Source organism: Chitinophaga fulva, assembly GCF_012927205.1.
In the GTDB taxonomy this organism is placed as follows: domain Bacteria; phylum Bacteroidota; class Bacteroidia; order Chitinophagales; family Chitinophagaceae; genus Chitinophaga; species Chitinophaga fulva.
On record NZ_JABBGC010000001.1, the window covers coordinates 865,072 to 922,742 of the forward strand.

The 57,671-nt window shown below is 48.1% G+C and carries 50 protein-coding genes, 2 tRNA genes and 1 riboswitch (2 of these 53 only partly in view); of the genes, 30 read left to right on the forward strand and 22 right to left on the reverse strand.

The window, feature by feature from the left end:
* Positions 1–117, reverse strand: the start of a protein-coding gene (gene thiC, locus HHL17_RS03730; protein WP_169223440.1) for a phosphomethylpyrimidine synthase ThiC. 1,740 nt of this gene lie to the left of the window's left edge; 117 of the gene's 1,857 nt are visible here — the first part of the coding sequence; it begins with the start codon at positions 115–117; its stop codon lies off the left edge, out of view.
* Between the two features lie 87 nt (positions 118–204).
* Positions 205–408, reverse strand: a complete 204-nt coding sequence (gene thiS, locus HHL17_RS03735; protein ID WP_169223441.1) for a sulfur carrier protein ThiS — start codon at positions 406–408, stop codon at positions 205–207.
* Positions 409–458: 50 nt separating this feature from the next.
* Positions 459–562, reverse strand: a riboswitch (TPP riboswitch).
* A gap of 293 nt (positions 563–855) precedes the next feature.
* Here thiS and HHL17_RS03740 point away from each other — a divergent pair.
* On the forward strand, positions 856–1,335 hold the full coding sequence (locus HHL17_RS03740) for a lipocalin-like domain-containing protein (protein WP_169223442.1): 480 nt from the start codon (positions 856–858) through the stop codon (positions 1,333–1,335).
* An 8-nt stretch (positions 1,336–1,343) separates the two neighbouring features.
* Here HHL17_RS03740 and HHL17_RS03745 read toward each other — a convergent pair whose 3' ends face one another.
* The 3 genes from HHL17_RS03745 to dnaN form a co-directional block, all read right to left on the reverse strand.
* A complete protein-coding gene (locus HHL17_RS03745; protein ID WP_169223443.1) occupies positions 1,344–1,595 on the reverse strand; it encodes a hypothetical protein in 252 nt (83 codons plus the stop codon).
* A 36-nt stretch (positions 1,596–1,631) separates the two neighbouring features.
* Complete coding sequence (locus HHL17_RS03750; protein WP_169223444.1) at positions 1,632–2,474, reverse strand: sterol desaturase family protein; 843 nt, start codon at positions 2,472–2,474, stop codon at positions 1,632–1,634.
* Positions 2,475–2,800: 326 nt separating this feature from the next.
* Positions 2,801–3,919 (reverse strand): DNA polymerase III subunit beta, encoded by a 1,119-nt coding sequence (gene dnaN, locus HHL17_RS03755; RefSeq protein WP_168870737.1) that lies wholly within the window; start codon positions 3,917–3,919, stop codon positions 2,801–2,803.
* A 386-nt stretch (positions 3,920–4,305) separates the two neighbouring features.
* Between dnaN and HHL17_RS03760 the strand changes: the two genes are divergently transcribed.
* From HHL17_RS03760 to HHL17_RS03795, 8 genes are all read left to right on the forward strand, one after another.
* On the forward strand, positions 4,306–5,565 hold the full coding sequence (locus tag HHL17_RS03760; protein ID WP_169223445.1) for a pyridoxal phosphate-dependent aminotransferase: 1,260 nt from the start codon (positions 4,306–4,308) through the stop codon (positions 5,563–5,565).
* A gap of 616 nt (positions 5,566–6,181) precedes the next feature.
* Complete coding sequence (locus HHL17_RS03765; protein ID WP_169223446.1) at positions 6,182–6,787, forward strand: TetR/AcrR family transcriptional regulator; 606 nt, start codon at positions 6,182–6,184, stop codon at positions 6,785–6,787.
* Between the two features lie 12 nt (positions 6,788–6,799).
* The gene (locus tag HHL17_RS03770; protein WP_169223447.1) at positions 6,800–7,414 is read left to right on the forward strand and encodes a TetR/AcrR family transcriptional regulator; all 615 of its coding nucleotides are present in this window, start codon (positions 6,800–6,802) and stop codon (positions 7,412–7,414) included.
* A gap of 10 nt (positions 7,415–7,424) precedes the next feature.
* A complete protein-coding gene (locus tag HHL17_RS03775) occupies positions 7,425–8,783 on the forward strand; it encodes a TolC family protein (protein ID WP_169223448.1) in 1,359 nt (452 codons plus the stop codon).
* 65 nt (positions 8,784–8,848) lie between these two features.
* A complete protein-coding gene (locus tag HHL17_RS03780; protein WP_169223449.1) occupies positions 8,849–9,919 on the forward strand; it encodes an efflux RND transporter periplasmic adaptor subunit in 1,071 nt (356 codons plus the stop codon).
* A gap of 21 nt (positions 9,920–9,940) precedes the next feature.
* Positions 9,941–13,123, forward strand: a complete 3,183-nt coding sequence (locus HHL17_RS03785) for an efflux RND transporter permease subunit (RefSeq protein WP_169223450.1) — start codon at positions 9,941–9,943, stop codon at positions 13,121–13,123.
* A gap of 174 nt (positions 13,124–13,297) precedes the next feature.
* On the forward strand, positions 13,298–14,182 hold the full coding sequence (locus HHL17_RS03790) for an SMP-30/gluconolactonase/LRE family protein (protein ID WP_169223451.1): 885 nt from the start codon (positions 13,298–13,300) through the stop codon (positions 14,180–14,182).
* Positions 14,183–14,317: 135 nt separating this feature from the next.
* Positions 14,318–15,277 (forward strand): hypothetical protein, encoded by a 960-nt coding sequence (locus tag HHL17_RS03795; protein WP_169223452.1) that lies wholly within the window; start codon positions 14,318–14,320, stop codon positions 15,275–15,277.
* On the opposite strand, the gene HHL17_RS03800 is transcribed toward HHL17_RS03795, so the two are convergent.
* The 7 genes from HHL17_RS03800 to HHL17_RS33815 all read right to left on the reverse strand — a co-directional run bounded on the left by HHL17_RS03800 (position 15,207) and on the right by HHL17_RS33815 (position 22,474).
* Complete coding sequence (locus tag HHL17_RS03800; protein WP_169223453.1) at positions 15,207–16,793, reverse strand: class I SAM-dependent methyltransferase; 1,587 nt, start codon at positions 16,791–16,793, stop codon at positions 15,207–15,209. The two genes, HHL17_RS03795 and HHL17_RS03800, sit on opposite strands and share 71 nt — an antisense overlap.
* Before the next feature lie 94 nt (positions 16,794–16,887).
* On the reverse strand, positions 16,888–18,303 hold the full coding sequence (locus tag HHL17_RS03805) for a nicotinate phosphoribosyltransferase (protein WP_169223454.1): 1,416 nt from the start codon (positions 18,301–18,303) through the stop codon (positions 16,888–16,890).
* A 22-nt stretch (positions 18,304–18,325) separates the two neighbouring features.
* On the reverse strand, positions 18,326–19,231 hold the full coding sequence (locus HHL17_RS03810) for an NUDIX domain-containing protein (RefSeq protein ID WP_169223455.1): 906 nt from the start codon (positions 19,229–19,231) through the stop codon (positions 18,326–18,328).
* Between the two features lie 275 nt (positions 19,232–19,506).
* Entirely contained in the window at positions 19,507–20,193 is a 687-nt protein-coding gene (locus tag HHL17_RS03815; protein WP_169223456.1) for an NUDIX hydrolase, read from the reverse strand.
* A gap of 12 nt (positions 20,194–20,205) precedes the next feature.
* Positions 20,206–20,613: a hypothetical protein gene (locus HHL17_RS03820; protein WP_169223457.1), complete on the reverse strand. Its 408-nt coding sequence runs from the start codon at positions 20,611–20,613 to the stop codon at positions 20,206–20,208.
* Between the two features lie 11 nt (positions 20,614–20,624).
* Positions 20,625–21,020, reverse strand: a complete 396-nt coding sequence (locus HHL17_RS03825; protein ID WP_169223458.1) for a nuclear transport factor 2 family protein — start codon at positions 21,018–21,020, stop codon at positions 20,625–20,627.
* A gap of 128 nt (positions 21,021–21,148) precedes the next feature.
* The gene (locus HHL17_RS33815) at positions 21,149–22,474 is read right to left on the reverse strand and encodes a M28 family peptidase (RefSeq protein ID WP_169223459.1); all 1,326 of its coding nucleotides are present in this window, start codon (positions 22,472–22,474) and stop codon (positions 21,149–21,151) included.
* Between the two features lie 199 nt (positions 22,475–22,673).
* Here HHL17_RS33815 and gcvT point away from each other — a divergent pair, with 199 nt between their 5' ends.
* The 3 genes from gcvT to HHL17_RS03845 all read left to right on the forward strand — a co-directional run bounded on the left by gcvT (position 22,674) and on the right by HHL17_RS03845 (position 25,166).
* On the forward strand, positions 22,674–23,762 hold the full coding sequence (gene gcvT, locus HHL17_RS03835; RefSeq protein ID WP_169223460.1) for a glycine cleavage system aminomethyltransferase GcvT: 1,089 nt from the start codon (positions 22,674–22,676) through the stop codon (positions 23,760–23,762).
* Between the two features lie 190 nt (positions 23,763–23,952).
* Positions 23,953–24,426, forward strand: coding sequence for an SRPBCC family protein (locus tag HHL17_RS03840; protein WP_169223461.1), 474 nt, complete (start codon positions 23,953–23,955; stop codon positions 24,424–24,426).
* 17 nt (positions 24,427–24,443) lie between these two features.
* Positions 24,444–25,166, forward strand: coding sequence for a 2-phosphosulfolactate phosphatase (locus HHL17_RS03845; protein WP_169223462.1), 723 nt, complete (start codon positions 24,444–24,446; stop codon positions 25,164–25,166).
* Between the two features lie 89 nt (positions 25,167–25,255).
* Here HHL17_RS03845 and HHL17_RS03850 read toward each other — a convergent pair whose 3' ends face one another.
* Positions 25,256–25,636 carry a DoxX family protein gene (locus HHL17_RS03850; RefSeq protein ID WP_169223463.1) on the reverse strand — a complete coding sequence of 127 codons (381 nt, stop codon included), beginning with the start codon at positions 25,634–25,636 and terminating at the stop codon, positions 25,256–25,258.
* Positions 25,637–25,721: 85 nt separating this feature from the next.
* Positions 25,722–26,609: a helix-turn-helix domain-containing protein gene (locus tag HHL17_RS03855; protein ID WP_206155902.1), complete on the reverse strand. Its 888-nt coding sequence runs from the start codon at positions 26,607–26,609 to the stop codon at positions 25,722–25,724.
* Positions 26,610–26,805: 196 nt separating this feature from the next.
* On the opposite strand from HHL17_RS03855, the gene HHL17_RS03860 reads away from it, so the two are divergent.
* From HHL17_RS03860 to HHL17_RS03905, 10 genes are all read left to right on the forward strand, one after another.
* Positions 26,806–27,600: an MBL fold metallo-hydrolase gene (locus HHL17_RS03860; protein ID WP_169223465.1), complete on the forward strand. Its 795-nt coding sequence runs from the start codon at positions 26,806–26,808 to the stop codon at positions 27,598–27,600.
* A 394-nt stretch (positions 27,601–27,994) separates the two neighbouring features.
* Positions 27,995–31,735 carry a DEAD/DEAH box helicase gene (locus HHL17_RS03865; RefSeq protein WP_169223466.1) on the forward strand — a complete coding sequence of 1,247 codons (3,741 nt, stop codon included), beginning with the start codon at positions 27,995–27,997 and terminating at the stop codon, positions 31,733–31,735.
* Positions 31,736–31,994: 259 nt separating this feature from the next.
* Positions 31,995–32,336, forward strand: coding sequence for a DUF7674 family protein (locus HHL17_RS03870; protein WP_169223467.1), 342 nt, complete (start codon positions 31,995–31,997; stop codon positions 32,334–32,336).
* 108 nt (positions 32,337–32,444) lie between these two features.
* Entirely contained in the window at positions 32,445–32,522 is a 78-nt protein-coding gene (gene kdpF / locus HHL17_RS33920) for a K(+)-transporting ATPase subunit F (RefSeq protein WP_169225900.1), read from the forward strand.
* Between the two features lie 52 nt (positions 32,523–32,574).
* Positions 32,575–34,293, forward strand: a complete 1,719-nt coding sequence (gene kdpA / locus HHL17_RS03880) for a potassium-transporting ATPase subunit KdpA (RefSeq protein ID WP_169223468.1) — start codon at positions 32,575–32,577, stop codon at positions 34,291–34,293.
* Between the two features lie 22 nt (positions 34,294–34,315).
* Complete coding sequence (gene kdpB / locus HHL17_RS03885) at positions 34,316–36,364, forward strand: potassium-transporting ATPase subunit KdpB (RefSeq protein WP_169223469.1); 2,049 nt, start codon at positions 34,316–34,318, stop codon at positions 36,362–36,364.
* A 21-nt stretch (positions 36,365–36,385) separates the two neighbouring features.
* On the forward strand, positions 36,386–36,949 hold the full coding sequence (locus HHL17_RS03890; RefSeq protein ID WP_169223470.1) for a K(+)-transporting ATPase subunit C: 564 nt from the start codon (positions 36,386–36,388) through the stop codon (positions 36,947–36,949).
* 66 nt (positions 36,950–37,015) lie between these two features.
* On the forward strand, positions 37,016–38,104 hold the full coding sequence (locus tag HHL17_RS03895) for a porin (protein ID WP_169223471.1): 1,089 nt from the start codon (positions 37,016–37,018) through the stop codon (positions 38,102–38,104).
* Positions 38,105–38,110: 6 nt separating this feature from the next.
* Positions 38,111–39,235: a sensor protein KdpD gene (locus tag HHL17_RS03900; protein WP_169223472.1), complete on the forward strand. Its 1,125-nt coding sequence runs from the start codon at positions 38,111–38,113 to the stop codon at positions 39,233–39,235.
* Positions 39,232–40,941 (forward strand): sensor histidine kinase, encoded by a 1,710-nt coding sequence (locus HHL17_RS03905; RefSeq protein ID WP_169223473.1) that lies wholly within the window; start codon positions 39,232–39,234, stop codon positions 40,939–40,941. The genes HHL17_RS03900 and HHL17_RS03905 overlap by 4 nt, the downstream gene beginning before the upstream one ends.
* On the opposite strand, the gene HHL17_RS03910 is transcribed toward HHL17_RS03905, so the two are convergent.
* Entirely contained in the window at positions 40,942–43,950 is a 3,009-nt protein-coding gene (locus HHL17_RS03910; protein WP_169223474.1) for a PAS domain S-box protein, read from the reverse strand.
* Positions 43,951–44,226: 276 nt separating this feature from the next.
* Between HHL17_RS03910 and HHL17_RS03915 the strand changes: the two genes are divergently transcribed.
* Complete coding sequence (locus HHL17_RS03915) at positions 44,227–44,928, forward strand: porin family protein (protein WP_169223475.1); 702 nt, start codon at positions 44,227–44,229, stop codon at positions 44,926–44,928.
* A gap of 77 nt (positions 44,929–45,005) precedes the next feature.
* On the opposite strand, the gene HHL17_RS03920 is transcribed toward HHL17_RS03915, so the two are convergent.
* Together HHL17_RS03920 and HHL17_RS03925 are read right to left on the reverse strand one after the other, a co-directional pair.
* Positions 45,006–45,785 (reverse strand): enoyl-CoA hydratase-related protein, encoded by a 780-nt coding sequence (locus HHL17_RS03920; protein ID WP_169223476.1) that lies wholly within the window; start codon positions 45,783–45,785, stop codon positions 45,006–45,008.
* Between the two features lie 55 nt (positions 45,786–45,840).
* Positions 45,841–47,826: a S9 family peptidase gene (locus tag HHL17_RS03925; protein WP_240975080.1), complete on the reverse strand. Its 1,986-nt coding sequence runs from the start codon at positions 47,824–47,826 to the stop codon at positions 45,841–45,843.
* 222 nt (positions 47,827–48,048) lie between these two features.
* On the opposite strand from HHL17_RS03925, the gene hflX reads away from it, so the two are divergent.
* From hflX to HHL17_RS03945, 4 genes are all read left to right on the forward strand, one after another.
* Positions 48,049–49,239: a GTPase HflX gene (gene hflX, locus HHL17_RS03930; protein WP_206155903.1), complete on the forward strand. Its 1,191-nt coding sequence runs from the start codon at positions 48,049–48,051 to the stop codon at positions 49,237–49,239.
* Positions 49,239–49,583 carry a Rieske (2Fe-2S) protein gene (locus HHL17_RS03935; protein WP_169223479.1) on the forward strand — a complete coding sequence of 115 codons (345 nt, stop codon included), beginning with the start codon at positions 49,239–49,241 and terminating at the stop codon, positions 49,581–49,583. The genes hflX and HHL17_RS03935 overlap by 1 nt, the downstream gene beginning before the upstream one ends.
* A 73-nt stretch (positions 49,584–49,656) precedes the next feature.
* Positions 49,657–51,315, forward strand: a complete 1,659-nt coding sequence (locus tag HHL17_RS03940; RefSeq protein ID WP_169223480.1) for an ArnT family glycosyltransferase — start codon at positions 49,657–49,659, stop codon at positions 51,313–51,315.
* Between the two features lie 129 nt (positions 51,316–51,444).
* Positions 51,445–51,518 (forward strand) — tRNA-Asn (locus tag HHL17_RS03945).
* 304 nt (positions 51,519–51,822) lie between these two features.
* Here HHL17_RS03945 and HHL17_RS03950 read toward each other — a convergent pair.
* Entirely contained in the window at positions 51,823–52,965 is a 1,143-nt protein-coding gene (locus tag HHL17_RS03950) for a M57 family metalloprotease (RefSeq protein ID WP_169223481.1), read from the reverse strand.
* Positions 52,966–53,458: 493 nt separating this feature from the next.
* On the opposite strand from HHL17_RS03950, the gene HHL17_RS03955 reads away from it, so the two are divergent.
* Together HHL17_RS03955 and HHL17_RS03960 are read left to right on the forward strand one after the other, a co-directional pair.
* A complete protein-coding gene (locus HHL17_RS03955; protein WP_169223482.1) occupies positions 53,459–54,064 on the forward strand; it encodes a hypothetical protein in 606 nt (201 codons plus the stop codon).
* Positions 54,065–54,119: 55 nt separating this feature from the next.
* Positions 54,120–54,193 (forward strand) — tRNA-Asn (locus HHL17_RS03960).
* A gap of 106 nt (positions 54,194–54,299) precedes the next feature.
* On the opposite strand, the gene HHL17_RS03965 is transcribed toward HHL17_RS03960, so the two are convergent.
* Both HHL17_RS03965 and HHL17_RS03970 read right to left on the reverse strand, forming a co-directional pair.
* Entirely contained in the window at positions 54,300–55,043 is a 744-nt protein-coding gene (locus HHL17_RS03965) for a hypothetical protein (RefSeq protein WP_169223483.1), read from the reverse strand.
* 68 nt (positions 55,044–55,111) lie between these two features.
* Positions 55,112–55,693: a suppressor of fused domain protein gene (locus tag HHL17_RS03970; protein WP_169223484.1), complete on the reverse strand. Its 582-nt coding sequence runs from the start codon at positions 55,691–55,693 to the stop codon at positions 55,112–55,114.
* A 96-nt stretch (positions 55,694–55,789) separates the two neighbouring features.
* Here HHL17_RS03970 and HHL17_RS03975 point away from each other — a divergent pair, with 96 nt between their 5' ends.
* Complete coding sequence (locus tag HHL17_RS03975) at positions 55,790–56,431, forward strand: hypothetical protein (RefSeq protein ID WP_169223485.1); 642 nt, start codon at positions 55,790–55,792, stop codon at positions 56,429–56,431.
* Between the two features lie 211 nt (positions 56,432–56,642).
* On the opposite strand, the gene HHL17_RS03980 is transcribed toward HHL17_RS03975, so the two are convergent.
* Both HHL17_RS03980 and HHL17_RS03985 read right to left on the reverse strand, forming a co-directional pair.
* Complete coding sequence (locus HHL17_RS03980) at positions 56,643–56,825, reverse strand: class I lanthipeptide (RefSeq protein WP_169223486.1); 183 nt, start codon at positions 56,823–56,825, stop codon at positions 56,643–56,645.
* 203 nt (positions 56,826–57,028) lie between these two features.
* Positions 57,029–57,671 carry the 3' portion of a hypothetical protein gene (locus HHL17_RS03985; protein WP_169223487.1) on the reverse strand. Its footprint extends 626 nt past the window's final position, so the window shows 643 of its 1,269 coding nt (coding positions 627–1,269); the start codon falls outside the window, past its right edge; its stop codon occupies positions 57,029–57,031.

A 57,671-nucleotide genomic window follows, 5' to 3' on the forward strand; every position in this document is an offset into this window, starting at 1 on the left:
ATCCGTTAGCGTTATTTTTCGCATGGCGACTTTTACAGGATGGATGGTCCCGCTGACATATATTTTTTCTGAGGCGGGAAAGGGCGTGCGGCTGATGGCCACGGGTTGTTTTTGCATGAGAAAGGATTTTGTGGACATGGGAATACCGTTCCGTTATACATTTATAACGGAGATGGATAAACGAAATGAGAGCGTATGAACGAACTACCCGCCCTGCGTGGCGCGAATGATCGTGATACTGTCTGATGGCTGCAATGGCTGTTCATTCCAGGAGTTCCGGGGAACCACCTGGTCGTTGACAGCAATAGCAATGCCTTTTTGGGCGGAGAGTTGAATAAACTGTAAGAGCGCAGCAATCGTTATTCCTTGCTGCACCGCATAAAGTTTATTGTTTACAAGCACTTCCATACGTGTTGGAATTTAAGTGAAACAATAAACTTTAAGGATGTGGAAGATGAGAAAGTTCAGTTACTTTTCCCTACGGCAGTATGAGCTGCTTCAGGTACTGAGGGTATCATCTCAGCTTATCCCGGGTACGGGATAAACACCCCTAAAGTGAGGGGTAAAAGTAGGAAAAAAATAATAATTGTATCGTGATAATTTTCCGGGCGGAAAATAGCTGTTCACAGTCATCCTCAAAAAATAAACGGACGGGTGTTTTGTTAATAACGTGGAAGAATATACGAAATATGATCAGGTCAGACAATATCTGCGTGTATTTTAGGTGTCTGACTTGTTTTCAGGAGATAATGCAAACGCTGTTGTGGAGCGTACAGGTTGATTGGGATATGGTGTTGCAGTGGGCAGTGGTAAAAAATATCTTTCGCATATACCGGTAATTCGTAATTTAGTTTCATGTTAATAAAACAGTTACCGTCACTATTGCCATTATTATTGTTATTGGTAGCGTGTAAGTCAAAGAAAGCACCTGTGCCGGAAGAGGCAGCGCACGACAGCAGCCTGATAGTGGTTACAGACAGCAGCAATGCCGGCGTTACCGACAGCATCGCTGCTGTAACTGATACGCTGCGGGTAGACACAGCTAAGCTCATAGGGAAATGGATACAGCCCGTAGCGGGACTGGATAAGGAGATGCAGGGGTTTCAGCTGCGCAGGAACGGTACTGCAAAATCTATCAACATGTATACGCTGGTATATGAAAAATGGGTGTTGAACAATGACACGCTGTTTTTATGGAGCCATTCGGAGGGCGTAAAAGATACCGCTGCCGTTGTAGACACCACCATTATCAGAGAGCTGTCCGACACATCACTGGTACTGTTTCCGTTGAAGGCAGCGGAAGGGTATACAGACCGGTATCGCCGGAGCCGCTAATCATGTCATTAGTTATACAGTTGCCAGAGTCCTACCAGGCAGGCTACTACAGCCATAAAGATGCCGGCAGCTGCGAGCTGCATATCATCAATATTTTTTCTGCCAATATACAGGGATACGAGGCCGATCACACCTGCTGCAGCGCCGGAAGCTACGGCATAGGTCGGTGTTTTGGTAGCAAAAGCAAATGCTGCTGAAAGAACGCCGATGACCAATGCTGCAATGCAGGCCGTTTTTGTGAGTGTTGTTGAGTGTTGCATATGTTCGGATTTAATAAACAGGTAAATGAATACAGTCTACAGGTTACCGCTAATTCCACTTATCTTATCATTGTTGGCTACTGTGGTTTGTTCCCAGGGCACTTTCAATAGTGGCCCTACTTCCTGGTAACGGTTATCCTGGTATTCGTCCAGTCCGTACCGGATGGAAGTGGTGTCCGGGAGAAAAATAAAGGTGCCGAAAATGCGGTCCCAGATAGAGAAGATGTTGGCGTAATTGGAGTCCGTTTCCGGCTGGTAGTGGCTGTGGTGTACTTTATGCATATCAGGGGAAACGATGATCCAGCTGAGGGCATTATCGAGCCGTTTAGGAAGCCTGATGTTGGCGTGGTTGAACTGTGACATAAATGCAGAGAGTGACTGGTAAAACATGACCATCCAGAAGGGTATGCCCATGGAGAGGATGGCGATTAAAAGTGCACCCACGCGGAAGAGGCTTTCTACCGGGTGATGGCGTAATGCAGTGGTGGCATCTATCTGTGTATCGATGTGGTGTATTTTATGGAACTGCCACATCCACCCTATTTTATGTTGCACCAGGTGGATGAGATATGCGCCTATCAGGTCCAGCATCAGGACGGCCAGCAGGGCATGCAGCCATAGCGGAAGATGCAGCCAGTATAAGAGCCCAAAGCGGGCATTGCTGGTCCATAGTGAAGCCTTTACGATGAGGAATGCAAATCCGGTATTCACGATCACGGTAGTGAGGGTGAAAAACAGGTTAGTACCGGCATGCCGGTATTTACTGCCGCGGAAGGTGAAACGGGGAAAGAAGCCTTCGATGATCCACAGCAACAATAAGCCGCCAACCAGGATAGCGGTACGGTAATAAGACGGAATATTTTCAAAAAACGTTACCATAACTGGTAATAAGATATATCCGGGAATGTGTGTTCTCTGCTTTCTGAAATATCAAGGTTTTCCGGCCAGGCCAACAATGTCAAACGGGTGGATATGTGGGGAGTAATAAAAAAATCGGTAACTGTTTCTAATTCCTATAAGCTGTTTTGTCCTGTTTACCCCGGTTAAAAATTACGACTTTTTGGGGAATAAATAAGCGCTCTTTTCCGCCACAGGCAAAGAAAAAAGCAACCTCTTTGGTAGAGATTGCTTTATATATAAACTTTTAGCTATAAGCATATGGCTTTTAGTGTAGCCGTTCACTTTAGCAAGCTGAAAAACGGATATTAGTTGTTCAGCATGAGCGGCATCACCAGCATCAGCAGGTCTTCATTTTCCTCTTTTTCGGAAGGTTTGAGGATACCGGCTTTAGTGGCGGTGGCCAGTTCGATGGTCACTTCATCACCTTCGGCGGCATTCAGCATTTCGATGAGGAATTTGGCGTTGAAGGCGATCTGCATATCGTCGCCGGTATACTGGCAGCTCATACGTTCGTTACCTTCAAAGGAGAAGTCAACGTCCTGTGCGGAGAGTTGCAGTTCGCTGCCGGTAATATTCAGTGCTACCTGATTGGTGCTTTTGTTAGCGAATACGCCTACACGTTTCAGTGCGTTCTGGAAATCGCTTTTTACCACGGTGAGGCGGTAAGGGTTGTCTTTAGGGATTACCACTTTATAGTCCGGGAAACGGGCATCGATGAGGCGGCAGATCATCTGGGCGCCTTCGTGCTGTACGAAGAAGTGGTTCTGGCTATAAGAAACCTTGATTTCAGAATCGTTGTCCGGCAGCGCGGATTTCAGCAGGTTCAGCGGTTTTTTAGGCACGATGAAGGTGTCTGCCTGCGGGCATTTCGCATCTGTTCTTACATATTTCACCAAACGGTGAGCATCTGTAGCAACAAAAGTGAGGCTTTCTGTGCCGAGTTCAAAGAACACGCCGGTCATAGCCGGACGGAGGTCGTCGTTACTAACGGCAAAGAGTGTTTTGTTGATCGCTGTTACCAGTGCTGTAGATCTCATCGTAAAGGATGTGGTGTCGTCAGCAGCTGGTTCTTTGGGGAAGTTTTCCGGATTTTCTCCCATTACCTTGTACTTACCATTGTCTGAAGTGATTTCCACGGCGTAGGAATTCAGGTCAATGTGGAAAGTCAGCGGCTGGTCAGGCAAATTTTTCAGGGAATCCATCAAAATTTTAGCCGGGATACAGATCCGTCCGTTCTCTTTGGCTTCCACCTCCAGCTTCACCCGCATAACGGTTTCAAGATCAGTTGCAACTACGGTCAGCTCATTTTTATCAATCAGGAACAGGAAATCCTCCAGTATGGGTAATACTGTGTTGGAATTGATAACACCGCTGATCTGTTGTAATTGTTTTAATAAAGTAGAGGAAGAAACAATAAATTTCATGGTCTATATTAGTTTGCTTGTCATTCTTAGTTGCCGGGGAGTTGTGCCCTCCTGCCTGTCCGTTCACATGGCACCCCCTGATAAAAGGTGTAAATGTACTGTAAACAAAGATAGAAAGTTTGGTTATTCCCCTTAATTTCATCACATCTTATACACTAAAGATAAGCGGTTTTACACAGGCTGAGGCGAAAGAAAATCACATTTAAAAATAACATAATGCTATATAAAAAGCAGGAATGCGGCATCCGGGTTAGATAAAAACCAATAATGGGCTGCTATTATTGATGATTGTAAAAAGAATATCGCTTTTCTTTTAAATTATCTTCAAATCGGTTACTTTTGCCGCGCTGAAAAAATATTCTAAAACCAACAAAAAATAGCAGGTTATGAAACTGTCTCATTTAGCCGAAACATTGATTGGATCAGAAATCATCAAGTTAGCAGCTGAAGTCAAGGAGAAACAAGCCAAGGGCGAGAAGATCTACAACTTCACCATCGGCGATTTTGACCCGAAGGTGTTCCCTATCCCGGTTGAATTTGAACAGGAAATCATAACTGCCTATAAGGAACACCTGACCAACTATCCGCCGGCTGATGGTATCGCCGATCTGAGAAAAGCGGTAGGTGATTTTATAGCAGAGCGTGAGGGACTGACTTACGATCCGGCCAAAGAAATCGTGATCTCCTGCGGTGGCCGCCCCATCATTTACGCTACTTTCCGTACGATCGTTGACCGTGGCGAGAAAATCGTATATGCTACGCCTTCCTGGAACAACAACCACTATACCCACTTCCTGGAAGCGGAGCATGTGGTACTGGAAACCAAGGCGGAAAACGACTTTATGCCTACTGCCGCTGAATTGAAACCACTGTTGAAAGGCGCTACCCTCCTGGCACTGTGTTCCCCACAGAACCCCACCGGTACTGCTTTCCACAAACAACAGCTGGAAGAAATCTGCGACCTGGTGATCGCTGAAAACAAAAGCAGGGGTGCTGACGAAAAGCCGCTCTACATCATGTTTGACCAGATGTACTGGGTGCTCACCTTCGGCGAAACACATCACTACAATCCCGTTCAGCTGCGTCCTGAACTGAAAGAATATACCATCTTCATCGACGGTATGAGTAAGGCTTTTGCCGCTACCGGCGTAAGAGTTGGCTGGGCTCTCGGTCCTGCCCACGTGATCGGCAAAATGAAAGCGATCCTCTCTCACGTTGGCGCCTGGAGCCCAATGGCAGAACAAAAAGCAGCTGCCCGCTACCTCGTACAGAAAGAGAATGTGGATAAATATCTCCAGCACTTCAAAGGTGAAATCGAAGAAAGACTGGTAAAAATCTATGAAGGTTTTGACAGCCTGAAAAAAGCCGGTCACCCGGTAGAAGCTATCGCTCCACAGGCAGCCATCTACCTCACCGTAAAACTGGACCTGGTGGGCAAAACTACTGCCGATGGCACTGTTCTGCAAGACCAGGCAGCGGTTACCTCCTACATCCTCAACGAAGCGAAACTGGCACTGGTGCCTTTCTACGCTTTCGGTGCAGCTAAAAACTCACCATGGTACCGCCTCAGCGTTGGTACCTGCGTGAAACAGGAAATTCCTGAAATGTTTGAAAAACTGAAAGCAGCACTGGAGAAATTGAAATAAGACTATTTTGTTATATGCTTGATGGGGCCGGCCGGAATGGTTGGCCCCATTTTTTTTCCCAGGGCTGAAGCCCTGGGCTACGATGTGCTTCCCGCTGTTTTATAGCAGTGTGTTGATTATATTAGGTGTTGGCCTTGTAAACCAGAATAGGCCTCTGGGTTTTCGTTGTATCCGAAGCGTTCGGGCTACATGTTCTTCCCGCTGTTTATAGCAGTGTTTGACTATATTAGGTGTTGGCCTTGTAAACCCGGATAGGTCTCTGGGTTTTCTTCGTACCCAGAGAATCAAAGCAAAAGATGGTCATCGCCCGAAGGGCCAATAGTATTCATGTGGACAAGCTAAACACAAAAGGATGGTGACCACGGGTAATATTACCCACCCTCCAGACATGATAGCTTTATGAATGTGAAATCGTAGTCAAATCCTTGCTGGTAAATAATTTCCTATCTGATTTCTTCTCCCCAAATCAGGTGAATCAGCAATAACCTTTCTATCAAATTTGACTTTTTGACTTTTGTCATCAAAAAGTTAAATGCCTGTTAAAACACCTAATGTCCCTTCTATATTGAAAAAACTTCCTAATTTTGACCTTGAAACTAAAAAAGTCAAAAAGTTAATGCATACAGAGAATAAAGACGAAATGAGGGATAAGATCCTTGAGGCGGCTCTGAAGCGTTTTACTCATTATGGCGCAGGTAAAACCACGATGAATGAGATCGCGGATGATCTTCATTGCTCCAAGGCATCCCTGTATTATTATTTTCCGGACAAAAAGGCCATGCATTTGGCCGTGCTGGAGAAAATAGCAGAAGCCTATTTTGCAGAGATGCAGAAGGTCACTGTTACCATTACATCGGCGGCAAAAGCTTTGCACGACATCATCGATGTTAAAAAAGGTTTCATCAGTAAGTTCTGTCGGCTGGAGATTTTTAAAATACAGAAAGATGGTCCTACTGTTTTTCAGGAAGGTGTGAAAAGGGCCAAACAGATTGAAATAGGACTGACGACCCAGGTGATCAAGGCAGGTGTTGCTTCCGGCGAATTTAAAGTGGACAATCCTGAACAAACAGCGGACCTCCTGGTACAAGCCATCGTCGGTCTGCGGTTTTCCGTACCAGACCACTTTTCCAACGACGAAGAACTAGACGAAGAAACATTTGAACTGGTGATAGAAAAACAGAAACTGTTAGTGGACTTTTTCATTAACGCGATGAAAGCATAAAGAGAAAAGATCATGGTAGCGAGGGAAAGAATCAAAGAAGTGGCGCTAAAACTGTTCCGGACATATGGTGTGAAAGGAGTAACGATGTTTGATATTGCCCGTGATTGTGGCATGTCCAAGAAGACGGTGTACGAACATTTTTCCGATAAACAATCGCTGATCGACGAAGGCATGCAACAGCTGCTGGACACACACAGCACATTTTTTAAGGAAGCACATGCCAACGCGGAAAATGCTATCGATGAACTGGTCCGCAACATGAAATACATTACCAATATGGCCAGATCGTTTAACCCGGTCATGTTGTTTGAACTACAAAAATATCATCCGGACACCTGGAGAAATATTGAAAACTTCCAGCGGGACTGTATCCTGTACGGCATTACGGAAAATCTGAAAAGAGGCATGTCGGAAGGCCTATACCGGCAAGGCATCGATCTGAACGTGATAGCCCGTATGCGCCAGCTGCAGCTGGATGCGGCTTTCGATCAGCTTCAGTACCCACCGGACACATTCGATATGCCAGCTGTGATGGATCAAATCACTGCACATTTTATACTGGGCATTGCCACTATCAAAGGCCATAGGCTGGTGAACCAGTATCTGCAAATCAAAGAAGAAGAATAACTATCAACGTATGAAGCGATTAAAGTTAACGCTTATCCTCTTAATGGGGATAGGGGGATTGCATGCCTACGCTCAAGCGCCACTATCACTCCAGGAAGCGCTGAAGTTTGCACTGAATAACAACCAGCAACTCTCCAGAACAAAAATGGAAGAGGAAATGGGTAAGTTCAAAACGCAGGAAGTGCGCTCACAAGCCCTTCCTCAGATCACTGGTAATGCCAACTACACGGATAACCTGAAACTGCCGAAGTCACTCCTGCCTGGTACCGTTATCGGTAAACCGGACAGCTCCCTGACCATCGCTTTCGGTACGCAGTACACGGCCGCTGTAGGTGCAGAGCTGAGCCAGCAGATCTTTAACCAGGCTGTATTTACCGGCCTGAAAGCGGCTAAAGCCGGTGAAGAGTATTATACCCTGCAAACACAGAAATCCACTGAGGACGTGATCTACAACGTATCCGGCCTCTACTATCAGCTGCTGGTATTACAGGAGAAAATCGTCACCGTGAACAGCAACATCGAAAAGCTTACCCAGCTGGTGAACGCTACCCAGTCACAATACGAAAACGGCCTCGCCAAAAAAATTGACCTGGACCGTATCAAAGTAAACCTGACCAACTACAAAACGCAACTCACCCAGCTGCTGAACAACGCTGCTACACAGGCCAACAACCTGAAACGGGTGATGGGTATGCCGATGCAGTCCAGCTTTACTATCCCGCGCGCTTCTCTCAAAGAAATTGAAACCAAAGCCGCCGGCGTATTGCAATACGATGATATGAACCTGGAAAACAGAACAGAATTTAAGCTCATACAGAAACAACAACAATTGCAGGAATTTCAGAAGAAAGCCTACCAGGCAGAGTACTACCCTACCCTGTCGCTCTTCGGCCGTTATTCCTACAACGGTATGAGCCAGCAGTTCCTGTTCTCTAAAAATGATCCTGCCAACGCTACCTTCTGGTATGGCGCCGCTGCTGTAGGCCTGTCCCTGCACATCCCCATCTTCGATGGTTTCGGCCGCCGCGCTAAAGTGAGCCAGGCTAACGTGGCCCTGCGCCAGCTGTCCAAACAGAAAGAGGAGATAGCGCTCAACCTGAATACCGACTACGAAAATGCCAAACTGCAGGTACGCACCAACTTGTCTACCATCCACACCCAGAAGGAGAACGTAGACCTGGCCAACGAAGTGTACTATTCTACCCAGAATAACTACAAACTCGGCCTCGCCAGCCTGACAGACCTGCTCAATGCAGAGACATCCCTCACGGATGCACAAAACAGCTACAACGAAGCACTGCTTCAATATAAAATGGCAGAACTGGATATCATCAAAAGTAAAGGTGTCCTGAAAGAACTGCTCAACTAACAACAACACAACGAATAAACGATAGACCGCAACTGTGGCGGATATAAACACACAAATTATTGCAGATGAAAAAGTTTATTATCTGGGGCTTGGTAACAGTAGGTGCAGTGGTGCTGATCATGTGGAAGCTTAACGCCAATAAAAAAGCCAATGAAGCTAAAACAGCATTTGTAAAAGAAAGTAGCAGCGGCGACGTGCCGGTACTGATACAACGGGTATCCACCAACGATTTCTCCCTGGGCTTCCTGGCCAATGGTAACTTCGCTCCTATCCGCGAATTGTCTTATCTCGCCGAAACCTCCGGCCGTATTACCCGCCTGCTGGTAGATGAAGGCAGCGTGGTAAAACAAGGCCAGGCCATTGCCTATGTTGACGCTCAGATCGTGAACACCGACCTCTCTTCTGCAAAAGCCAATCTCGATCAGCTGAGAGTGGATAAGGAAAGATATGAAGCCGCTTTCAAAACCGGAGGCGTTACCCAGAAACAGGTAGATGATGTGAAGCTGCAGTATGATATTGCTAAAAGCAATTACGAAGCTGCCGGCCGCCGTGTAAGCGATACTTACGTGAAAGCGCCTATCTCTGGTGTTATCAACAAAAAATATGTGGAACAGGGCGCTTACCTCTCTCCCGGTAACAAAATGTTTGACATCGTAGATGTGTCCAGGCTGAAACTGGCCGTGGCTGTACCGGAATCCCAGGTAGTAACCCTGAAGAAAGGACAGAAAGTGAAAGTAACTTCCAATGTGTTCCCTGAAGCCAGCTACGAAGGTACGATCACCTTCATCGCAGCGAAAGGTGATAACTCCCTCAATTATCCTGTTGAAATGGAAGTAGGCAACGTGGCCGGCAAAGAACTGAAAGCCGGCATGTATGGTACTGCACACTTTGAAGCGCCTACCGCCGCTAAAACCATATTCATTGCCCGCACAGCCTTCGTCGGCGGTGTGAACAGCAACCTGATATATGTGATGGAAGGCAAAGTGGCTAAAAAGCGTAAAGTGATCGCCGGCCAGATCATCGGCGACCAGGTGGAAATACGGGGAGGCCTCAACGAAGGCGATACCGTGATCACCAGCGGTCAGATCAACCTTACAGATGGTACACCAGTAGTAGTACAGGGTGGCAATAAATAAGCGTGAACCAATTCTTGCAACATGAAGATTACTGAAGTTTCCATAAAAAGGCCCACGATCGTGGTGGTGGTGTTCACCATCCTCACGCTGCTGGGCGTCATGAGTTATAAATCGCTGAACTATGAGCTGTTGCCCAAGTTCAGCTCCCCGATCGTTACCATTGCGACGGTATACCCTGGTGCTTCGCCGAATGAGGTGGAAAGTACCATCACTAAAAAGATAGAAGACGCGATCGCTTCCATGGAAAAAATCAAGAAGATCACCTCCAAATCTTCTGAGAGCCTTTCCGTGATCACCGTAGAGCTGAACAACGATGCGAATGTGGACATCGCGCTCCAGGATGCACAGCGTAAAGTAAACGCCATCCTGGCCGACCTTCCGGGCGATGCTAAACCACCATCCCTCAATAAGTTCTCGCTCGATGACCTGCCCATCATGACGTTGTCTGCCACCGCCAAAATGGACGATAAAAAGTTCTACGACCTGGTGGACAAAAAACTGCAACCATTGTTGTCCCGCCTGCCAGGCGTGGCGCAGGTTTCGCTGATCGGTGGCCAGGAACGTGAAATACAGGTAAACGTAAACCCCGATAAATTGCAGGCTTACAACATGTCTATCCTGCAGGTACGTCAGGCGGTTACCAATGCAAACATGGACTTCCCTACCGGTAAGGTAAAAACAGCCAATGATCAGATCCTGATCCGTTTGGCCGGTAAATATAAAAACGTGGACCAGCTGCGTAACCTCGTGCTGAAAACTACAGCCGAAGGTACCCAGGTCCGCTTGCAGGACGTAGCCGATGTACAGGATGCCCAGAAAGATGCTGAACGTATTGCCCGTGTAGATGGGGTGAATGCGATTGCGCTCCAGGTACAGAAACAAACCGACGCCAACGCGGTGACGGTGAGTGAGGAAATGAAAAAGGCTATCGCCGGTGTGGAAAAAGATTATGCGACCAACGGACTGAAAATACTGGTGGCAAACGACTCTTCTGACTTTACGCTGGAATCTGCCGACTCTGTAATTCATGACCTGGTGCTGGCGGTAATCCTCGTGGCCGTGGTGATGCTGTTGTTCCTGCACAGTATTCGTAGTGCCATCTTCGTTATGATCTCCATTCCGGCATCTTTGATCGCTACGTTCATTGGTATGAAACTGATGGGCTTCTCCCTCAACCTCATGTCATTGCTGGGCCTGTCGCTGGTGGTAGGTATCCTGGTGGATGATGCCATTGTGGTACTGGAAAATATTTACCGTCACATGGAGATGGGTAAAAACCGTGTACGCGCTGCGTTTGACGGTGTAAAAGAGATAGGCTTTACCGTTACCTCCATTACATTGGTAATCGTGGTGGTATTCCTGCCAATCTCCCTGACCAACGAGCTGGTGTCGAAGATCCTGCGTGAGTTCTGCGTGGTGGTAATGATCTCTACCATGCTCAGCTTGTTGTCTTCCTTTATGATCGTACCGCTGTTGTCTTCCCGTTTCGGTAAACTGGAACACATCACCGGGAAAAATATCTTCGAGAAATTCATCCTGTGGTTTGAAAAACAATTACAACGTTTTACCCTGTGGATGACCGGTATCCTCAGATGGGCGCTGGTACACAAAGCAATCACCCTGATAGCATCTGTGGGCCTGCTGTTCGCCTCTTTCATGCTGATCGGTAAAGGATATATCGGTGGTGAGTTTATTCCGAAAGGTGACCGCGGTCAGTTCATCGTGATGCTGGAAATGCCGAAAGACGCGTCTGTACAGACATCCAACCAGGCTACCCGCATAGCGGAACAATATCTCAATAAAAAAGCAGAAGTAGAAAGGCTGATCACGACAGTGGGTCAGACCAGTGAAGACGGCTTCGGTACTTCACAGTCTACCGCTTATAAATCAGAGATCACCGTGATCATGGTGCCGCTGGAGAAGCGCAAGGATGCTTCTGATATCTATGCCGCTAAAATGAAGAAAGAACTGAAAGCGATCCTGCCGGGTGTGAAAGTGAAAACAACTGACGTAAGCATCATGGGTACTGCGGAAAGAGCCCCGGTAGAACTGGTGGTAATGGGCAGTGAGATGGACAGTGTGATGAATTTCGCGAAAAAAGCGATGGACACGCTGAAAACCATCAGCGGTACCAGCGAGGTGAAACTGTCAGTGGAAGAAGGTAACCCGGAGATCAACGTACAGGTGGACCGTGATAAGATGGCTGCACTGGGCCTCACCCTCGATATGGTGGGTGGTACTATGCAAACCGCCTTCAGTGGTACAGCAGATGATTCTAAAGTGAAGTTCCGTCAGGGCGATTATGAATATGATATCAACATCCGTTTCGACGATTTCAATAAAAAGAACCTTCAGGACGTGGCCAACATCCAGCTGGTGAACGACAAAGGCCAGCTGATCAAGCTGTCGCAGTTTGCAACTGTGACGGAAGGCTCCGGCCCCAGCCACCTGGAGAGAAGGGATAAAAATACCTCTGTGTCTGTACAGTCGCAGGTAATGGGACGCCCTTCCGGTACCGTAACACAGGAATTTGCCGCCAAACTGGCGAAAATGGAAAAACCGACCGGCATCAACTTCGTGTTTGGTGGCGATGCGGAAAACCAGGGCGATTCCTTCGGTACATTGGGTGCGGCATTGCTGATCTCCATTGTGATGGTATACCTGATCATGGTGGCGCTGTATGACAACTACATCTATCCGTTTGTGGTACTGTTCTCCATTCCGCTGGCGATCATCGGTGCCTTGCTGGCACTGGCGCTGACCAACAATACGCTCAACATCTTTACCATCCTTGGTATGATCATGTTGATTGGTCTGGTGGCGAAGAATGCGATCATTCTCGTGGACTTTACCAACCAGATGAAAGAGCAGGGCCAGAGTACCTATGAAGCGCTGATACACGCTAACAACGCACGTTTAAGGCCGATCCTGATGACCACCATCGCGATGGTGATCGGTATGTTGCCGATTGCGTTGGCTACCGGTGGTGTGGCTTCTACCAAAAACGGTCTGGCGTGGGTTATTATCGGAGGCTTGATCAGCTCCATGTTCCTTACCCTGATTGTGGTACCGGTGGTATACATGGTGGTAGATAAGATCATGGCTAAATTCGGCATAGGCAAACTATCTACCAAACGTTATATCAGACAACGGATGGTGGCTTCCTACGAAGAAGTTCCGCTGAACGAGATTCACAATAACTAATTGATATAGAAGATATGTTACTAACAGTGTAACAGTTGTAGGTTTAGGTAATGGCCGGAGTATTCATACTCCGGCCTTCTTTTTTCCGGTACTTTGATATTCACAAGTAATGCTTTGTTGAGCACAACTTCCTGTGCAGGATGGGTGTTTATTTTTGTAGCCTAAACTATTCGTATGAAAACAATGCTTCCCCTTTTACTGGCTGGTATGTTAGCCTCAACAACCATTCACGCACAACAGACCATTACCGGCCTGGCTACGCCGGAAAGTGTGGTGGCCTGGAAAGACGGCTATTTTGTATCACAGATCGGCCCTAAGCCGGCTCCCTTTGTCAAAGATGGTGATGGCAGCATTGCTTGGGTAAAATCCGGCAAAGTGCAGTCCCTCCGCTATTTTAATGATACCCTGAATGCCCCCAAGGGGCTTGAAATTATCGGTCATACCCTGTATGTGACTGATATGGACCATCTCAAAGGTTATGATATCGACAGCCGGAAAAAGGTTTTTGATCTTAGTCCGGAAGGTAAAAACCGGCAGCTCAATGACCTTACGGTGGTGCATGACAGCCTGTTGGTGGTCAGTGATTGTTTTACGGGTGATATACTATTGGTGAATCCCCGCACTGCTGAGGTAAAGCTGCTGGGCAATATTGTTGTTGCTAACGGAGTGACATATGATGAAGCTGCTGATCAGTTGTATGTATGTTCCATGGGACCGGAAATGAACGGGACAGGACAGCTGTATCACCGGCGAGTGGATGTTGCCGAAGATGTTTTCCAGCCGGTAAAGAACTCCCCTACCGGTTTGTTTGATGGGATTGTTCAGCTGGATGCCAGCCATCTGCTGTTGTCTGACTGGATAACGGTAAAAGAGCCCAAGGAAGGCCTGTTGCAGGTGTATGACCTGAAGACAGGAACTTCTCACAGCATAAAAGTCATCCACTCCCCTGCCGATATTGCACTCGATAAACGGAACCGTGCTCTTTTGATACCGGTAATGCTGGACGAAAAGCTGGAGATATGGCCGCTGAAGAAGCTGCCATTACTTTCCCGCCAGTAACAACATACGGGAAACCGGGGATGACATTGCCTCCGGTTTCCCTGTTTCGTATAGGCAGAATAGTTGGATTATACCCGGTTGAGTACAATTAGCAGCGCAGGGCCCGTGTTTATTTTTGGAGAACAAATGATGCTCATGAAAAAATCCCTTCCGCTGCTACTGGCTGGTATACTGGCAACCACTGTTTCCTTTGCGCAAAGCACCGGCCTCCGGACTGTTACTGGCCTGCTATCACCCGAAAGTGTGGTGGCCTGGAAAGGTGGTTATTTTGTTTCGCAGATGGGCTACGTCCCGGACCTTGCGGCAAAAGACGGCAATGGTGCCATCGCCTTTGTCAAAGGCCATAAGATAAAGTCACCCCGCTATTTCAACGATACCCTGCACGCTCCTAAAGGCCTTACTATCATTGATCATACGCTGTATGTGACAGATATCGATCATCTCAAAGGATATGATATTAAGAGCCGTAAAAAAGTTTTTGATCTTAATCTGGAAGGCAAAGCCGGTATGCTGAATGACATCACCCCGGCGAATGACAGCCTGCTGGTAATGACAGATTCATTTAAGGGAGATGTGTGGCTGGTAAACTCTCACACCGTTACTATAAAACAACTGGGAAACATTCCTGCTGCCAACGGGGTGCTGTATAATAAATCGACCGACGAATTATACGTATGTTCCATGGGCCCTGGCATGAATGGAAAAGGGCTGCTCTGGCACAGAAAGCTGAATGTTAACGGAGAGGTATTTGAACCGGTAAAGAATTCTCCTACTGGTTTGTTTGACGGGATTGTTCAGTTGGATAGCAACCATCTGTGCGTGTCTGACTGGACAGCGGTGATTGAACTGAAGCATGGACCGAAGCACGGCACGCTGCATGTCTATAACCTGAGCGCAGGGACTGATTTTCCTATTTTGGTAACACACTCCCCCGCTGATATTGCGCTGGACAAGTGGCATCAGCTGCTTATACCGGTAATGCTCGACAATACCTTGCAGATATGGTCACCGGAAGAAACGGAATCTATTTACGTGCCAGTAATAACAGGTGGGAAGCTGGGAACGGCATCGGTTCCGGTTGACCGCTCTCATTGAGGCGGAACAGTTGGGTCTTTCCTTCGAGCCGGTTCTGCACAATCCATTCGTTGCGGTAGGTGTGCGACAGGTTGTCCAGTCGCAGGCCTGCGGCTTCCAGCGCCTGTTTCCAGTCGTTGTAATTCCAGAAGCAGAAAGTCTCATGCATTTCGCTGAGCCAGTTATCGTGGTAATCTTTTTTGAAGAGGAATTCGCAGGCGTCCTGCATGGATAACCTGCAGTAGATAGTGCCGCCGATAGTCACCCAATCATGCGGAAGGCGGTAGCCTTCTTCATGGCGGAAGTCCTGTGCAAAACGCTGGAACAACGCTTTGGTGGACAGTTGTCCGAGCCAGGTGGCCAATGTCTGTGTGGTCGGGTTTTCCGGCATAGGCAGGTCGTTGGTGCCATCTGTTTCGTTTAGCCATAACAGTACGGTCTCCGTCCTGTTTTCCGGCCCTACCACATCACGATTGATCCATACGCCGCCGGGCACCAGTTCCTGGTAACGGTTTTGTATAAACGCCAGCAGGTCTTTTCTGCTGCCGTAGGATTCTATTTCGTGTGTTAAAGAAGAGGTGTGGATGGTGTTCATGCTGCCCGGTTCAAACACGAGGCTGGTCACGGCATTTTTCTGCGCAAAAAATACGGAAGGGTTGGCGAATTCGCCGTTGTGTTTGCGTTGCAGGCAGATATCATAGAGATGGCGCGATACTTCTATGCCATAGAAATCGCATTCATGCAGGCGGTCGTCTTCACAGGCTATTTTAATCCAGGAGCCTGCGGCGCAACCAATATCGCCGATGTTGCCGGGTTGTATATAAGGGGCGGTTTCGCGGTATTTGAGTGCCGCGATATCGTCCATCTGTTTTACATATACGTTGTAATCGCGGGTGGCGGTGAGATCGCCGTCAGCCCCGATGATGGGGTCTTTCAGGATTTGCTGTACTTTCTCTCCTACGCCATACAATGACCAGATTTTAAAAGCTGCCGGATGCACCTGTTCGAGTACCGTGGGGTTCTTGCGCCAGTCGCCGGTTTGTGCGATAAGGTTAACGAGGTCCCATGGCATGGGCTGTGTGAACCGGGTGGTGGCCGGGTCCCATTCTGCGGTAAGGATACGGAATCCTTGTTTCATGTACATCTCACGCACACTGGTAGAGCAGATGACCACCGTGTTTTGCGGCGTAAGATTATGCGCGCCTTCGCTGGAGTGCCGGATGGTTTTGATGGTATATTCCGCAAAGTCGTGAATGACGCCAACGTCATCGATGCCGTACACATAGGCTGGCACATCGAGGGAATTGGAGAATTCCTGTATCACCATAGCGCGCAGGTAGAATGGTACCGGATTGCGTTTGGTGCCCAGATGGTTGGCGGAAGTGACGGCGAAGATGAGCCCTTCGACAGGTGAAGCGGCCAACGGTTGTCCATATACGTCTTTTTCGCCTTCCAGGCTGCATTTGATCAGGCGGTTCAGGTATTTGAACTGAAAGTCGGTCAACAGGTGGTGGCGTCCGGGAATGAGTAAGTACATACGGTGAAGTTAATGGATTTCCGGAAAAAAGCCCGGGGACTGAGTCCCGGGCTATGGAATGGGGTAACCTTTACTGGAGGAAATAAAAATGATGTTATAAAGCGGCTGTTTTACGAACGGTGTCGAAAGACCATGTTTTAGTGACTTCACCATTTTCAAAAACGGTTTCGAGGAGGTCTTCCAGTGCTGGTGCTTCGTCGAGGCCAACGGTTTTGAAGGCGCCGTTTTCTTTCACCAGTTTCAGTTTGCCGGCTTTGGATTTCTTGAAGGAGGTTTGTAATTGGCCGTTGGCGTCCATTTCCACCGGCATTTTCTGTACGTTGATGCCTTTGCCGCTTACTTCTGCATAAGCACATTTCAGGGCAAATTCCTGCGTATCGCGGTTCACGCGCTGGAGGAGCGCACCACCCATGCCCAGCACCAGGTTTTCGGCGCTGATACCGGCTTTTTTCAGTGCTTCGAAGATGCCGGGGATAGAAGAATAACTGATGCCATCGCCCTGAATCACGCGTATCTGTGGGGGTAACACTTTGTATCCTTTTTCATTGACGGTGAAACCGAATTTGTTCATCAGGATATCGAACACCCGCAGCAGGGTTTGTACCGGATCGCCACTGTCGGGGCGGATAACGAGGGTACCCTGACGGCTCAGTATCTGTTCTTTCAGTTCGGTGCCCCAATATTCTTCACAGGCGCGGAAGATGTTGTAGGAGTCAGACACACAGGCGATGGTGCCGGTGGGGAAAGTGTTGAGGATATGTTTGAAAATTTCCAGCTCTCCGGGTTCTCCCAGTAGGGTCACGATGGAGTGTTCCGTAGCGGGGATAGAGAGGCCGGGGGCGGTAGCAGCGTCATAGTAGCGTTTGGCGAAGATAGACCCGGCGATGGTATCGCTGCCGGAGAAGTTCACCAAGTGGGCGCTGCCGCCGATGCCTGCACTTTCCACAGAGCTGGCGCCCCGGAAGCCAAAGTCGTTCAGGACAAAGTCGATGCCTGCGAAGGCCGCAGCGCTGGCGGTATCATCATAATAATGTTTAACGATTTTTTTGATTTCTCTGGACAGGGATGCCACGGTGCAGGGGTACCAAACCTGCATCAACAGGGTTTCGAGGAAGTTGGTCAGCCAGTAGCATTCCGGGTCGGTATTTTCGATGGTCATGAGTACATTTCGTACAGGCACTACCGTTCCTTCGGGAACTGCCTTGATGCGGACGGGTAGTTTACCACCGTGTTTGTTGATGATGTATTCAAAACGGCTGCGGTCAAACACATCATCACGGCCAAATACTTCTTTCAGGGTTACTGCCGCCTCGTCCAGCTTTTCTTTGGTGAAGACGGTGCCCTGGAGGTATTCTTTCAGGAAATACTGTAACCCGTAGAATACTGTTTCATCGAATTTGCCACCGCGGCTTTCCAGGTAAGAGTAGATATGCTGTGTTCCGGGGATGTATAATTTATGGTGGGAATATTTGTAAGCATCGGCCAGGAGGATGAGATTTTCCTTTGTCATAGTGGTAAGTTTTTGCGTCTTCTTATTTAGCGTATTTATCAACCAGTCGTTGAAATAATGGGAGGTGTGTGTCGGCGAGTTCTTGTTTTTTCATTAGTTCCGGTATATCCGTTACCGTTATCCACTTTACATCGGCCAGATCGTCGCCTGCTGTGGGCTCGCCGTAAAGCAGGTCTGTGGCGAACAGGGTGGTGATGATTTTATTTGTTTCGGAGCGGTAGCGCCAGTCGTCTATTTTCACAGAAGCCACATATTCCATAGCGCTTGTTTCGATGCTGCCGCATTCTTCCCGGAGTTCCCTGGCAGCGGCTGTTTCAAAGCTTTCGTCTGTGGTGTCGGAGAACCCACCGGGCAGACGCCAGGTATTTTCGTTGGGCTTGCGGCCTACCAGCAGCTGTTGTTTATTGTTTTTGAACAGGGCGATGTCTACAGTGGCATATACTGCGGGGAACAGGTTATATGTGTTGTAGATGATGCCGGCACGGAACTCTTCGGTGTCAAACACTTTATCGGACAAGGCTTCACGCATGGCGGTGGCGTTGTAGTCTTTCACCGGTGGCAGTGCTTCTGTGGGGTAGCGGCCAGAGTACGTTCCCATGAAGCTGTCGCGGCTGCCGTAGAGCACAAAGGTTTCGTGCGGGAAATTGTTGTGCAGCAGTTCATCCAGTTTTTTGGACCATACGGTATCGTATTTCTGATCGCTCAGGGGGAGAATAATGATTTCGGGGAACTGTTGTTTGATCATGCGCTCGCGGGTGTAGTAGTCGAGCGGATTTTTCCGGCTGCCTTTTACCGGGCTTACGCCGAGGATGATCAGTACACGGTTGTGTTTCATTTTCACCTGCCGGATCAGTTCGAGGTGTCCTTCGTGAAGGGAAGGCGTTTGAAACCGGGCTATAATAACTCCTGTGGGCTTTGTTGTTTGCATATCCGAGCTATTTTGTGTATTTGTTACACAAATGTATAAAGGGAATTGATATCAACAAAATATTTTTTGTAAAAAATACACAAAATATTTTAATCGATTGATTTTCAATTAATTATATTGATAATTGTTTTATTGGTTTTTAGAGACGGCCACTTTTAGAGATAATGTGACCGACTGTTTTATATGATTGACTGCCCTCTCATACCTCGAACATATTGCCATCGATAGTGTCGGCATTTCCCCTTCAAATCAAAAAATCGAAAATCAAGCAATCCCTAAATTTCGAAAGCCATGCCTTCTTTCTTCAGCTTAAAATACTGTTCTTCATTGAAACTGAAAAGTTTGGCGGGACGCCCTTGCGACACTTGTTTTTGTTTTTCGTTATGAGCGATCAGGATGCCGAGATGATTTATTTTTTTCTGGAAGTTCCGGCGGTCGATGGGCCGGTCCAGCAGTGTTTCATATAGTTTTTCCAGGTCGGCGATGGGGAATTTTTTATCCAGCAGTTCAAAGCCGATAGGTTCGTAGCGGATTTTATTACGGAGTCTTTGCACGGCCACATCAATAATAGGGGCGTGATCGAAGGCCAGCGACGGCAGGTCCTTGATATTGAACCAGGAGGCATCTTCCGCGTCTGAGCTGGCGGCCAGTTTGAAGTTGGTAGGGTTTACCAGGCCGAAGTAGGCAACAGACACCACTCTCCCTCTGGGATCGCGGCCCGGCAGGCCGAAGGTGTACAGTTGCTCGAGATAGTTGATATTAACGCCGGCTTCGGTCAGCAGTTCGCGGGTAACGGCCGTTTCCAGGGATTCATCGTCCAGCACAAAGCCACCGGGCAGCGCCCAGCTGTGCAGGTAAGGGTCTATGGTGCGTTTGATCAACAATACCACGATACCTTCCCTGGGGATATATCCAAATACGACCGCGTCTACGGTTAACCTGATGTTCTGTTTTACTGGCAAACTGCTAACGGATTATTTTGCTTTAATATAATTTTCAACCTGGGCGGTGCCCTTGTGTAAATTTACGAATAAAGGATTCTTCACCGGATCGAATACGATGATGGTGTTCATAGACCAGGCATCCTGTGGCGCCGGCATTTCAATCATTACCTCGAGGCCGTTGGCCCGGTGGAACAGCAGGCTGTCTTTACCCGCGATGTGTGGCTTAAAGCCCTGCTGATCAAGGTAGTCGGTGATTTCTTTACGTAACCGCAGTACGGAGTCCATCTCCGGGCTTGCCGCCGGTTTGAATTCCCGGTATACATAGCTTTTTTCGGTGATCACATCGTAGGCATCTTTATTTACCTTGGCATCATTACGGGTAGGGTTACACGCAAAGAGCAGGCAGGAGGCGGTCAGGATGGATAATAATATTTTCATGATATCTGGCTTTAATGTTCGTAGCAGCCGTAATTGCGCTGCCGGTATATTTTTCCTTCGCGGAATTCGATCACCGTACAGATGAAGGCTTTCATCACCTGTCCTCTTCTGTATTTGCCGGCATCCACGCCTATTTCCCCGGTCCATGTAGCTTCTACCACGAGGGTGTTGCCATGCTGGACAGCTTTCAGTACGCTGTAGTGCTGCGATTTCAGGATCAGTTTATTGGTGGCCATACTGTCCAGCATCAATTCAAAATTTCTTTGTTTGACTTCGGCTGATAGCAGGTTTGGATATTCCGTCTGAATAACGCCCGGATGAAAAATATCGGCAAACTCGGCCGGATCTGCTGAAAATTTTTCAAGCAGCTGGAAATACCGGTATACGAGGGCCAGTTTTTCGTCCATTAACAGGGATGCGTTGAATTAATAACAAATAAAGCAGGACGTATGTACGCAATGCAATCCGCGAATTTATAAAATTCGTGTCAATGTAATTCATTCCTGCTCATGGAAAACGCCGGGAAGGGTGGTATTTATTTTCTGGCGGTACCGGAGTTGAACGCCAGTTTTTCCATATTGTCTGTTTTGCCGATGATGTCGTACACCAGTTTGATCACTGTGAGCGTGCCGTCATAGTTGATCTTGTCCGGGTTGTCGTCTGCTTCCGGGATGCCTTTATGGGCGTTGGTGTAGAAGTACAGCACGGGGATATTTTTTTTATAGAAGGAAGCGTGGTCAGAAGTGCCGGTGCTGGAGGAGTCGTAAACTACCCGGGTATCTTTGGCGGCCACACTGCCAATGATTTCAGGCCATCCTGCGGAGGAGCCAATACCTCCGATTTGTACGCCCCTCGAGGCGTCGAGGTCGCCAATGATGTCCATGTTGATCATATAGTTCACCGACATGAGGTCAATGCCTTCGCTGTGGGAAGTAAACCAGGAGGAGCCGGCCAGCCCTTCTTCTTTACCGGAGAAGGCGATGATCACGAAGTTGTGGTTTTTGATCCGGGCGGATTTGAGCATGCGGGCCAGTTCGAGGAGGGCGGCGGTACCGCTGGCATTATCATCGGCGCCATGATAGATCGTGTTATTGGCCCCTTTGCCGAGGTGGTCGTAATGTGCCCCGATGATCACGTTTTTAGGAGCTTGGTTATCGATAAAGCCGATTACATTGGTGCCGGTCACTTTCACTTTTTTGAAAGCTATTTTCATATCGATCTGAAAAGCGTTCGCATCGTCGTTGCCCAGTATTTTGCTGACATCGCTGCTGACCCACACCGCAGGGATGCTGGCAGGGGCCATAGCTTGTTTATGCCAGCCGTTTACTTCCGCCGGCGTTTCCTTGCCATTGTAGAAGATAACAGCCGTGGCGCCGGATTTGGCGGCGATCTGTGTTTGCTGCAGGTATTGTTCCAGTTTGCTTTTATGCGGATCAGCTTCTATCTCCGTGATGTTGATCAGCCAGATATTGTCTGGTTCATTTACAGCGGGGAGTACTTCACCTTTGGCGCTTTTGCCTGCGCTGAAAGGCAGCGCAATGAATTGTTTGCCGGAGACCAGCTTATCATGATTAAGGCTCAGTGTGCAGTTGTCCGGTTCGCGGCTTTCGCGGATGGTGAAGGTCTGCAGGAAACCATTGTCCCCTCTTGGGCTTACGCCTATTTGTTCGAGCTGGGAGGAAAGATAGGCAGCAGCCAGCTGCTCGCCGGGGGCGCCGGTCTGGCGGCCTTCCAGCTTGTCGCTGCAGAGATAAGTGACATGCGTTTGCAGATTGGACAGGGTTTTTCGGTCATTTTTTTTCTGTGCATCTACGAACAAGGTAGTACATACCAATGGTAACAGCCAGGTTATCTTTTTCACGCAATCTTTTTTTGGGTTGCTGCAAAATTACGGAATTACCCCCTGCTAATAGCGCAACAGGGGCAGTTCTTTTTTAAGCTCCTGTTGCATTTCAAGTATGTTTAATATGATGCTTGGTCTGAAAACGGTCATTCGCCGGGAGTGGTTTATCTTTCATAAAAGGCAAATCCCTATTTTTGCCCCGTTTTAAAAACAAAGTATGAAAAACACACCTTTTACACAGAAGCACATAGCATTGGGCGCGAAGATGGCTCCTTTTGCGGGTTACAACATGCCAATCTCCTATACAGGTATCAATGATGAGCACCAGGCGGTACGTACAAATGCCGGTGTGTTTGACGTGAGCCACATGGGTGAGTTTATTTTGAAAGGTGAACATGCGCTGGACCTGATTCAACGGGTTACTACCAACGACGCCTCCAAACTGACTGCCGGCAAAGCCCAGTACAGCTCCCTGCCTAACAACGAAGGCGGCCTGGTAGACGACCTGCTGGTATATTGCATCGAAGAAAACAACGTGTATATGCTGGTGGTGAATGCCAGCAATATCGAAAAAGACTGGAACTGGATCAGCCAGTTCAATACCAAAGGGGTGGAAATGCACGACATTTCCGATAAAACCTGCCTGCTGGCCATCCAGGGCCCTAACGCCACCAGCATCCTGCAGCCTCTGACTGACACTGATATCGTCAACCTGAAATATTACACCTTCGCCAAAGGCGTTTTTGCCGGCGTTCCCAACGTGGTGATCAGCGCTACCGGCTACACCGGTGCGGGTGGTATCGAAATTTATTTCGAAGACAAAGACGGCGCCGCAGAGAAAATCTGGGACGCTATCTTCGCTGCCGGCGGTCCTAAAGGCCTGAAGCCTATCGGCCTGGGCGCCCGCGACACCCTCCGCCTGGAAATGGGCTTCTGCCTGTACGGTAACGACATCGACGACCGCACCTCTCCGATGGAAGCCGGTCTGGGATGGATCACCAAATTCACCAAAGACTTCCCTTCCCGCGCTATTTTCGAAAAACAGAAAGCAGAAGGTATTTCCCAGAAACTGGTTGGCTTTGAAATGATTGACAAAGGCATTGCCCGTCATGACTATGAAATCAAAGATGCTGCCGGCAATGTAATTGGCCGTGTAACCTCCGGTACACAGTCCCCCTCCCTGGGCAAGGCTGTTGGCCTGGGTTATGTGAAAACAACCAATGCAGCACTGGATTCAGAAATATTTATTGCCGTAAGGGACAAAGCCCTGAAAGCAAAAGTGGTGAAAGTGCCTTTCCTTGGCTAGGAATAGCGGGTGAAAGTTATTAACTTCCGCCTCGCAAAGGATTTAAAGAGAGCAAAGAAGCAAAGGAGCGAATAGCAAAATTTGTCCTTCGTTCCTTTGCTCTCTTGTTATAATTGAATACTTTGCTTCTTTGCTCTCTTTGGATTCTTTGGGAGCAACCTTTGCGAGAACTTTATTTATTGCCATATCTATGCCTATCATTCATTTAACTACCGTTATCCATGCACCATTAGAGAGGGTGTATGACCTTAGCCGGAGTATTACCCTGCATAAGCGCAGCATGTCACACATGCAGGAAGAGGCCGTCAAAGGCCGGACCAATGGACTGATCCGGTTGAACGAAACTGTCACCTGGCGCGCCAAACATATAGGCAAAATGCGGGAACTGACCACCAAGGTCACTACCATGACGGAAGGGGAACATTTTACCGATGAAATGACGGAAGGTGATTTCACCCACATGAAACATGAGCACCATTTTAAGGAAATCGGTAACGGCACCGTAATGATTGATATCATGGATTTTGGCACCCCTTACGGTTGGCTCGGGCGGATGTTTGAACGGTTTTATCTCCAAAAATATATGACCCGCCTGCTGAAACTAAGGAATGATGTTATTAAGGACTATGCGGAGAGCGAAAAGTGGAGAGTAGTCCTTGATTAATGCCTAAAAGCAATTGAATGACAACAACCAACAAACCCAGCCTGGAAGTATGTTTATCTCCGGCTTTATTACATCTGTATGATGTGAAAAACAGCATCGTGGTCATCATCGATGTGCTGCGTGCTACCTCTACCATCTGTACCGCCCTCTATAATGGTGCAACAAAAGTAATACCGGTAGCTACTGTAGAAGAATGTGTGAACATCGGCCGTGCTATCGACGGCATCACCGCCGGGGAACGCGATGGCAAAGTAGCTGAAGGACTCGTACATGGCAACTCCCCTTTTGAATATCCCCGGGAGTTCATCGAAAACAAAACACTGGTACTGACCACCACCAACGGAACAAAACTGCTGCATATGGCCAAAGATGCCATCCAGATCGTTACCGGCTCCTTTCCCAATATCAGCGCGGTATGTGACTACCTGATCTCACAGGGACAAAACGTCATCCTGGGCTGCGCCGCCTGGAAAGACCGCGTGAATATGGAAGACACGCTCTTTGCCGGCGCCGTGGTAAGCCGCATCCGTGAACATTTTGACGTTAACTGTGATTCTGCTACTGCCGCTGAAACACTGTACAATACTACGAAAGGAGATATCTATACCTATATGAAACAGGCTTCCCACTACAAACGCCTGGCGAAATACGGACTGGAAAAAGATATTACCTACTGCCTCACCCCTGACGGCGCCAATGTGCTGCCGATATTCAGGAACGGTGAGCTGGTGCCGTTTTAATATTTGATCATTTGGCTATTTGCTTATTGAAGTTTTGCCAGGCAACCTTTTAAATAAGCAAATAGCCAAATGATCAAATGACTAAGTGATTAAGCGGCTAACTGTTTTTTGCCACCTATAATACAAGCTGCAAATACGATCATCATCGACAGCGGAAAGGCTGTATCCGCGAAAGGTGCGCCGGAGCTGACTTTAAACAGGGTGGCTATCACCATGGTGAACAGCAGGGCCACCGCCGCCGGCCGTATAAAAAACCCTGTGATCAGGGCAATGCCACCAACTACTTCCGCCAGCATCGCCATAAATCCCCAGAATACCGGCCATTGACTGATACCGATCATTTTCAGGGTACCTCCCAGAAACGCCCACATAGCAGGGCCTCCCATGATTTTCTGAATACCGAAAATGAGGAATAATACGCCAATACCTATACGTAATACGAGAAATGCGCTTTGTTTGTTGTCTTTCATGTGAGTGTGTTTTAAAAATGAAGACACAAAACTAGCAGGCATCAGCGGGGATGTCCATGGATAAAATAGTGTTTGGCTTGCACATTTATGCCGGCTGGAATGTTTCCCGGAACTGCTGAGGGGATTTGCCTGTATTCTTTTTGAAAAAGCGTGTAAAATAAGCCGGGTCATCGAACCCAATCTGATACCCTACTTCCTTGACAGTCAGTTCATTGAGGAACAATAACCGTTTCGCTTCCAGGAGGATACGCTCTTTAATGAAAGTACCGGCCGTTTTACCGGTCAGCTTTTGTGTGAGCGCATTGAGCTGCCGCGGGGTAACGTACAGCCGGGAGGCATAGTCCTGTACTTCGTGGAGTTCGTGGAAATGCTGGTGCAGCAGCTGTTTGAACTGCAGCAGCTGCGTCTGCGGCTGACCGGGCAACAGGTGCGGCTCTGACAGCTGCCGTCTGCGGATACGCATAATTTCCATCAGCAGCACACGGATATACGAAAAGAGAATGGGCGTGATATCTTCGTCTGTCTGGTCATACTCCTCACGTGCAATGCTCATCAGGTTTTCCAGCCGCGCCAGGTCTGCCGGTTCCAGCGGGATAACCGGGTAAGACTGCATATTATCAAACAGGAAATGCCCCAGCAGTTGACTGTCAGGATCATTGCCGCTGCTGAAAAAAGACGGGTCAAACTTCAGGGAGTAGCCGGTAGTGGCTTCTCTGTCCAGTTGATGCACCTGTTCCGGTGAGAGCAGGAACACCACCGCTCCGTCGAAAGGGTAAGTGTTAAAATCGATATTATGTGTGCCCTTGCTGTTATGCAGCAAAAGGATCTCGTAATAAGTATGCCGGTGGGGATATTGGCGGGGCATGATTTTCCCCGTATCGTCAAAAGCAGCAATCAGTACATGTTTGACCGGTGCGGAAACCGTGGTGGTCACGCCATCGTTGATCCGGTGTTGAGGAATAGCAGGTCGCATGTTCAAATGTACAAGTATTTGTTGAGTATGTCCCTTGAAGGCAGCATGGTGGCGGGTTACTTTTGCTTCTCAAAACAAGCATATCATGGCACAAGACAAATCAAGACGGGAGTGGCTTAAACAAAGCGGACTAGCGGTGGCAGGGTTCCCACTTTTATCGAAAATGCCCTACCTTTCTGAGGACAAACCGAAAGACATGAAACATTATATCTGTGTGACCTGTGGCGTGCAGTATGACGCCACTGCAGAAGAGCCGGCACATTGCCCTATTTGCGAAGATGAGCGTCAGTATGTAAATCCGGCCGGACAAAGCTGGACTACCTTTGATCAGGTACAGAAGAGACATAAAAATATCATAGAGCTGATAGCGCCTAACCTTTATGCCATCTATACCACGCCGGATTTTGGTATCGGGCAGCGGGCCCACCTGCTGGTGACACCCAACGGCAATATCCTGTGGGATTGTGTGGCTCACCTCGACGCCTCTACGATAGATATCATACAGCGGTTGGGCGGTATACGGGCCATTGCGATTTCGCACCCGCATTATTTTTCCACCATTGTAGAATGGAGCCATGCCTTCGGCCGGGTGCCCGTGTATGTGCACAAACTGGATGCCTCCTGGTTGGGGCGGCATGATGAGGTGATCAAACTGTGGGACAGCCAGACACTGGACCTGTGGGATGGTATCAAACTGGTGTTGTGCGGCGGGCATTTCCCCGGAGCGAATGTATTATACAGTCCGGCCGGTAAAGGGTTTCTGTTGGTAGGTGACGTGATCCAGGTGTCTACCGACAGGAAGAGCATGTCATTTATGTATAGCTATCCTAATAATATTCCGTTGTCGGCCGCTGAGGTAAAAGTAATTGAGCATGCGGTAGCGCCTTATGCTTACGATGCCATGTATGGGGCATTTGGAAAATATGTGCGTACGGGTGCGAAGGAGGCCATGGATTTTTCCGTGAAGCGGTATATCCAGCATATCCGTTAAAAATACATGCTGGCCCAGGGCTTTTGGTCCTGGGTATTCGCATTTCCCGCGCCTCGCGCTATGGTGTTAATGGCGGGCCTCGTATTTCATCTATTTAATTTTTTATTGATGTGATCGTAATGAATTGAAAAACAATGGTAAAATAACATCAGTTGAAACGCATTAAAATAATTAAATATTAAAATAATTATATATCAAATAAAGCACTCTCCCCGTGCGCCTCACAGCTAAATTGCCACCACCAAGGGATTGCCGTTTTACCGGCATTTTGCACGCTGTTTATTAAAGATTTCTGCTTACTTTTGTGGATTGCCTTTTTATCAGCGGTTAAAGTTTTTTGATATATTTATTTACCCCTGGCTGTTGATATCAAAAGCAGGCAACAACGAATAGTATGTCGCTGCCCCATTTGCTAAAATATGTTTACAATAACGGCACTGATGAAGTGATCCGCAGGGGGAAGCGTATTTTTTCTACCGGGGGTGTTGAGCTCATTGAAGCTGACCCGGTATTGAAATCAGCTACTTTCCGCGTCAAAAGTGACACGCATGCCAATTATTACCGGGTTTCCATCAATAAATACGGTGAAACCAGCGGTATGTCTATCCGTTGCCAGTGTCCCTATAACCTGGGAGACATCTGCCGGCACGAGGCAGCAGCACTGTTCCAGCTTCAGGAAATGCTGGACAAGAATCATTTCGAAAGCTTTGAAACACATTTTGATCAACAACATACCCTGATCAAAATGAAATCCATCGATATTAAAACGATCAAACTACTGACTTCCCCCAGCATCATCGCGGAAGCGGAAACGATCGTGAAGCAGCACCCGGCCAAAGTTTCATCTGCCAAAGATGAAAAAGTGGAGGCTGTGCTGACGTTGGATAAGAAAGAGTATCCGCTGATCGTCCAGCGCAATGAGGAACGTTTTTTCGATACCCATTGTACCTGCGATGAAACAGCCCATGCGCTCTGTGTGCATAAAACCGCCCTCTTCCTGCAACTGCTGCAGAAGAACGGTCCGTTTTATTTTGATACGCTGCGCAACTGGGACAAGGAGAAAAACAAACTACTCTCTCTCTACGGTTATTCCCTGACAGACGACCTGGATGGAAAATTTGCCTTCTCCTACATGGATGGCAAACCCTTCCTGCGTGTGCTGGACCCTACCATTAAACGGGTCGACGGCGCCACTGCCGGCAGACAGCAGCAGCAGGCGGCTCCCCCACCAGAAGAAACCCTGACGGTGACACAGCGGCTGGCCGCGGTTTTCAACGCCAACGAAACGTTATATCCTTATTTCAAAATAGATATCGTTGCCGGTGAAGTGAACGACGAGCAAACCGCCTTCGTGTCCCTGGCCAGCAAACTTGACCTCACCAAGTACGTTGACTTTTATCAGTACAAGGAGAAAGACCGGGAGCTGATCGCTCCTATCCGTAAACTGCAAGGACCGGAAGTCAGCAAGTTTCTCAGCAAAAACTCGCCATTCGCGGGCATCTGGGAAAACATCACGCATGAAAATGCGGAAGAGCTGCCCACCGAAACCAAAGAACTGATGCTGGAATATCTGCATCCCAAACTGGCCAAACTGTTTCCGCAGCTGGCCGAACACGGGCTGGTATTTTATCTCCCTAACAGGCAGCAGTTCAAAACAAAAAACCTGGAACCCTTACAGATAGGCGCCGACAGGCTGAAACTCATCCTGAAGACCAACAGTGGCAGCTCCCATGTGGAGATCAACTGCTACGTGTCTGTCGAAGGCGAAATGATCGACGTCTCTAAAAACAACTGGGAAAGCCCGCTGCTATTCCTTTACCAGAATACACTGTACCTGTTTGAAAGTCCGCAGGATGCCCTGCATGTGGCGCTCTTTCAGCAGAATGGCGGTAAACTGAAAATTCCTAACAAGGAATGGCCGGTATACCTGAAGGACTACCTGTTGCCATTAAGCCGTCAGTACGATATCCGTTTCGACAAAGAACTCCTCGCCGAGGTAACTGACATCGAACCGGAATGCCGTGTGTACCTGAAAGAACTGGGCGAAACGTTCATCATCCAGCCGGGATTCGCTTACCGCGGACAGGAAGTGGAATGGAATGAAGAAGAGAAAATCACGGTACAGGAAGGCAACAAAGTACTGGTCATCCGCCGTAACAAAGAAGCGGAAGATGCCTTTGTAAGCCGCCTGCGCACGCTGCATACCAATTTCGCACAGAACGACAACCAGCACTATTTCTACCTGCGCGCCAAAGAAGCCCTGAAGAACAACTGGTTCTTCCTTTTCTTCGATGCCCTGAAAGAAATGAATGTGCGCGTTTTCGGTTTCGATAACCTGCGCAACTTCAAATTCAGCTCACATAAGCCGGTCACCAACCTGCAAATCAGCTCCGGCATCGACTGGTTCGATGCACAGATTGAAGTGCTCTATGGCGACCAGAAGGTCAGCATCAAAGACATTAAAAATGCGCTGGCCAACAAACAGAACTATGTGCAGCTGGCAGATGGCTCCCTGGGCCTTCTGCCGGAAGAATGGCTGCGTAAATATTCTCTCCTCTTCAAAGTAGGGGAAGAAAAAGACAAAGGCCTTAAACTCAGCAAATACAACTTCAGCGTAATTGATGAACTGTATGAGTTCATTGACGATGAAGCTGTAGTAATAGAACTGGAACAGAAACGCAAAAAGCTGTTGCAGTTTGACGAGATCCGTAACATCTCCCTGCCCAACAACCTGCAGGCAACGCTGCGCCCCTACCAGGAAAGCGGCTTCCAGTGGCTCAATTATCTCGATGAGATCAAATGGGGTGGCATCCTTGCGGATGACATGGGTCTTGGTAAAACCATCCAGGCGCTTACCTTCCTCCAGTATTACAAAAACAAGAACGGCGGAAAATGTATGGCACTGGTGGTATGCCCTACCACCCTGATCTATAACTGGGAGAACGAGATCCGTAAGTTCACGCCGGAAATCAAGCACCATATCCATCACGGCCCTACCCGTATCAAAGATTCGGAAGAACTGGCCAAGTTTGATGTGATCATCACCACCTACGGTACGCTGCGCAGCGATATCCAGACGTTGATGAAACTGGAGTTTGACTACGTGGTATTGGATGAATCGCAGGCGATCAAAAACCCGCAGTCCAAAGTGACCAAGGCGGCCCAGCTGCTGCAAACCAAGAACAGGCTGGCGCTGAGCGGTACGCCTATGCAGAACAATACTTTCGATATCTATGCGCAGATGAACTTCCTGAACCCGGGTATGCTGGGCAGTGTGGACTTCTTCCGTAACGAGTTTGCCACACCGATAGACAAGTTCCAGGATGAAGAAAGAAAAGAACACCTGCGCAAACTGATTTATCCGTTCATCCTCCGCCGTACCAAAGAGCAGGTGGCGAAAGACCTGCCGGATAAAATCGAGACGGTCATCTTCTGCGAAATGGACCCTGAACAACGTCATATTTATGATGCTTACCGGAACACCTACCGGTCCAAGATCCTGGGCGTCATAGAAGACCAGGGTATGGAACGCTCTCAGCTCACCATCCTGCAAGGCCTGATGAAGCTGCGCCAGATATGTGACTCTCCGGCTATCCTCAACGATACGGAGCAGTATCCCAACCATTCCGTAAAGCTGCATGAGCTGACCCGTGAGATCGCTGAAAATATCGGTAACCACAAGGTGCTGGTGTTTTCCCAGTTCCTCGGTATGCTGGGCCTGATACGGGAAAGGTTGCAGCACATGAAGATTCCTTACGAATACTTCGATGGCAGCACGTCTACCATGGACCGTGAAAAGGCTATCCAGAACTTCCAGCACAACGATGAGTGCCGGGTATTCCTGATATCACTGAAAGCTGGTGGCGTGGGCCTCAACCTGACCGCGGCTGACTATGTGTACATCGTGGACCCCTGGTGGAACCCTGCTGTGGAGCAACAGGCGATAGACCGTACCCACCGTATCGGACAAACGAAAAATATCTTCGCTTACCGTATGATCTGTAAAGACACGGTAGAAGAAAAAATATTACAGTTACAGGAACGTAAAAAATCGCTGGTGAAAGAGATCATCTCCGATGATAGCGGCTTTGTGAAGAAGCTGACCAAAGAAGATGTGTTGTACCTGTTCAGCTAAAGCATTTAAATTTCACGACTGTAAAAATTGATCAGCGCTTCCCACCCGGGAGGCGCTTTTTTTATGTTGATGCCCACCTTTCCATTTTTGAAAAGACCCTTCAGATTCTGCATGGTCCCACGTTGCCATTTTTTTATTTGATCATTTTGATATTTGTTTATTTGATTGATTATTAATTGTTTATGTTAATTTTTTAACTTCTTTTTAATACTGGCATTTGGCTGGTATACCAGTCATTGTATCAAAACATTTGATTCACATGTTACCAGACTCGAAAATCTCACAATTGATCGGTTTACAGATCCCTGGCTTGTCCTTTCCTATGCAACAATTGACAGCCAAAGAAAAAGTGAGCAAAGTGATCCACACATTTGCCGATTATACCGGCAACATGATCCGTCATGAACAATTACAGGAAGTGAAACGTTGTTTTACCATTGCTGGGGTACTGTACCGCAACGGCAGCAGCGCAGTACGGAATGCTATTGAAAGTGTGTTTATATATGCGTTGTCGCCCATATTGTGTACGCAGCACCGGGACATGTTACCTTCTTCCCTCCGAACTGTCAGGATTCAACATTTACAAACAATAGCGCTTTAAAACATTTTTTATGATGACTGTATTACTGGTACTCGCGGGCCTGGCCTGCTTTGCCCTCTTCTTTGCCTGCGTAGACTATTTCGAAAAAATCTGATAAACAAATCTGTTATGACCGCCTTATTCGTGCTATCAATACTGGTGTTCGGGTACATGGTATATGTACTGCTGAAACCGGAGAAATTCTGAGACGGCCTTTTCACCTGTGGCCGCATGCAACATGCTTTTTAACTAATTAGAAATGACAACAGAAATTTTAGGCGTTATTGCCACCTATGGACTAACATTACTACTGGCCTGGCCACTAGCGAGGTATATCGTAAAGGTATTCAAAGGAGAAAAAACCTGGTCCGACTTTATGGCTCCGATGGAGCGGCTGTTCTTTAAGATCTCCGGCATCGATCCCAAAGAAGAAATGACCTGGAAAGAACATTTAAAAGCATTGCTGACCATCAACCTGGTGTGGTTTGTATATGCCTTTTTTATGTTGATGTTCCAGGATAAGCTGCCACTGAACCCAGATGGTAATCCGGGACAGTCCGCAGACCTGGCGTTCAACACAGCGATCAGCTTCCTGGTGAACTGTAACCTGCAACACTATTCCGGTGAAACCGGTGTTACCTATCTCACCCAGTTATTTGTACTGGCTTTCCTGCAATTCGTCACAGCAGCCACTGGTATTGCCGCACTCATCGTCGTATTCAAAGCATTTAAAGAAAAGAGCACTACCAAACTGGGCAACTTCTGGGATATTTTCCTGAAAACCAACACCCGTATTCTTTTGCCGCTGTGTATCGTGATTGCACTGATACTGGCGTTTAACGGCGCTCCTGCCAGCTTCGAGGGTAAAGATACCGTAGTGACCATGCAGGGCGACACCGTAAATGTATCCCGTGGCCCTGCTGCCGGTTTTATCGCTATCAAACATCTGGGTACCAATGGTGGCGGATGGTTTGGTGCTAACTCCTGCCACCCGCTGGAGAACCCGAACTACATCACCTGGATGACTGAAATGGTGGCACAGGTAGTGATCCCGATCGCCATGGTATTTGCACTGGGCATGTTCATCAACCGCCGCAAATTTGCCTATGTCATTTTCGGGGTGATGACCATCGGGATGATCATCCTGCTGATACCCACCATGATGGCGGAAATAAACGGTAATCCGGCCATTGCGCACATGGGCATACAACAGCTCACCGGTGCCATGGAGGGCAAGGAGGTCCGCTTCGGTCCTGCCGCAACCGGTTACTGGAGCACTGTTACCACCATTATCTCCACCGGTTCCATCTGCGGATTCCATGACAGCACCATGCCGATGACCGGCCTGATGGAGCTGCTGGGCATGATGCTGAACTGCTTCTATGGCGGTTGCGGTGTAGGTATTCTTAACTATTACATTTTTATCATCATCGCGGTGTTTATTTCCGGTCTTATGGTAGGCCGCACGCCTGAACTGATGGGACATAAACTGGAAGCCAGAGAGGTGAAGATCGCAGCGATCATCACACTGCTGTCACCCTTCCTGATATTGGCGGGCACGGCCCTCTCTTCCTGGATACTGGCTCATCATCCGGATGCCAATTGGGCCGTGAAGCCGTCAGCCTGGCTGAACAACCCCGGCTACCATGGATTCTCCGAGATGCTGTATGAGTATACTTCCTCCAACGCCAACAACGGCTCCGGTTTTGAAGGCCTTGGCGATGGCAACGTATTCTGGAACGTATCCACCGGTTTTGTGCTGATACTGGGCAGGTTCCTGCCGATCATCGGCCCTGTGGCGATCGCAGGTATCATGGCATCTAAAAAATACATTCCGGAATCCGCCGGTACCCTGCGTACAGATTCGATCACTTTCGGCGCCATGACATTCGCTGTGATCATTGTCCTCACTGCCTTGTCCTATTTCCCTGCGCTGGCACTGGGCCCGATTGCAGAGTATTTCTCCCTGTACAGATGATAAACCATAATGAACAATTACCATGAAGAAAAGAGATAATACATTGTTTCCGAAGGAGCAGGTGCTGCAAAGCCTGAAACAGTCCTTCGTGAAACTGAATCCGAGACTGATGATCAAAAACCCGGTAATGTTTACCGTGGAGATAGGTACCGTGGTGATGCTGGTCGTTGCCCTGTACGCTGCCTTTACCAAAAACACGGACCAGGGTAGTGCAGCTTATAACTTCACCGTTTTTATCATACTCTTCCTCACCGTGCTGTTTGCCAACTTCGCGGAAGCCATTGCAGAAGCACGCGGTAAAGCACAGGCAGAGAGCCTGCGCCGTACCAGGGAGGAAACACCCGCCAAAAAAATAGAGCTGATAGGAGAAATTTTTACCAACGAAATCAAAGTGATTTCCTCCTCCGCGCTGCGCAAAGGCGATATCTTCGTTTGTGATCCGGGTGATATCATCCCGGCCGACGGAGAGATTGTTCAGGGCCTCGCCAGCATCGACGAATCAGCTATCACCGGTGAATCTGCACCGGTGATCCGCGAAGCCGGCGGTGACAAATCCAGTGTAGTAGGCGGTACCAAAGTACTGTCAGACCATATCAAAGTACGGGTGACCACCGAACCGGGCGAATCATTCCTCGACAAAATGATTGCCCTGGTAGAAGGCGCCAGCCGTCAGAAAACACCGAACGAAATAGCGCTGACGATCCTGTTGGCCAGCTTCACACTCGTGTTCATCATTGTATGTGTGACCCTGAAACCATTCGCGGACTATGCACAAACACCGATCACCATTGCCGCTTTTATCTCCCTGTTTGTCTGTCTGATCCCCACTACCATCGGTGGCCTGCTTTCCGCTATCGGTATTGCCGGTATGGACCGTGCACTGCGTGCCAACGTGATCACCAAATCCGGTAAAGCCGTAGAAACAGCCGGCGACATCGACGTGCTGCTGCTGGACAAAACCGGTACTATCACCATCGGTAACCGTAAAGCCACCAACTTCTATCCTTCCAATGGCCATGCACCGGAAGAATTTATCAGACTGTGTGCCCTCAGCTCCCTGTCTGATGAAACGCCTGAAGGTAAGTCCATCGTGGAACTGGCAGGTAAAGACATCGTCAGTAAGCTGACCGTGAACGGCGCCAGCCTCGTGAAATTCACCGCCGAAACCCGCAGCAGCGGTATCGATCTGGCTGATGGCAACCGTATCCGCAAAGGCGCTTATGATGCCATCAGAAAACTCACCGAAAGAGAAGGCTTCCATTTCCCGGAAGATACACAAGCCCGTGTGGAATCTATCTCCCGTGATGGCGGTACCCCGCTGGTAGTGGCCCTCAACAGCAAAGTACAAGGCGTCATAGAACTGCAGGATATCATCAAACCCGGTATCAGCGAACGTTTTGAACGTCTGCGTAAAATGGGGGTGAAAACCGTGATGGTAACCGGTGACAACCCGCTCACCGCTAAATACATCGCTACCAAAGCCGGTGTGGACGACTTCATCGCAGAAGCCAAACCGGAAGACAAGATGACGTACATCCGCAAAGAGCAACAGGAAGGCCGCCTCGTAGCCATGATGGGCGATGGCACCAACGACGCTCCGGCACTGGCACAGGCAGATGTGGGCGTAGCCATGAACAGCGGTACCCAGGCGGCCAAAGAAGCCGGTAACATGGTGGACCTGGACAACGACCCTACCAAGCTGATCGAGATCGTGGAAATCGGTAAACAGCTGTTGATGACACGCGGTACCCTCACCACCTTCTCTATCGCCAACGACGTAGCGAAATACTTCGCCATCGTACCGGCACTCTTCGTAGCCTCTATCCCTGCTTTACAGGGTATTAATATCATGAAGCTGCACAGCCCTGAAACAGCTATTCTCAGTGCCGTGATCTTCAACGCGATCATTATCCCTATGCTTATTCCGCTGGCATTGCGCGGTGTGGCTTACAAGCCTATCGGCGCCAGCGCACTGCTTCGCCGGAATCTGCTGATATATGGTGTGGGTGGCGTTATCGCTCCTTTCATCGGTATCAAACTGATTGATATGCTGATTGCTCTCTTTATGTAGTCAAAAGAAAAAATTAAGAAGATGAAAAAGTATCTCCTGCCCTCTATTAAACTGACCGTTCTCCTGCTGGTGCTGCTGGCCGGTATCTACCCGCTCATTATTGCCGGTATCGCCAAAATGGCGCCCGGTAAAGGCGGCGGTGTAACGGTAACGCATAATGGAAAAGTAGTAGGGTATGAAAATATAGGACAGAAATTCACAGACGATAAGTACTTCTGGTCCCGCCCCAGCACGGTAGATTACAATGCTGCCGGCTCCGGTGGCTCCAACAAAGCACCTGGCAACCCGGATTACCTGAAAACTGTTGCGGAAAGAATTGATACTTTCCTCGCGCACAATCCGGACGTGAAAAAAGCCGATATCCCGGCGGAACTGGTGACAGCTTCTGCCAGCGGCCTGGACCCGCACCTCTCTCCTGCTGCGGCTTATATACAGATCGCACGTGTGGCTAAAGCCAGAAATATCGCTCCTGAAAAACTGAAACAGTTGGTAGATGCCAATACCCAGGCACCTGTGCTGGGTATGCTGGGCCCTTCCACTGTAAATGTCCTCAAACTCAACGTCGCCTTGGACGAGTTAAAATAAACCAATGGTTTCCGGTGAACAGGAAACAATCCCTCACCGGAAATCTATTTAACCTATATAAATTTTATGAAGAAGATTTTATTGCTGGTCGCCATCCTGGCTGCCGCTATCACCCTTTTTGCCCAAACCGAACCAACTACCGAGAAAGAAAAAGAAAAAGGTAAACTGACATTTTCCGGTTATGCTGAAGCCTATTACAGTTATGACTTCAATCAACCGGCAAATCATACCAAGCCCGGGTACCTGTACAATTTTAACAGGCACAATGAGCTGAACCTTAACTTAGCTATGTTGAAAGCCAATTATAATTCAGACAGGGTGCGGGGTAACATTGCCCTGATGACAGGTACCTACGCCCAATACAATATGGCTGCGGAACCTACTATCCTGCAGTATGTTTATGAAGCCAACGTGGGCGTGAGAGTGGGTAAAAACGTATGGATCGATGCCGGTATTATGCCTGCCCACATTGGTTTTGAAAGTGCCATCGGGAAGGACTGTTACACACTGACCCGCAGTATGCTGGCAGAGAACTCCCCTTACTTTGAAACCGGCGCCAAAGTAACCTGGACACCGAATGAAAAATGGTCATTTGCCGCCATGTACCTTAACGGATGGCAACGTATCAAACGGGTAGACGGTAACCAGACACCTAATTTCGGTACGCAGATCACCTTCAAACCATCCGATAAGGTGCTGCTTAACTGGAGCACATATGTAGGAAATGATTTCGCTGACAGCGCCCGCCGGATGCGTTATTTTAACAACCTTTATGGTACCTTTGGAATAACAGACAAATTCAGCCTGATAGCGGGAATAGACTATGGTCTGCAACAGAAAGCAAAAGGCAGCAGCGACCTGTCTAACTGGTATACACCCATCGTGATTGCCCGTTATGCTTTCACGGATAAACTGGCCGCAGCGGGAAGAGTGGAATACTTTAACGATGCAGACGGCGTGGTGATCGCCACAGAGACGCCGCACGGATTCCAGACAACCGGTTACTCCCTCAACCTCGACTTTACTCCCGTCAGCAATGTGATGTTTCGTATAGAAGGAAGGATGTTTAACGGACGAGACAAAACATTCATCAAAGGAACAGAACTCAAAAACAATAATGCTGCCCTGACGGCATCGCTGGCAGTGTGGTTTTAATATACCATGACAGAAAAAGAAAACACCGTACAACATTACCTTAACCTGGCCAACCGCGCCGGCCGGGGCAAGTTCAAGATCTACATCGGCATGAGTGCTGGTGTAGGCAAGACCTACCGCATGCTCCAGGAAGCGCATGCCATGTTAAGGAACGGCATCAATATCCAGATTGGATATATAGAAACGCACGGGCGTACTGAAACACACGCCCTGCTGGAAGGCCTGCCTGCGATCCCCCGCAGGCAGGTTTTCTATAAAGGCAAGATGCTGGATGAGATGGACCTCAATACCATCCTGCTGCTGGCGCCGGAATGGGTGGTGGTGGACGAACTGGCACACACCAATATCCCCGGTTCCAAAAACGAAAAACGCTGGCAGGACGTGATAGACCTGCTCAATGCAGGCATCAACGTTATTTCGGCCGTCAACATCCAGCATATAGAGAGCATCAACCTGGAGGTGAAAGCCATTACGGGCGTGGAAGTGAAGGAACGGGTGCCCGACAGTATGCTGCAAATGGCTGATGAAGTGGTGAACATCGACCTCACGGCTGATGAGCTGATCACCCGGTTGAAAGAAGGTAAGATCTATGATCAGTCTAAAGTAGAAACTGCCTTGCGCAATTTCTTTCAGGCCGATAAAATCCTCCAGTTGCGGGAACTGGCGCTGAAAGAAGTGGCCACACAGGTGGAAAGAAAAGTGGAAACGGAAGTGCCGCGCAGCCAGCAGATGCGTCATGAATCTTTCCTGGCTTGTATTTCCACCAATGACGAAGTAGCCCGGAAGGTTATCCGGAAAACATCCCGCCTCGCGGCCTATTATCATGCAGACTGGTATGTGCTCTATGTGCAGACACCGCGGGAAAGCGTTGAAAAAATACCATTGGCCGCACAGCGCCATTTGATCAACAATCTGAAACTGGCGACAGAATTAGGCGCGGAAGTTGTGCAGGAACATGATGCGCGTATTTCCGATGCGATCATACGTGTAGCGGTGGATAAGCAGATCACCACTGTTTGTATCGGCAAACCGCATATCAGTTTGTTCCGGATCATTTTGCGGACCAACCTGTTTAACCAGCTGCTGAAAACACTTTCTTCCAACGATATAGATTTGATTATCCTGTCATGAGTACACTGAGGCTAAAAACGAAGATTACTTTAGGGGTGTTGTTCCTCTACATTATGCTGCTGATAGTAAGTGTACTGGGATATTATTACCTGAACCGGCTTACCGACAAAGCCAAGATCATCCTGAAAGACAACTATGAATCGTTGGAGTACGCCAAAAATATGCTGGTGGCGTTGGAAGACCTGCCTGTGCACAGAGCACAGGCCTTGCAGCAGTTTGCCACTAACCTGAAACAGCAGCAGGCTAATGTGACCGAGCGCGGAGAGTACCTTGCCACAGCCAAAGTAGCTGCTTTATTTCAAACATTGCAGAAAGACAGCGTTGCCAACCCGGCAGATGTGGCGGCTATTAAGAATGGCATCTATACCATCATGGACCTCAACATGAATGCGATCGTCGGGAAAAACGAGCTGGTAAAGCGCACCGCCGATAATGCCCTGTTGTACATCGCGATTATCAGTGGCGTGTGTTTTCTGTTAGGGTTCACCTTTGTCTATAATTTTCCTGGTTATATTGCCGACCCCATCAATGCGCTGACCGAAGCCATCAAAGGCATTTCCGATAAGCAATACAGCAAAAGATTGCATTTTAAGTCCAACGATGAGCTGGGTGAATTGGCCACCGCCTTCAATACCATGGCCCAGCGGCTGGATGAATATGAACACAGCAACCTTGCCCGTATAACCTTTGAAAAACAACGCGCCGAAGCGGTGATCAGCAGCCTGAAAGATGCCACCATTGGCTTTGATACCCAGAATACCGTGCTTTTTGCCAATGCACAGGCGCTGCAATTGCTGAGTATTCCGGAAAAGGAACTGATAGGCCATTCGGCAGATGGGCTTGCGAAGCAGAATGACCTGCTGCGTTTCCTGATCAATCCACGTGAGAATGTGCCCCTGAAGATCGTAGTGGACGGCAAAGAATGTTTCTTTACGCAGGAAGTAGCTGATATCCGGCATGAAGATAATCGTATAGGTTATGTCGTTATCCTTAAAAATATCACTGCCTTTAAGGAGCAGGACCTCGCCAAAACCCATTTTATCGCAACTATCTCCCATGAATTAAAAACCCCGCTGGCATCTTCCGATTTCAGCCTCAAACTGCTGGAAGATGAACGTATCGGTCCTTTGAAGCCGGAACAGCGCGAGCTGCTGGAAAGCATGAAGCAGGACAATCAGCGGATGATCAAAATTGTGAGCGAGCTGTTGGACCTTTCACAGGTGGAGAGTGGTAACATCCAGTTGCAACCGCAGCCGGTCACGGCTTTAAATATTGTGCAGTATGCACTGGACACGGTGCAAAAACAGGCGGCGCAGCGGGAGATCACCATCCGGCAGGACGTACCGGAAGTGCTGCCACGGGTGATGGCCGATGTGGAAAAAACCGCATGGGTACTGGTAAATCTTTTGACCAATGCTATTCGTTATTCTACGCTGAAATCGGCCATAGACCTGAAGGTGGAGAATACAGGCACCAATATGTTGTCTTTTTCCGTGCAGGATTATGGGAAAGGGATACCGTTGGCTTTCCGTGACCGGATATTTGAACGTTTCTTTCAGGTGCCGGGAGTAAAGGGGCATAAAGGAAATGGCCTGGGACTGGCCATTTCCAAAGAGTTTATCGAAGCGCAGGGTGGTGTTATCGGTGTTTCCAGTGAAGAAGGCAAAGGCAGCCTGTTCTACTTCACGTTGCCGGTGGCACAGTAATCACGGGCAGGTGGCGATATGTGCCTCAATATCGGGTTTGTAACGGTTAAATAATTCTTCTATCCTGGCGGCTTTGCGGGAGATCTCCTCGTAGTTGTTATCGAGCACCACTCCCCTGTTGATTTCATGCGCTAGTTGTACCGCTTCATGCATGGAAACGAATCCCAGGTTGCCTTTCAGTTGATGGGCGAGATTGCCGACTTCCGCCCAGTTTTTCTCCTCGATATATTGCCGCATTTGCGAGATGTAGGCGGGCATGGACAGTACCAGCTCTTCCAGCACAATTTTCACTTCATCCTCAGCCACCGCCGAGTGGATAAACTCGAAGCTGATAGCCGGTTTATCTTTCGGTCCCGGATTGGACGGCGGTGGGGTGCTTCCGCTCGAGCCGGCTGGTGTAGACAGTTGTTGAGCAGGATCGGGTCGGTTTTCCGGTTGTGGTCCCTGGTCGTTGCCGTTGTTGGTGGAAGCCTGAATTTTCCGGAACAGGTCATCTTTCTCAAAAGGCTTGGACACATAGTCATTCATTCCGGCCTGCAGGCAACGTTCCCTTTCGCCGTCCAGTGCTGACGCGGTAAGGGCAATAATGCTGGTATTGATACCATTGTTACGGATAGCACGGGTGGTTTCATAACCATCCATGCCCGGCATTTGTAGGTCCATAATGATACAATTATAGGATTTGGTACTTAATATTTCGAGAGCAGCCATGCCGCTGTCAGCAACGTCGATGCGTGAACATCCGCCTTTCTTCAGCGTGTAATAGGCAACCTGCTGATTGATACGGTTATCTTCCACGATGAGGACAGACAGTCCCTTGAGCGGTTGCGCCGGTGGCTGTGTCAATGGCTGACCAGGCAGCTGTGGCCGTGGAAAAGGATTTTTAGTGAAAGGTAATTCAAAGTAAAATATGGAGCCTGTGTCGGGGCTACTCTCCACTTTGAGGGTACCGTTTTGCAGGTCTATCAGGTGTTTGCAGATGGTGAGCCCCAGCCCGGTACCGCCAAAATCGCGACTGTTGCCCTTATGGCTCTGCGAGAAGCTTTCAAAGATCACGTCCAGCTTGTCAGCAGGGATACCAATGCCGGTATCTTTTACTTCAAAGCCTATCCGGACGCCGGAATTGTTTTTATCGGCCAATACCAGTGTAACCGTTACCGTTACATAACCTTTGGGCGTGAATTTGATCGCATTTTCGATCAGGTTGGTAAGGATCTGGCGGAGCCTTACTGCGTCGCCCAATAGTTCCACCGGCATATTTTCCGCGGTACGGATATTGAAGACCAGTCCTTTTTCCCGGGCTTGCAGCTGTAGCGGGAAAAAGGTGCTGTTGATAACTTCCCGAAGGTTGAACGGTTCGCTGACCACTTCCAGTTTACCTGCTTTTATTTTAGAGAAATCGAGTATTTCATTGATGATGACCAGCAGGTTTTCGGCGGAGCGCCGGATGGCTGTTACATATTCCTGTTGAATGGGAGAAAGGCCTTTTTCCTGTAGCAGGAGTTGTGTCATGCCAACGATACCGTTCATGGGCGTACGTATTTCATGGCTCATATTGGCGAGGAAGGTTTCCTGGCTTTTCTGGGCCTCTACCGCTTTTTCGCGGGCTTCTTTTTCCTGTTCGAGGTAAAGCGTTTTCTCCGTCAGGTCGGTACCGATGCAGCAGATGCCGATCATTTCGTGGCTGGCATTGCGGAGAGGGAACATCGTCAGGAGGAAATGGTATGTTTTACCATCTATGGTAAGTGTTTCTTCTGTTTTTTCCCTGGCACCGGTTTCCATCACTTTGCGGCCCATACCGGCATACCGTTCTACCCAGGGGTAGTGGAGGTCCGCATCTGTTTTCCCGACAATGTCTTCTTTGGTGACACCCATCACTTCCATGAAGCGGTTATTGACCAGCAGATAGTTGCCGGGCATATCCTTTACGAACATCATGGAAGGCATATTGTCCAGAATGGCCTCCAGTCTTTTCTGGAGATACTGAAGATGTTGTTCTTTACGGTATTCGTGGTCAATGTTCCGGACGATGCATTCAAATTCTTTTCGGCCGTTTTCACCGGTGATGAGATAAGCCAGTTGTTCCACCCATTTTTTCTCGCCGGTGCGGGTAGTGATTTCAAAGCGGAGCGACGAGTAGTCGTCACCGTTTTCCAGTTGCTGCAGGTAAAAAGTCTTCAGCCGTTCAAATTCTTTGTCATCCAGCAACAGGGAGTAATGTTTGCCAATAAGGGCGGTATTGGGATAGCCGGTCAGTTCTTCTGCCCGTGGGCTGACGTAGGTGAAGAAACCGTGTTTCGTGGATTGGTAGATGATAGGTTCCGCTTCTTCCACGAGACGTTTGAAAGTCTGTTCGCTTTTGAGCAGCTGGTTGCCCCAGTCTTTTATTTTTACCGACAGTCTGAATATAAAGCGGACCTCTCCGATCAGGAGGATGATCATGAAGACACTAAGGCCCAGTGTCACCCATAATGACCAGGAGGTATAAGAAGAATCTTTACGGATGCGTTGAAGCAGTTCCTGTTGTTCCGTATCAATATAGGTGTTGATCAGGTTCCGGAGACTGGCGGTCTGGGCGGAGAAGATGGGGCCAAGGATTATTTCCCCGGCTTTACCCGGATCGGTGTCGGCGGTGGAGATGATCTGTTGTTTGGTATGGCGGCGTTGAAGCAGTAATTGTTGTATGGCCTGGAGGTGATCTTGTTGGGTGGTGGTGTTGTGGGTACTACCGGACAGGCGTTGGAGTGCTTGCTGGAGGCTGTCCTGCAGCCGTGCTTCCGGAGGGATAAGGCGACGGTTGCTAAGCAGAAAGTCTTTGATGCCGGCGGTACTTCTTTGGTCTAATATGGAGATGGCCTTGGCTTGGTTAGTGGTTATCTGGCTCGTCCTGATCCAGTCGGCGGCAGCGTTGGTCCTTTTTCGTACCATCACGGCATAAAATATGAAGCCGCTAAGTACCATGAGTACGGCTATCACGAGGGTTATGACGGTGAGGGTTATATTTCTCATCAGGCTTTTGGTTTCACAGACTAGTTAGCTGTTTTGGCCGGGGTAGTTTCCCCGTTGGAGGATTCATTCCTGAAATTTAGCTAAAAAAATGCATTATTGTTGTTCATCTTGTTCATTTGTTGGAAGTGGTACATGTAAAGAATATGAGTTATCAATATGACTTTTTATGTAACTTTCGCGCCGAAAAGGAGGTGTTTGGGGATATTTAACCAATTCTTTTACAATCATTCCAATATATTTGCCTAATATTCTTTTTCCTAAGTATTAAAATAATTTATGAAAAAAATAATTTTTACCCTTGGCCTGATAGCTGTAGCTGTGGGTGTATTTGCACAGGAAGGCGGTTCTCCCATGAACAAGGCAGTTAACAGGGCTACCCATTCCCGGGATTTTCTGATGATTCAGTTGTCCTATGATGGTTGGGCTGGAGCGCCTGATAGCATCAAGACGGGTTTCAACAGGGGCTTTAATATCGCACTGATGTACGATTTCCCGTTCAAGAAGTCGCCCCTGAGTGTGGCGGCTGGTTTGGGTATCAGCACCAGCGGGGTATATCTGAAAGATCACACTTTTGACATCTCCGGGAAAGTGAGCCCAGATAAGGCTTCCTTCCCTGCCAGCAATGCATATAAAAAATACAAGGTAGCCACTACTTACCTGGAAATTCCTATTGAGATACGCTATCGCAGCGTGCCGGACAACGCCAACAAAGGCTTTAAAGCCGCACTGGGCGTAAAGGTGGGCACACTGGTAAATGCACATACCAAAGGCCGCAACACTGGTGCTAACGGTTCCAAAAACTGGGATAAAGACATCAACAAGGGCTTTTTCAACCCATGGCGTTTTTCTGCCACTGCCCGTGTAGGTTATGGCAACTTCGCCCTGTTTGGCGCCTATTCCCTGAATCCGATGCTGAAAGACAACAGCGATCTGGATATCAGACCTTATCAGATTGGTATCTGCCTGAGCGGACTGTAATCGTCCACAGGTTTAAAAATATAACGGCCATGGTTGTATCAAACCATGGCCGTTTTTTATTTCTTATTGTTTTGGTATCAGTTGCCGGTGAATGCCGGTTTTCTTTTTTCGAGGAAAGCGTTGGTGCCTTCGCTGTAGTCAGAGGAGTTGCCGGCAATTTCCTGGCAGTAGGCTTCGTATTCGAGCGTAGCGTCCAGTGATTCCGTCATTCCTTTGGTGAGCATTTTTTTCATCAGCGCGATGGCTTTGGTGGGGGCGGCAGCGTAGTAGGCCGCTTCGGCTTCTACGGCGGCGTCGAGCGCATCGGCCGGTACCACTTTGTTGATCAGTCCCATTTGCAGGGCTTCCGCGGCAGTGACTTTGGAGGCTTTGGTGGCCAGTTCAAAAGCGCGGTGGTAGCCTACGGTGCGTGGCAGGAAGTAAGAAGAGCCGGAATCCAGTACCAGCGCGATATTCACAAATATTTCGATCATCGTGGCGGCTTCGCTGGCGATGATCATATCGCAGGCCAGTGCGAGGGAGCATCCGGCGCCGGCGGCCACACCATTGAGTTTGCAGATGACCGGCTTGGGCATGTTGCGGATAGCGCGGATAATGGGATTGTAACGTTTGTGCAGCGATTCGCTCAGGTTGCGTTTGCCCGTTTCGGTTGATGCTTTGAGGTCTTGCCCGCTGCTAAAGGCTTTGCCTGCCCCTGTCAGTACCACTACCCTTACCGCAGGGTCTCTCTCTGCCTGTTTCAGGGCATCCTGTAGTTCATAACTGAGCGGATCATTGAATGCGTTGTAAACATCCGGGCGGTTGAGCGTGATAGTGGCCACGCCGTTGGTGGTTTCCAGTAACAGGGAGGTGAACATATGGGGAGGGTTTAAAGCCGGCATTGCAGTTGGTGCTGCAATGCCGGTATGATGATTAAAGTGTTTCTTTCAGCCAGTTGAAGAATTCACGTTGCCATACGATGGCGTTCTGGGGTTTCAGCACCCAGTGGTTTTCTTCCGGGAAATACAGCAGTTTGCTTTTGATGCCTTTCAGCTGTGCGAGCTGGAAGGCTTGCAGGCCCTGCTCAATGGGCACGCGGAAGTCGATACCACCCTGGATGATCAGGATAGGCGTGTTCCATTTGTTGGCATGTTCGCTGGGGTTGAAATCCTTGTATGTTTTTGCATTGGCGGGGTCCCAGTAAGCGCCGATGTCCCAGTTGGCGAACCACAGCTCTTCGGTAGTACCGTACCAGCTTTTCAGGTCAAACAGGCCATCGTGGGCGATGAAGGTTTTGAAGCGGTTTTCGTGTACGCCTGCCAGCATGTATACGGAGTAGCCGCCGTAGCTGGCGCCGATAGCGCCGAGGCGTTTTTTGTCCACATAACTTTCCTTGCTCACATCATCGATGGCGCTCAGGTAGTCGCGGATCGGTTGTCCGCCCCAGTCTTTGCTGATAGAGGCGTTCCATTCCACACCGTGGCCTGGCATCCCCCTTCTGTTGGGCGCTACCACGATATAACCCTGTGAAGCGATCAGCTGGAAGTTCCAGCGGAAGGAGTAGAACTGGGAAAGGGCCGACTGCGGGCCGCCCTGGCAATACAACAGGGTCGGGTATTTTTTAGCAGGATCGAAGTCCGGCGGGAAGATCACCCATGCCAGCATCTCTTTGCCGTCGGTGGTTTTTACCCAGCGTTTTTCCACTTTGCATGCGCCTATTTTATCGTAGGTGCCTTTGTTGATGTTGGTGAGCTGTTGCAGGGTACCTTTCTGGAGGTCTACGGTAAATAGCTCTGCTGCGTGGTTCATGTCTGTGCGGGACACCACCATGGTGTTGCCGGACTGTGCCACCATGCCGTTGACATCGAAATCCCCGGCGGTGATTTGGCGTATATGCTTGTCCGTTGTTTGTGCCGGATCTTTTTGCAGGGCTATTTCCAGCAGTTGTTCTGTGCCTTTGATGACGGCGAGGAAAAAGACTTTTTTGCCATCGTTGCTGAAGCGTACCGCGGAGGCGGTGCCATCCCAGTTTTGAGTGAGGTTGGTTTTGGCGCCGGTAGTGCGGTTCAGGAGGATGACATCATTTTTGTCTGCTTCAAAACCATCATGGGCCATGCTGAGCCAGGTGAGGTATTTACCATCCTGACTGAAGGCGGGGGCCATGTCATAGCCCATCATGCCTTCGGAGAGGTTGCGGGTGGCCCTGGTAGTGAGGTTGTACTCGTAGATATCTGTATTGGTGCTGATGGCGTAGTCTTTACCATATTTTTTCTTGCACACATACAGGATGCTTTGGCCATCGGGGCTCCAGATGAGGTCTTCGGCTCCGCCATGAGGCATCTGGGGGCAGTCGTGTGGTTCGTCTGCCATAATATCTACCGGAGTACCTATCTCCCCATTGTTATAGGTAGCATAAAATACGTGGGAGAAGTTACCATCTTCCCAGGTGTCCCAGTGACGGTAGTTCAGGTTATCGTAAATCTGTACGTTAGATTTCGGGAGGTCGGCGTAGTGGTCCACACCGGAAATTTTTTTCACTTTCACCTCTTTGGTAAACATAATGTGTTTGCCATCGGGGGAAATTTTGATGTTTTGCATTTCACCGGTCCCGTTAGTTTTCTGTACGGCGTTGGAGCCGTCAGCATTCATTTCCCACCATTGGCCTTTGAGGGAGTAGCCAATTTTGCCGCCGGGGAATACGGCCACATCGCCTTCTCCGCCGGGTGTCTGGGTCAATTGTCTGGGTGCGCCGCCTGTCAGCGGGATGGCATAGAGGTTTCTTTCACTCTTGTTGTCGGCCAGGCTGGGCTGTGACACGCTGAAGATAACGGTCTTCCCGTCGGTGCTGATAGCCTCTCCGCTGACTCTACCGAGTTGCCATAGCAATTCGGGCGTCATTTTGTCCTGGGCTGTCGCCATAGTTGAAATTAATAGTCCTGTCAGTAAAAATGGTTTATACATGATCTGCAAGATGTTTTGGATCACCTAAATGTAGGAAACTACCTGCTGATTCTGCTGGTTTGGGACGTTTTTCTGATGAACAGGATAATATCCGGTCATCTTCATATAAGAGAAAAAACAATCTATCGGCAGTATCAACTGATTAAAAACAAGTATTTTTGCAGCAAATTTTTAAGCACTTTGATAGAAAAAAAACAAGTCGTCCAAAAAGAAGAGAAAGCCGTTATTGTAGGGGTCATCACTAAAGACCAGACGGACCGGCAGGTACAGGAGTTCCTGGACGAGCTGGTGTTCCTGGCGGAAACAGCCGGTGCCACCACTTTAAAACGCTTTACTCAGAAACTGTCCCATCCGGACAGGGCTACCTTTGTGGGTAAAGGTAAACTGGAAGAGATTCAACAATATATCGCCAGCAGGGATGTGTCGCTGGTCATCTTCGATGATGAGCTGACAGGTTCCCAGATCGCCAATATAGAGAAGGTACTGAAGGTAAAAACGATTGACCGCAGCGACCTTATCCTTGACATCTTTGCCCGCCGCGCCCGTACAGCACAGGCCAAAGTGCAGGTGGAGCTGGCGCAGTACCAGTACATCCTGCCCCGTTTGCGTGGTATGTGGAGCCACCTTGAACGTCAGGGCGGTGGTATCGGTAGCAGAGGGCCCGGTGAAACGGAGATAGAAACGGACCGTCGTATCGTGAAAGACAAGATCGCGTTGTTGCGTAAGCGGCTGGCTGAAATAGACAAGCAGTCCCTTACCCAGCGTAAGGAACGTGGCGAGTTTATCCGTGTAGCCCTGGTCGGTTATACCAACGTGGGCAAGAGCACTATCATGAACATGCTCAGCAAAAGTGAGGTGTTCGCGGAAAACAAGCTGTTTGCCACCCTTGATACCACGACCCGTAAGGTGGTGTTTGAACAAACGCCTTTCCTGCTCAGCGATACGGTAGGGTTTATCCGCAAGCTGCCCCACCATCTGGTAGAGAGCTTCAAATCCACGCTGGATGAGGTCCGCGAGAGCGATATCCTGTTACATGTGGTAGATATCTCCCATCCGCAATATGAAGAGCAGATAGAAGTGGTGAACCGTACGCTGCAGGAACTGAAGGCTTTTGACAAGCCTACCATCATGGTCTTTAACAAGATGGACCTGTACGAAGCCAACACCTTTGATAAATGGCTGGAAGAAGATATCAAAAAAGATATCCTTCAGTCGCTCAAACAGAACTGGGACACGAAAACCAACGGCAACACCGTTTTCATTGCTGCCCTGGAAAGGCGCAATGTGGAAGAGCTGCGTAAAACCATTATGGACAAGGTAGCCCAACTTTACAAAGAACGTTATCCCTACAAAACAGAATTTTTCTATTAATGGCCAAAAAGTACACCTGGCATAAACTGGACGAAGGATATTTGCCACTTGCCGACAATGCGATCCGTGCACAGGAAGTGAACGGAAAGATGATCAGTGTTGCCCTGCACCAGGGGCAGCTGTACGCTTTTGCTCATAAATGCCCGCATGCCGGCGGCATCATGTCCGATGGTTTCATCGATGCGGCCGGTAATGTGGCATGCCCGATACACCGTTATAAGTTCAGCATGAAAAATGGGCACAACTGCAGCGGAGAGGGATATTTCCTCAAAACCTACCCCATAGAACAACGGGAAGACGGGCCTTACGTAGGGATGGAAAAGAGCGGTGGCTGGCTGTGGTAACAGCCGGTTTATCTTTTTGTTAATTACCCCCCGCAGGTTTTTATCCGTCAACGGATGAACGTAACTTTTGCTCATGTTACCGTTACCTGCAACTGTCCGCCCGTTTGCCTTTTCAGAGAAGCAGATCTGGGTTTTTATCATTTCCCTGCTGACTTTATTACAGTTCAGCGCCCTTCAGGTGCCTATTCTGGAGCCCGACGGCGCACTCTATGCCGGCATCGCCAAAACCATGGTGCTGAAACATGACTACCTGAACCTCTATGCCGACGGCCACGAGTGGCTGGACAAGCCTCATTTCCCTTTCTGGATGGCCGCATTGAGTTTTCAGTTGTTCGGCTTTCATACGTGGTCGTATAAACTGCCGGCTATCCTTTTCCTGTTGATGGGGGCCTGGTATACGTACCGTTTTGCACTTTCCCTTTATGGTAATACCACCGCCCGTTGGGCTGCCTGCATCCTGCTTACGGCAGAACATCTTGTTATCTCTAATAACGACGTGCGGGCAGAGCCTTATCTCACGGGACTTATCATTGCGGCCGTATATCATTTTTATCAGAGCGTTATGCGTCCGTGGCGGTATCACCTGCTGCTGGGCGCGTTGTTCACCGCCTGCGCTATCATGACCAAAGGCATCTTCGCCCTGGTGCCTATAGGCGCTGCCATCGGCGGACATTTGTTGTTTACCCGTCAATGGAAACTGATCTTTAGCTGGCAATGGTTGGTGGCGCTGGCGTTCATCGCATTGTTCATCATGCCGGAATTATACGCCCTCAATCAACAGTTTGACCTGCATCCGGAGAAGGTCGTCTTCGGCCATACCGGTGTATCCGGACTGCGTTTCTTTTTCTGGGACAGCCAGTTTGGGCGTTTTATGAACACAGGGCCTATCAAAGGCGCAGGAGATCCTTTCTTCTTCTTTCACACGTTGCTATGGGCTTTTCTGCCCTGGCCGGTGATGTTGTACGCCGCCGTGATCATGTTTTTCCGCAAATGGAAGCAGCAGCCGGAGTCCTATTGCATCTGTGGCGCGCTCGCTACTTTTGTGCTGTTCTCATTGTCACGTTTCCAGTTGCCACATTACCTCAACATCGTTTTTCCTTTTTTTGCGATCCTCACAGCACACTATATCCTGTCACTGCAAACCGCTAAAGGGCTTCGTTTTTTCCGTACCACACAGTATACCATCATCATCCTGCTGGCGATAGCCGGCGTAGTGCTGGACCTGTTGTACAAGCCGGCTATGGGTTACGCCTGGTTGATCCCCATTGCGGCCCTCATCGTGTTATATATGCTGCTGCATTACTGGCTCGACAAAAGCACCAAAGAGGCCGTGTTTTACCGGACTGTCGCCATGAGCATCCTGTTGAACCTTTACATCAATACTATCCTGTATCCCGATATGATGCAGTACCAGAGCGGCAGCGAGGCAGCACGTTATGCCAATGCCACTATTCCCGGCACGCCGGTCATGCTGTATCAGAACAATTCCTATTCTTTTGAATACTACCTGAATGCCCCGGTGCCCCGTACTGATACCGCCGCAGCCGGTGTCGTCTTCACCACGCCGGAAGGATTGATTAGTTTGCGGCAACAAGGGTATGACTATACGTTGCTCCGCCAGTTTCCTCATTTTTATATCAGTAAACTGGACATGCCTTTTGTGCGGAAAGCCACACGTGATAGCGCCCTCGGAGAAAAAATGCTGGTCAGGGTTAAAAAAGTGTCTCCCTGAAATCCTTTGTGGTAGCTGATTTTTAAACTTTTTAGAAAAATTTTTAAAAAAAGTGGCAATAAGATTTTGCAAAAATGAAATTTTACCTATTTTTGCAATCCCAAATCGCACAAACGATACAGGAAACACTCCTCCTTAGCTCAGTTGGTTAGAGCATCTGACTGTTAATCAGAGGGTCGCTGGTTCAAGTCCAGCAGGGGGAGCGAAATAAAAAAGGCAATCAGCAATGGTTGCCTTTTTTATTTTCCTTAAAGGCGGCTTTATAAGCGTTATCGTTGTATCGGCACTATTTTCTTTGTTTTTCGTTTTCCACTTTCACCTTTCTCTCTGAAACTTAGTTGTACAGCTCATGCGATGAGCTATGCTTATTGCTACGCGCCATCAATGGATGGGATTTTAGGGGGTCAAATATATCAACAGCGGTAAAAATAAAACGCTTTCCGTCAACGAAGCAGAAAGCGTTTTATCACAACGTCATCTTTTCATCCACCATTTAATGGCGAGGAGTTACTGTGCCACTATCCACTGGCTGCTTAAAAAATGAGCCGGTACATCTGTGTTCTGGGCCGTGCCGTTTTGACTCTCCAGATTAATGTAGCCGCCTTTCCATTGGTTTCTCAGCCGGGTATAGCCATCGGTGTATTCAAATGCCCAATAGGCACTCGCGTAAGAGATGGGCAGTAGTATGCATTCCACATAGCTATAACCGTGTTCAATGTTCATATACTTCCCAGACGACACATTTCTGATACGTGTAAATCCATTTATTTTCTCCAGGTTCCATTTATAGCGGTCGTCGGGAGCGGTGCTGCTGTATCTTACTATGCCGTTGTCGTCGTAGAGGTAGGCATTGGTCCATCTGTTTTTCAGGCGCACCCATGCAGGTGGTCCTGGATATACCGTCGTAAGCGCTACTTTGTCTTCAGCAGTGAAAGGTCGGTCGGTATTGTTGGAGCAGGCCAGCATCCAGGAGTTGGCGGAAGGGCCGCTTGGTGTGCCGGGGATGTATTCTGCTCCAACGCCTGCCGTGCCTTCATTGCCGCCGATGCCGCAGCTGAAGGCCCGGTTCATGTAGTCGGTATGGCGGAAGCCTATTGCATGTCCTATCTCATGCGCTATGGTAGTGATGGCATCTGCGCGCTGGGAGGTGCCGTTGTAGTAATAGGTATTTAATTTAATAGGGCTTGCAGGGTTGCCGCCTGAGGGGAAACCGGCACTATAGCCAAGTACATTGCTTGCTTCGTAGAAGGCCAGTATGTTTATTTCAGCTCTGGTGTCTGGGGTGCGGATCAGCCTTATGCTGAGGTTGAGCGCATTGTATCTCTCCAGTGCCTTGTCCAGGGCGTTCTGCATATAGGTATCGAAGGTGGGATCTATGTACACATAGATTGTCCTGAGCGGTCCGGGAACAATATTGCTGCTCTTGTAATGTTCTACTTTCACTTTGGGGTTTACAGGATGGTCTGCCAGTTCATTGATTTGTTCTTCTGTAAGGAAGATATCGTATTCTACAAGGTAACCGTCTTTATATTTCTGCAGGCCTTCGCTGGTATGGAAGCCTGCTGCCTGTAGTTTTGAAATGATATTATCTGATACGTTCCGCAGAGCAGGTGCGTTGTCTTTTTTCTGACAGGCTAACAATAAGATCATTAATAGCGATATGAAATAATAGGCTAATGGTTTCATGAGTTTACAAATTTGGGTTAAGAAAATGTAACATGAGGAATGTAATGGTGGTATAGATTGGAAGATGACGGTTTTAGTGTTAGCTGGATTAATAGGGCTTTGCTGCAAGTGATTTTCTGAAAAATAATGGTGTTAACCGGGCTTAAAAGTCATACAGTACTTATAATGAATATACAAAATTCTGCGCAGGAAAAGCAAAACTATTTCTTATAAACAGAACGGTCGTACGAAATTTTCCATGCATAAATTTGCTTTGAATTTCGTTCTGATATTGAATGACGATAACATGCCGTGATCAACAGATCTGATGGAGCGAACTGGCTGCAGTACAGCTGCGTTTTTCAATAGACAATGCGCGCTGGGTGCGTTAAATATTTACAGGAAACAGGAAGTTTGCTATGGCAGGCCTTTCGGGACAATACAAAAAATGTATCTTTCCGATATTTTCCTATAATTTATGAAACGCCTGTTACTGATACTTTGGCTATTAGTCCCTGTAATCCCGACCGTGGCCCAGGGCCATGATTTTGTCCTGAATGAAATCAGACAGAACTCCACCACCCGTAAAATCGGCAGCTTGCTGATTATCTCAGCCGGACCAATGTCCACCCGCAAGATCGGGCAGGACATGAAATATGCGCTGGATAAGGAGTTTCGTAACAAATCATTTCAGACTTCCGTCGTACATCTTGGAACGTTGGAAAACTGCACCGATGAGAATATAGCCAAGGCTTCAGCCATGTTTCCGCATGATGCGGTATTGGTGGTGGTGCCAAAAGAAGTGGAAGATAAGTCGGTGACGGAGAATCCGAATAAGCCGCTGCCAAGAGTGATCTCCCTGGTACTTTTAGGCCCTGCCCTTGCTCCCAACCGCTATAGCCGGAAGGAGTTCACCAATCAACTGGAAACGTTTTACCTGTTGGACAAATCAAATTTGCAGGAGCCCTTCTGGATTGGTCAATCCAATGTTTCCACCAACCTGGGCTCAAATAAATACTTTGACTTCCTTGTAAACCATCTCCTGCACATTTGGAAAGATGAAGGGATTTCAGTCGGCGGCTGATAAATTTTATTTGAATTGTAAATACAATTATTACATTTTCGGCCTGGAATAATCTTCCTCCTTAGCTCAGTTGGTTAGAGCATCTGAGTGTTAATCAGAGGGTCGCTGGTTCAAGTCCAGCAGGGGGAGCGAAAACAAAAGGTCTGCAGCAATGTGGACCTTTTGTTTGTTTTGCCAACAAGTTTTCGATAAGAGCTAAGTATTAACTATAAAATTTTGTTTTTTTGTATTCACTCTAGTTAGAGTTCTTTTCTTTAAGTGAGAATACAGCTGCATCAAACATACAAGGTTTGATTTTTGCCTCTTTACAAAGTAAGATAATGGCGTCATTTACGAAACCGTAAAATTCGTTGTCAGCAAGTCCCTTTGAATTAAGTATGAACGGGAGATCTATATTTTTATTTAGCCAATCAGTAATTCTAGAATCAATCGGTATTTCAAACTGAGAATAACCTATCATTTGTATTAGATTTCTAGATTGCTTTGGTCCAAGACCTTTAAACTCTGGGGTATTTACTATAATATTTGCTAATTCCCTCTCTCTTATAGCATCTCCTCTATGTTCTTTACAATATTTTTTTATAGTTTTAAGAAGATCCCAATTAGTTTCGTTTAAATGGTGATAAATAGAGTGTGCTTCTTTAGGGATTTTTATATTGCGTCTAATTCCTCCAAAGCCTTTAAGCTGTTTCCGTATATGCTTTTCAATATTATTAACTTTTTTTAAGCTTGATATTTTAAGCGGTTGAAAGCCATCTTTTAAGAACAGATATATTTTACTATCCTCACTTGATCGCTGTTGAGTAGTCAGCAAACAGGTAAAAATATTTGTCCATAAACTCTCCTTTGTGAGGGTAATTTGTTTACAAAGAATATTCTCATTAAGACGTCTTGTAAATACAGGATGTGCTTTCTGTTTTAAATAGACATTCCTTATTGCACTAATGTCCTTTGTAGATATCTCCCAAGTGAGTTTCATTAGATTTTAATTAACTTTTTATACGATATATTCGTTAACCAGGAAATGTGTAAGTACCCCATCTAGTCCTATTCCCCGGTAACCACACATGTCCGCTCCGGATTTATATAATCCAGCCCTTTCTCCTCAAATAATTGTTCCAACGCCTCACAACCATTTTCAACTTTGTAATCTCTTTCTGCTTTTGTTATTGGAATAAGCCAGTAACAATGAGTTTCATGTCCTCCGAAGTTAAAAAGCTGCAGATTATTGTCATCGAGATAAGGTAATGATATGAAGGCGTGATCGCAAACGGAGCTGTCCAGCCACGGTTGGCCTATATTAACAGTATGGTGGATGTTTAAAGGGCGACCGGTCCTGTGGTAAGAGGCACAGTAAGTTAACAGCTCCACCAGTTTATGATCCGATTTGGGAGATAATGCGAATAACTCGATCAGGTTATCATCCGTTCTGTCGGCTGACATACCAACGGTGCAATAAATAAAGACGCCGTGACGCTTATTGGGAGGGATTTCAAGTATGTAGAAGTCAGGATGAAGTTTCTCCCTGGGGCCTTTATCAAGTATTGTCTTTCTCCCCTCAACGCCAAAGTATTGTTGGTAGTGTTGTTCTAGCTGGGTTATATATTGTCCGGAGTCTGGTGTTTGCATATGAGTTATGCAAATAAACAGTTTTTATTGCTTATAATTATATTTTAATAATTGTGTATAAGCGTTTATAAAAAGAAGAACTGTTAATAATTATCCTTGATACCGACTGATATGCGCCTTCCTATAATTCTTATCTTGTTGCTGGCTACAGCATGTACCATGCGTTATGTTCGGTTTGAAGCACCGCTGGTTACTCATTTCAAAGAAGCAAAACAAGTCTCACTAACAGGCGATTTTGACGGAGATGGAAAGGCTGACACACTTATACAGCAGCTGCGGCTGATGGGCGATGGTAGTCCGGTGGACAGTGTCCCTGATCCGGAAAGGGAAGAATATGATTCGATTGTGAAATATTATTTCGATAAAGAAATAGCACTGACGATAGCGTTATCTTCAAAAAGCGGAGATACAATACTTTTAAGTTCTGCAATGGGGACCTACTGCCTGATTAATCTTGGAGACAATAATGCTGATGGAAAAGATGAGGTGGCGTTGGTGCCGGACCTGCCGGATTATAGTAACCTTAACACTTGCCATATTTATACACTTTGCGGAAAACACTGGACGGAACTGAATTCTTTCGGTATCAACGAAGGTGGTTTTACCTTCACCAGTGATACGGTATTTAAGACGATTCCAGGATATCTGGAAAAACGAGCAGGGAAATGGATGTATCAGGACAGCACAGAGACATTTAGGTCATTGATACTCTCGAGGTGTCCTGATAGTTCCCATTGATTGTTTACCCTACTCTCCTATCACGGCCGTTAAAAACATCTCTCCGCTGGCGGGGGCTAATCCATCCTGCCTGCCGGAAAAATAGCGTGCTTTCAAATAAAATGCGGAGTACCGGGCACAAGTATCCCTGTCCGGAAGATGGATGAGTTAAGACAAAACAAACCACCTCCCGGAACCGGGATATACTTTTGAAATTAAATACTACCGTGTATTAGCAGCAGGTGTGGCCTGGAGTAGCGGTACAATCGGTCGGGCGACGTGTTTCAGTGGTGCCGCAACGAGGTAATGCAGTAACACCACCAGCCAGTTTCGTTTGTTCTTCTACAGTTAATTCAGTAATGGTGAGTTTGTTGAGGAACAGTTTTGTGTTCAATACAGGTTTTTTCTTTTTCATGTTTTTTGGATTTTTGAGTGGTTAGAAAAAATGAGTGGCATGGTTAACACGTGAAACCAGGTTATTTGAGATTTGTTGGGTTATAGGCGCAGTTAAGTACAGTAATCTAATATACGAAAGTATGTCTGAAGAAACAAAACCAGTTAAACAAAAAAGCATATCGCTTTAACGATATGCTTTTTTATGATCTGTTATTTAATCAATCAATCATAATCAGACAGTCTCACGGCAAATACTACCCTGTTGTCCTGGCCGTATTTTGCTGTTTCATATTCTGTGAGGTTCCACAGGTATCCGGTAGCACTATCACGGAAAAGATCTTCTGCGCCATGAGGCCAGCGGTAGCGGGTGCCGGCGGTGGTGCCGTCATTGTAGCGTACCAAACGGGCAGTAGATCCCAGATAAGAACTGGTGCCAGTGATGGTCATGAACGTTTTGCTGCCTGCACGGAAAACTCCTTGTATGCCGTGAACATAGCCACTGTCATTATCCTTAGGTACTATCACAGTGGGTTGTGTGGAGGTGCTCACCTGTCCGGCTGTATTGACAGGGAAGCCGAAAGCCTGTGGTGTGGCGGTTTCGGAAGAGGTAATATATTGTGACGTCCAGAGGTATTTGTCTGCAGGGGTAGCACCTTCGCCCAGTTCTATACAGGAAAACGGTTTGGCGTTCGTGATTTTGTAGTAGCCTGTCTGTGGTAATATATAAGCATAGTTAAACGCTTTGAGATCGCCATTGGATTCTTTGCCAATGCGCGTTTCGGTGGCATCGCCAGCGGCAGGCACGAAGGTATTCAGATCGAAAACCCGGATGCCAAGGTTGGTATCGGCAACATAGATTTTGCCG

Excerpts from the sequence above, each read along its gene's own strand:
- kdpA (WP_169223468.1), top strand. The coding sequence starts at position 32,575 with ATGACAACAGAAATTTTAGGCGTTATTGCCACCTATGGACTAACATTA.
- HHL17_RS03860 (WP_169223465.1), top strand. The coding sequence starts at position 26,806 with ATGAAACATTATATCTGTGTGACCTGTGGCGTGCAGTATGACGCCACT.
- HHL17_RS03760 (WP_169223445.1), top strand. The coding sequence starts at position 4,306 with ATGAAACTGTCTCATTTAGCCGAAACATTGATTGGATCAGAAATCATC.
- kdpB (WP_169223469.1), top strand. The coding sequence starts at position 34,316 with ATGAAGAAAAGAGATAATACATTGTTTCCGAAGGAGCAGGTGCTGCAA.
- HHL17_RS03900 (WP_169223472.1), top strand. The coding sequence starts at position 38,111 with ATGACAGAAAAAGAAAACACCGTACAACATTACCTTAACCTGGCCAAC.
- HHL17_RS03805 (WP_169223454.1), bottom strand. The coding sequence starts at position 18,303 with ATGACAAAGGAAAATCTCATCCTCCTGGCCGATGCTTACAAATATTCC.
- HHL17_RS03895 (WP_169223471.1), top strand. The coding sequence starts at position 37,016 with ATGAAGAAGATTTTATTGCTGGTCGCCATCCTGGCTGCCGCTATCACC.
- HHL17_RS03840 (WP_169223461.1), top strand. The coding sequence starts at position 23,953 with ATGCCTATCATTCATTTAACTACCGTTATCCATGCACCATTAGAGAGG.
- HHL17_RS03865 (WP_169223466.1), top strand. The coding sequence starts at position 27,995 with ATGTCGCTGCCCCATTTGCTAAAATATGTTTACAATAACGGCACTGAT.
- HHL17_RS03775 (WP_169223448.1), top strand. The coding sequence starts at position 7,425 with ATGAAGCGATTAAAGTTAACGCTTATCCTCTTAATGGGGATAGGGGGA.
- thiS (WP_169223441.1), bottom strand. The coding sequence starts at position 408 with ATGGAAGTGCTTGTAAACAATAAACTTTATGCGGTGCAGCAAGGAATA.
- HHL17_RS03910 (WP_169223474.1), bottom strand. The coding sequence starts at position 43,950 with ATGAGAAATATAACCCTCACCGTCATAACCCTCGTGATAGCCGTACTC.
- HHL17_RS03890 (WP_169223470.1), top strand. The coding sequence starts at position 36,386 with ATGAAAAAGTATCTCCTGCCCTCTATTAAACTGACCGTTCTCCTGCTG.
- HHL17_RS03955 (WP_169223482.1), top strand. The coding sequence starts at position 53,459 with ATGAAACGCCTGTTACTGATACTTTGGCTATTAGTCCCTGTAATCCCG.
- HHL17_RS03795 (WP_169223452.1), top strand. The coding sequence starts at position 14,318 with ATGAAAAAATCCCTTCCGCTGCTACTGGCTGGTATACTGGCAACCACT.
- HHL17_RS03905 (WP_169223473.1), top strand. The coding sequence starts at position 39,232 with ATGAGTACACTGAGGCTAAAAACGAAGATTACTTTAGGGGTGTTGTTC.
- HHL17_RS03980 (WP_169223486.1), bottom strand. The coding sequence starts at position 56,825 with ATGAAAAAGAAAAAACCTGTATTGAACACAAAACTGTTCCTCAACAAA.
- HHL17_RS03845 (WP_169223462.1), top strand. The coding sequence starts at position 24,444 with ATGACAACAACCAACAAACCCAGCCTGGAAGTATGTTTATCTCCGGCT.
- HHL17_RS03745 (WP_169223443.1), bottom strand. The coding sequence starts at position 1,595 with ATGCAACACTCAACAACACTCACAAAAACGGCCTGCATTGCAGCATTG.
- HHL17_RS03855 (WP_206155902.1), bottom strand. The coding sequence starts at position 26,609 with ATGCGACCTGCTATTCCTCAACACCGGATCAACGATGGCGTGACCACC.
- HHL17_RS03770 (WP_169223447.1), top strand. The coding sequence starts at position 6,800 with ATGGTAGCGAGGGAAAGAATCAAAGAAGTGGCGCTAAAACTGTTCCGG.
- HHL17_RS03780 (WP_169223449.1), top strand. The coding sequence starts at position 8,849 with ATGAAAAAGTTTATTATCTGGGGCTTGGTAACAGTAGGTGCAGTGGTG.
- HHL17_RS03965 (WP_169223483.1), bottom strand. The coding sequence starts at position 55,043 with ATGAAACTCACTTGGGAGATATCTACAAAGGACATTAGTGCAATAAGG.
- HHL17_RS03870 (WP_169223467.1), top strand. The coding sequence starts at position 31,995 with ATGTTACCAGACTCGAAAATCTCACAATTGATCGGTTTACAGATCCCT.
- HHL17_RS03950 (WP_169223481.1), bottom strand. The coding sequence starts at position 52,965 with ATGATCTTATTGTTAGCCTGTCAGAAAAAAGACAACGCACCTGCTCTG.
- HHL17_RS03825 (WP_169223458.1), bottom strand. The coding sequence starts at position 21,020 with ATGGACGAAAAACTGGCCCTCGTATACCGGTATTTCCAGCTGCTTGAA.
- HHL17_RS03820 (WP_169223457.1), bottom strand. The coding sequence starts at position 20,613 with ATGAAAATATTATTATCCATCCTGACCGCCTCCTGCCTGCTCTTTGCG.
- HHL17_RS03970 (WP_169223484.1), bottom strand. The coding sequence starts at position 55,693 with ATGCAAACACCAGACTCCGGACAATATATAACCCAGCTAGAACAACAC.
- HHL17_RS03915 (WP_169223475.1), top strand. The coding sequence starts at position 44,227 with ATGAAAAAAATAATTTTTACCCTTGGCCTGATAGCTGTAGCTGTGGGT.
- HHL17_RS03785 (WP_169223450.1), top strand. The coding sequence starts at position 9,941 with ATGAAGATTACTGAAGTTTCCATAAAAAGGCCCACGATCGTGGTGGTG.
- HHL17_RS03750 (WP_169223444.1), bottom strand. The coding sequence starts at position 2,474 with ATGGTAACGTTTTTTGAAAATATTCCGTCTTATTACCGTACCGCTATC.
- HHL17_RS03765 (WP_169223446.1), top strand. The coding sequence starts at position 6,182 with ATGCATACAGAGAATAAAGACGAAATGAGGGATAAGATCCTTGAGGCG.
- HHL17_RS03935 (WP_169223479.1), top strand. The coding sequence starts at position 49,239 with ATGGCCAAAAAGTACACCTGGCATAAACTGGACGAAGGATATTTGCCA.
- HHL17_RS03920 (WP_169223476.1), bottom strand. The coding sequence starts at position 45,785 with ATGTTCACCTCCCTGTTACTGGAAACCACCAACGGCGTGGCCACTATC.
- HHL17_RS03925 (WP_240975080.1), bottom strand. The coding sequence starts at position 47,826 with ATGGCGACAGCCCAGGACAAAATGACGCCCGAATTGCTATGGCAACTC.
- HHL17_RS03850 (WP_169223463.1), bottom strand. The coding sequence starts at position 25,636 with ATGAAAGACAACAAACAAAGCGCATTTCTCGTATTACGTATAGGTATT.
- kdpF (WP_169225900.1), top strand. The coding sequence starts at position 32,445 with ATGACCGCCTTATTCGTGCTATCAATACTGGTGTTCGGGTACATGGTA.
- HHL17_RS03800 (WP_169223453.1), bottom strand. The coding sequence starts at position 16,793 with ATGTACTTACTCATTCCCGGACGCCACCACCTGTTGACCGACTTTCAG.
- HHL17_RS03810 (WP_169223455.1), bottom strand. The coding sequence starts at position 19,231 with ATGCAAACAACAAAGCCCACAGGAGTTATTATAGCCCGGTTTCAAACG.
- gcvT (WP_169223460.1), top strand. The coding sequence starts at position 22,674 with ATGAAAAACACACCTTTTACACAGAAGCACATAGCATTGGGCGCGAAG.
- HHL17_RS03790 (WP_169223451.1), top strand. The coding sequence starts at position 13,298 with ATGAAAACAATGCTTCCCCTTTTACTGGCTGGTATGTTAGCCTCAACA.
- HHL17_RS03940 (WP_169223480.1), top strand. The coding sequence starts at position 49,657 with ATGTTACCGTTACCTGCAACTGTCCGCCCGTTTGCCTTTTCAGAGAAG.
- dnaN (WP_168870737.1), bottom strand. The coding sequence starts at position 3,919 with ATGAAATTTATTGTTTCTTCCTCTACTTTATTAAAACAATTACAACAG.
- HHL17_RS03740 (WP_169223442.1), top strand. The coding sequence starts at position 856 with ATGTTAATAAAACAGTTACCGTCACTATTGCCATTATTATTGTTATTG.